We start from the raw sequence: 57,081 nt of genomic DNA, 5'->3' as shown, positions 1-57,081 counted from the left end.
ACGTGACCTTGGCGGTGTAGGAGCCGGGGTCTGGGAAGCCCCAGCCGGCCACCTGGCGCGTCACGCAGTCGAGCGCAGCCTGCGAGTCCGCTTCCGGGTCGGTGGGCACGAACGACGCCCCCACGGCGGCCACCGTGGCGCCCGGGTCCACGTAGACCGTGATGCGCAGGTTGTCGCCCGGCACGGTGCACGTGCGCAGGCCGGCGCCGTGCTGGCGCAGCGTGGCCCGCAGGCGCGAGGGCTGCCACGCCACGGGCGGGCGCACGTCTTCGGGAGCCTGTAGGTCCAGCGTGTCTTGGAACTCGGCCTCGCCCCCCACGGGGCCTGGCGAGAAGCGCATGCTCGCGGCCACGCCAAGCACACAGCGCTCGGTCTCGCGGTCGCCCACGTTGGACTCCGTGAGGTGCACCCAGCGCACGCTGCCGTCTTGCCGCACGCGGAACGAGAGCTGCGCCGCCCCACCCAGCACCGGCAGCGCGTCATAGCGTGACGCGAAGCAGGCGGTGAAGCGGTCCATGCGCTGCGCCATGGCGCGCGAGATGGTGGCAGGAGCCATGGTGCCCAAGATGCCCTCGAGCTGCATGCCGTCCTCTTCGGTGACGGGCTCGCCCACGGGCTCGGAGCCTCCCCCGCCCGACGTATGCACGGGCTCGGGGTCACGCTCCACGTGCTGCTCGCCACCGCTGGTGCCGCCGCCGGTCTGGGTGACCTCGGGCTCGCTGCCGTCGCCTTCGGCTTCGCTGCTGCCGCCACCGCAGCCTGCGCCCAAGAGCGCCGACAACACCACCACCCGAAGTCCCGTCACTCGCTGCTTCATCTGCCTCGTTGCTCCTGTGTCAGCCATGATCCTGGGTCACGCCTTGAGCGCGTTGGCCGCGATGACCACCCGCATGATCTCGCTGGTGCCCTCGTAGATCTCGGTGATGCGCGCGTCGCGGTAGTGACGCTCCATATCGTACTCCTCGGAGTACCCGTATCCCCCGTAGACCTGCAGCGCCTGGTGCGTGATGCGCGTGGCCGCCTCGGACGCGAACAGCTTGGCCTGCGCGGACTCCATGGTGTGGCGCAGCTTCTCGGTGCGCGCGCGGTCCTTGAGCCACGCGGCCCGCAGCGTGAGCAGGCGCGCGGCCTCGAGCTGCGTGGCCATGTCGGCCAGCTTGAACTGGATGGCCTGCTTCTTGGCGATGGGCTCGCCGAAGGCGTGGCGCTCGTGGCTGTAGGCCACGGCCTTCTCGAACGCGGCCCGCGCGATGCCCACGGCCTGCGCGGCGATGCCGATGCGGCCGCCGTCCAGCGTGGCCATGGCGATCTTGTACCCGTCGCCCTCGGACCCGAGCATGGCGCTGTGCGGGACGCGGCAGCCCTCGAAGAACACGGTGCACGAGTGCGCCGCGCGGATGCCCAGCTTGTGGTCCGCCTCTTGGGGGTTGTAGCCCGGCGTGCCCTTCGGGACGATGAAGGCCGACACGCCCTTGGCGCCTGCCGCGCGGTCCGTGGTGGCGAACACCAGCATGAAGTCCGCGTGGGGACCGTTCGTGATCCAGTTCTTGCTGCCCTCGATGACCCACTCGTCGCCGTGCCGCGTGGCCACCGTCTGCATGCTGCTCGCGTCCGAGCCGCTGCTGGGCTCGGTGAGGCCGAAGCAGCCGAGCGCCGCGCCCGACGCCAGCTTGGTGAGCACGTCTCGCCGTTGATCCGCGTTCGCGAACTTCTCGAGCGGGTCGCACACCAGCGAGTTGTTCACGCTCATGATGACGCCGCAGGAGGCGCATGCCGCGCTGACCTCTTCGATGGCGAGCGCGTAGCTCACGTGATCCATGCCGGCGCCTCCCGCGTCCTCGGGGATGGCCACGCCCATGAGCCCCAACGCGCCCATCTGCGCCACCAACTCGGCGGGCCAGCGTGAGGCCTTGTCCAGCTCGCGCGCGCGAGGCAGGACTTCGTTGACCGCGAAGTCGCGGGCCATGTCACGCACCATGCGCTGGGATTCGGTGAGGGTGAGGTCCATGCGGTCTCCGTGAGCGCCGGAGGATACTCGGCGCGACGCGCGCTGCCTACCCGTGCGAGGCGGAGAGCTGGAGACTACTGGATGGCCCGCCGCGCGCGTGACGCCAGCGGCCCCACGGGGCTGAGCGAGAGATAGCGCTCGTAAGCCGCTCTGGACTCGGGCGAGTTGGAGCGGGCGAGGGCCTCGCCCAGGTAGAACCAGCCCTCGCTCGGGGCACCCTCGATCTCGAGGGTGCGACGCAGCAGCACGGCGGCCTGGGCCAGCTCGCGCTCTTCCACCATGATGCGAGCGCGCGTGACGCGCAGCCGCGCCAACGTGGCGGGGGGGCGCACGCGGCCTCGCAAGCCCGCCTCCGCGCGGTCCAGATTGATGCGCGCCTCGCGGTACTTGCGAGCCCGCAGCAGCACCTGAGCGAAGCCGATCAGCGCCTCGGGGTGGCTCTCGTCGAGGGCGATGGCGCGCTCGAACTGAGCGCTGGCGACGAGCGTCTGACCCGCTTCGTAGAGCGCGTTCGCGTAGAGCGCGATGAGGGTGGGGTCACCCGGCTCGGCGAGCGCAAGGTCGGCGAGCGCGCGCACGGCATCACCGGGCTCGCCGCGGGTCATGTAGTACTGCGCCGCGAGCGGCTGCACGTCCGGGCGCTGGCGGGCTTCTTCCGACAGGCGGGCCCAAAGGGCTTCGCTGGCCTCGAGCTGCTCGAGGCCCAGCTGGGCGCGCAGCGCGCGCAGGGTGCGCGCCTCGGAGTCGCCCGCGTCGCCGAGCTCGGCGAGCACCGCGCGGTACTCCCCTGCGTCGAGGCGCAGGTCCATGGAGCGCAGCTGCACCAGCTCCCAGGAAGGGGCCAGGGCGCGCGCCGTGTCGAGGGCGTTGCGGGCGGTGGCGTGGTCACCGCGACCGGCCGCCAACCAGGCGCGCTGGACCGCCGCACGCGCGCGCATGGGCTCTGGCCCCGCATCCACGAGCGCGGCCAGCAGCGCGTCGGCTTCCTCGGCCTCATTGGCCGCCATCAGCGCCTCGGCCAGGGCCCACCGCACCCGCGCGTCGTCGGGGTGCTCCGCCGCGAGGGCACGCGCCACGCTCAGGATGTCGCTCTCACCGCGCGCCGCTGCGACGCGAATCGCGGTGGCGCGCAGGGCGGGCTCGTCGGCGGGCGCCGCTCCGATGGCCGGGGCGAGCTGCGCGGCGATACCGTCGAGCGATGCCCGGTCTTCCGCCGCCACGCTGAGGCTCCACCATGGGGTCGCGTACAGCAACGCCGCCTCGGCCCGCAGCCGCAGCGACTCGGGCTGTTCGTCCTCGGGCAGGTCGGCCGGGACGCGCCCCTCGGCGAGGGCGGCGTCGAGCTCGGCCACCCGCACGGCCGCCGGGTCCACCTCGGGAGCGGGCGCGGGCGACGACGCATCGACCACCACCGGGGGAGTTGGCTCGGTGACGGGTTCAGGCGTCCCGGGACCACCCACCAGAGCCGCCCAGCGCTGGTCGATCACGGACGACCACGCGGGAGGCAGGACACGGGCCCGATGGGCTGCGAAGCCGCCTCCCAGCATGACGAGCAGCGCCAACGACAACAGCAGCCCGGTGCGGCCCGAGCGACGCGGCCGCGGCGTGGGCGTCTCGGTGGGCCCACCGGAGGCGCTCGGCGCCGCGTTGGCTTCGACGTTTCGCGGTGGGACGCGCAGCGCGTCACTGCGCTTGGACGAATCCACCGCGGGCGCGTCGGGCAAGTTGGGGACGACGAACTCGGGCAGCGTGTCGGGCAACGGCACGGAAGGCGCTCGCCCGGCGGTGGAGGTCGTGGACACGGGGCCACCCACGGGCACGCTCGTCGCGGTGGGCGCGGGGCGCTTGGATTCACGCCGCGACACGGGCACCCCCAGCGCGCCAGCGAGGCTCTCACGGTCCATGAAGGACGTGGGCTCGTCCTCCTCCTCCTGCTCCGGCGCCGGGCGCACGGGAGGGGTCGTGGGTGCTGCCACGGGTGGCGCCGACGCCAGCGGCAGCGGCGCAGGAGCTGGAGCCACCACGGGTGGCAACGCCATCGGGGGAGGAGCGAAGTTGGGCGGTGGCACGAGCCCCGGCGTGCCGGGCGGCCGCACGCTGGGCGGACGAATGGCCGGCAGCGGCGCGCTCCGCGCAGACGGCGGCACCGAGGCCGGCCTAGCCGGCGGACGCGGAGGCGCGAACCCCATGAGCGTGGGGCTTCGCCGGGGCCCGGGCCGACCCACAGGTGGAGCCGGTGCCACCGGCGCCGCAGGCACCACCGGCGCCGCAGGCGCAACCGCCGCAGGCACCACCGGCGCCGCAGGCACAACCGCCGCAGGCACCACTGGCGCCGCAGGCGCAACCGCCGCAGGCACCACTGGCGCCGCAGGCGCAACCGCCGCAGGCACCACTGGCGCCGCAGGCGCAACCGATCCCCCTCGCGCCGGCAAAGGCGCAACCGGCAACCCAGGAGACGGCTGAGGACGTGCCGACGGCCGGGTCACACTCGCGAGAGGCGCGGCATCTTCCATCGGCGGAGGCCGCGTGGACGCGGTCTTCATCGCCTGAGCCAGCAAACGCGTGACATCTTGGGTGAGCTCCTCCCGCTCACCCAGCACCCCACCCGCGCCCGCAACAGCCTGCGCCTCGGCCTCGGCCTCGGCCACGGCGCCAGCCACGGACAACGGTCCGCTGTCGGCTCCGGCCCCAGCCGCAGTCTCGGTCTCGGTCTCGGTCTCGGTCTCGGTCTCGGTCTCGGTCTCGGTCTCGGCCTCTCGGTCTCCGACCCGGTCTCGGTCTCCGACCCGGTCTCGGTCTCGGTCACGGACGCAGTCGCGGCCACGGCCCCCGTCTCGGTCCCGCTTCCCAATCGCTCCCGCATCGCCCGCAACGCCGCATCATCGGGGGCCAGCGTCAGCGCCTTCGCCATCGCGGCCCGCGCGCGGCCCACGTCTCCGCGCTGCAGCAGCGTCTCCGCCAGCAGCCGGTACGCGTCCACGTCCGCAGGGTGCGACCGAATCACCCGCGTCAGCGTCTGCTGCGCGCGCAACACGTCGCCCTCGACCAAGAACGCTCGCGCCGCCAGCCGCAGCAAGCGCACGTCGTCTTCGCGCAGCGAGAGCCCACGGGACAGCACCTCCAGCGCCTCGCGCGCTCGCTGCGCGTCCAGCAGCGCCGCGGACAGCTCGTGGCAGGGCTCCGCGCCAGGATCGGAGCGAAAGCGCAGCAGGCGTGCGTCGAGGCTGAGGTCGTCGGACACCCCCGGACTCTACCCCTTCCACCGATACGGGCCGCTTTCTGGCAAGGGCCACACCCGCCCGCACGCGGCATCACCGAAAAACGTCAATCATTTCAGGGACCGTTCGGAAGAACCGGGGCGATCCGTCACCCACCACCCGCGCACCCCCGAGCCGCCGCGATGACGTCCCGCGGGGCAAAACCGCTCGCTCGGAGCCCCCATCGCTGGCACTGTTGACGTCCGCATGCCCTCCCCTCGAAGCCATCGCCCTGCCCCGTTCAGCGTCCTGCCGTCTCCCCGGCGAAACCCCTTGCGCCGCTGGGCCGGCCGGCTCTTGGCCATCACGCTCGTGGGCACCGCGCTCACGGGGACCAGCGGCTGCGCCGGCCACGCCGCCACGCCCGACACCACCGTGCGCGAGTTCTCGGATGCCCTGCGCACCAACCGGCCGCGCGACGCCTACGCACTGCTCTCGGAGGACTACCGCCAGCGCGTCACGTTCGAGGAGTTCGAGTCGTACTTGAACGACCATCCGGACGAGGCCCGCGACATCGCCACGCTGCTCACGCGCATCGATGGAGACCCCGAGGTCAGCGCCATCGTGCGCTACGCCGACGGCCAAGAGCTGACGCTCACACAAGAAGACGGCGTCTGGCGCATCACGGGCAACCCCGCGAACCTGTACGACCAGACCACGCCGCGCGCCGCCATCCGCGCGTTCGTGCGCGCCATGGAGCGCAGGCGCTACGACATCGTCCTGCGCTTCGTGCCCAACGCCAGCCGTGAAGGCATGGACGAGGCCCGGCTGCGCGAGTCCTTCGAGGGCGAAGGACGCGAAGAGGTGGAGCGCCTGCTGGCCAGCCTGCGCGCGAACTTGGACAACCCCATCGAAGAGGTGGGCGACCGCGCGACCATGTCCTACGGCGAAGGCGCCGCGGTGCAGATGGTGCTCGAAGACGGCCTCTGGAAGATCGAAGACCCGGACTGACCCGCGTCAGTCCGGCATGATGGTGAACTCGACGCGCCGGTTGAGCGCGCGACCCTCGGGGGAGTCGTTGGGCGCCACCGGGTTCCGCTCGCCGTAGCCCTCGTAGAGCATCCGGTTGCGGTCCACACCGCGCCCCACCAGGTAGTCCACCACCGCACGCGCGCGTGTGTAGCTGAGGTCGGCGTTGTAGGAGTCATCGCCTTCGGAGTCGGTGTAGCCCTCCACGCGAATGCGGCGGCGACCGGGCAGCGCGCGGATGACGTCCGCCACCTGGTCGAGCAGTGGCAAGCTGACCGAGCGGATCTCCGAGGTGTCGAAGTCGAAGTAGATGCGCTCCGAGATCAGGATGCGCGTGTCCGTGACGGTGACCGTGGCGCGCTCGGGCCCGGGCTCGGGGCAGCCATCGTCGTCCTGGTAGTTGTCGCGATCCTCCGGCTCCATGGGGCACTGGTCGGTGCCATCGGGGATGCCGTCGCCGTCGTTGTCGGGCTCGGGGCAGCCGTCTTCGTCCTGGTAGGCGTCCATGTCCTCGGACTCGAGCGGGCAGGTGTCCACGTCGTCCAGGATGCCGTCCGCGTCGTTGTCGGGGTCCGGGCAGCCGTCTTCATCGGCGAACGAGTCCGCATCCTCGGCGTCGTTCGCGCACTGGTCCACGGTGTCTTCGAGGCCATCGGCGTCGTTGTCGAGCTCGGCGCAGAAGTCGCCGTCGTCGAAGCCATCGAAGTCTTCGGGGCCCGCCTCACACGGCTCGGCCTCGTTGCTGTAACGCACGATGACGAAGCCGCGCACCTGGGGCGCGCCGTAGCCGGCCAGCACGCCCGTGCCCACGCCCACGTCGATGGTCCACGAGATGTTCGGGAAGAGGCGGACGCCGACGTCCACTTCCATGGGGTTCTCGTTGCGGCGCAGCGTGCGCCCGCCGAGGCCGGCGCGCAGCTGACCCTCGGCGATGATGGCCAGCAGCGGCACCACGCGGTAGGCGCCGCCCAGCTTGACCTGCAGCTCGTCGTCCAGCTCGAAGCCAGGCACCGCCGACCGGTCTCGGAAGCGGTAGGCGAGGTCCGCGCCGAAGGTGAAGTCGCCCGCGTGATGCGCGAACACCAGGCCCGGCGTGAGTGTCCAGTAGCGCTGGCGCGCGTAGGTGGACCGGCCGCCCGTGGGGAGCGTGCCCTCGATGCGGGCAGAGAGCGCGTTGCGTCCGCGCAGGAGGGGCACCTTGAAGCCGATGCGCACGTCGCCCAGGGACACGTGCGTGTCCGTGGCGATGGGGCCCGCGCTGACGAACGGGCCCGTGGCGCCGAACACCACCGGGAGCGCGACACCGAACTCGACCCACTCGAAGAGACCCAGCGCGAACAAGAGGTCGGCCTGCACACGCCAGGGCGCGATGTCTTCGCCGTCTCCACGCTCCATGAGCCGCGAGGCGCCGTTGACTCCGAGCCCAGCCACGATGGTGAGGTGGCGCGGCACCTCGGGGCGGTCGAGCGTGAACGTGGTGCCGGTGGCCAGCGTGGGCTGGAACAGCTGGAGATCCAGGGTGGGCCGCTGCTGGGCTGCGACCGGAGCCGCGACGAGCCAGGCCAGCGCCGCGAGCCAGACCAGCGCGGGCCGGAATGTGGCCGACGGACGACGACGATGAGGGAGAGGCTGACCCACGCGCGGACGCTAACATGGCCGTGTGCGGAAATGGCGCGGGATTGTGCCCTGAATTCTGTCATACTCCGCGCCCATGCTCTTGGTCGCGTGCTCTGGCTTCCCCGTCCCCGTCAGTCGCTACTGGGGCGCATTTCCTGCTGTCGAGATCTCGGACACCGAGATCGCGATGCCGGGGCGCGGCTCCATTCGGCGCTGGACCCGTGAGGCCCCCGAGGGCTTCGCGTTCTCGGTCCTGGCCCCCAAGCAGCTGGGCGACAGCGCCTTCAAGAAGACCGCCGAGGCCGACGAAGCGCTGGACGCCGTGCTGGGCCTGTGCACGGAGCTCAAGGCGCGCGCCATCGTCTTCGGAGCCCCGGTCACGTTCAAGGTCACCAAGCCCAACCGCGAGGCGCTCAAGCGCCTGGTGAGCCGTGCCCCGAAGAAGGGTGGCCCCGCCCTGGTGTTCGACCTCCCGGCATGGAAGCCGGCCCAGGTGCTGGACGCGACAGGCCGCGACGACGTGGTGGTGGCCTACGACCCGCTGCAGAGCGAGCCCATCGAGAGCGGCGCGCTGCGCTACATCCGCTTGGCCGGCCCCGCGGGACATCGCAGTCGCTACGACGAGCCCTCCATCGACCAGGTGGCGGACCACATCAAGGGCCTCTCGGACCTCACCACGCGCGACACCTTCTGCGTGTTCTGCAACATCGACATGCAGACCAACGCCAACCAGCTGCTCGGCCGCTTGGGCTGACGGGCCTGCACATGACCCAGCCTCCCCCCGTCGACCCGCTCGACGACGCCGATTTCACGGACGAAGACGACGAGCTGATAGCGCCTGCGCCGCGCACCCCAACCTCGGTAGAGCCCATTCGTGTGGTGCTGCGCGAGCAGGAGGCGGGCGAGCGCCTGGACCGCGTGTTGGCCGAGCGCGAGGAGATTGGCCATTCGCGCGCCGTGCTGCAGCGCTGGATCGCCGAGGGACGCGTGACCGTGGACGGCAAGGTCATCGACCGCAAGGCCGTGGCCACGCCGCTCGGCGTGGTGGTCATCGAGCCCGCGCCACCGCCTCCGATGGTAGCCCTGCCGGAGGACCTCCCCCTGCACGTGCTGTTCGAGGACGAGCACCTCATCGTGGTCAACAAGGCGGCCGGGATGGTGGTCCACCCCGCGCCGGGCCACTCGCACGGCACACTGGTGAACGCGCTGCTCCATCACGCTGCGCTGGACCCCGCGCTTCGCGAGGGGCAGGCCCGCCCCGGCATCGTCCACCGCTTGGACAAGGACACCAGCGGCGTGCTGGTGGCTGCCAAGACGCCCGCTGCCCACGAGGGCCTCGTGAAGCTGTTCCAGGCGCACACCATCGAGCGCCGCTACATCGCCATCGCGGTGGGTCCACACCTCCGCTCGCAGACCTTCGACACGTTCCACGGGCGGCATCCGCACGACCGCAAGCGCTTCAGCTCCACCGTGGGCAAGGGCAAGCGCGCCGTGACGCGTGCCGTGGTGACCGAGCGGCTGCACGGTGGGGGGCTCTTGGCGCTCACGCTCGAGACGGGGCGCACCCACCAGATTCGCGTACACCTGGCCGACACGGGCACGCCGGTGCTGGCCGACCCGCTCTACGGCAAGCGCAGCCGCGACCCGCGCCTCACGCGCGCCGAAGACGCCGTGGGACGCCAAGCGCTGCACGCCGAGCTGCTGGGCTTCGTTCACCCCATCACAGGTGCGGCGCTGCGCATCGAGGCTCCCGCTCCGGCCGACTTCCAGGCCGCGCTCGACATCCTCCGCGACGCCTGACGCGCCGCGCGGGTGTCACCACATGACGGACTCGACGTGGCCCTTGCTGCGCACGAGGATGTCGATGATGGCGCGGTCGTAGAAGTTCTTCTGGAAGAGTTCGGGCGCCACGCGGCTGCGGAACAGCGCGCGGCCCTCCTCGATCTCGCCCTCGAGCACCGAGAAGAGGTTGTCCCCCTTGATGCCCTCGACGATCTTGTCCTCGTTGTAGAGGGAGAGGTCACTCGCGATGGCGCGAGACAGGCGGCGTGCCGCTTCTTCGGTTTCGATCAGGGCCATGCAGCGATGTGTACCGTGGTTGCGCGACGAATGTCAAAAGCGTGGGTGTTGGCGGCGTGATCGAGGCGCCGGGGCGGGGCGGGGGTCGCGGCGGGCACGGACGCGCTGGCGCGTCCTGTCGGGTCCTCCCTAAAAGCGGCACTTCGCTGCGCTGCGTTTGCTTTTGGGGGTCCCCCCCACGCCCTTGCTGACCCCCGCCCCGCCCCGGCGCCTGGCTACGTCTCGGGCATGCACGCGGGGGTACTCGTCGGGGGAACGGTCCAAGCGCTGCGGAGGGGGCGCTTCGGGAGCGCGCCTGGGCTCTCTGGACTCGTGTGAGACTCGACGGGGTGGAGATGCTAGGCAAGGGCATGGCGAGTTGGGATGCTTCGTCACGGGCGCAGGCAGTCGCTGTTGTCGACCGCGCGCTCGAGTTGTGCGGGGTGCGGGAGCTGGACCGCAGACGAGCCGGGTCTACCCTGATCGCAGGGCGCCGCTCGTCGCGCTCGAGGCAGCAGAAGCGTGGGCTGCGTGTCCATGCAGCCTTCATGCAGAGAACGCTGCAGAGACTGCTCCGGCTGCTGTTTCCGCCTTCGGAGCGGTCTGGAACCTCCCGCCCAAGGAGGCAGCCTGGGCGGGGCGCACGGCCGCGTGGGTCGGCGACGCCCCGAAGTATCACTGGCAGGCGGTCACCGCGATCGTTGGTGCTTGCCGCGCGACGAGCGCGGAACGAGTCACGAACGCCGCGGCACGCTTCTTTGCGGGCGAAGTTGGAAGCAGCGGAGGAGCGCACGAATGATCATCGATACGGCAACACGAGCCGACGGGTGAGAGGGTGCTGCTCGAGCGAGGCGTACTCGCGACCCTCGCCCGTGTCTGTCGCTCGCATGCGCAGTGGGCCACCCTAGAGACGTCCCTGGAGGAGTTGGTTGTCGCGGGCGGAGGCGAAGACCGGCTCTCACGCAGCCGAGTGTGAACGCGACTGAACTCGGGTCGCCCGTCGGAGGACCGCCTGGGACCCGACCCGTTCAACCCAGGGTGGAGGGGCTAGCGGCCGGGAGGGTGGAGGCTGGCGGAGACAGGGGTGAAGGCGACTCGCCAGATGCAGGCTTGGTCGCCGCGCGCGCGGCAGTGGGTGTGGTCGCTGCGGGGGCGGTCGAAGCCCACGGCGTCGCCGATGACCTCGCACCAGCCGGTGATGGTGGCGCAGAAGAGCTCGTTGGGGTCGGGGAGGCCAACCAGCTCGATGTGCGCTTGGCGCTCGTCGATGTTCAGGATGCGCATCTCTCCCTGGTCGTTGAACTGCGACCAGAGGGATGCGATGCGGCGCAGCAGGAATTCTGGGGAGGCCACGTACATGACCGCGCGCTTGGCCATGCTGCGTGTGTTGATGCGCGCGCCCTCTGCACCGATGGCCTTCGAGACCGCGCCCGCGGGCTTGCCGATGACGGCCTCGGCGTGGCGCAGGAACTCCACGAACTCGCTCTGCGGATGCCACTCGATGGCGATGCCGCTGATGTAGCGCTCGCGCACTGGGGCGCTGCAACGGCGGATGACCTCGCCCAGCGTGGTGCTGCCGTGCTGCTCCTCCACCCACTTCACCGCGTTGAGGAGGGCCTGTGCCTTGACGTTCATTCCTGCGGGCATGCGACGCAGCGTGACCCGCCGGATGGGGCGACGCAATACGGCGACCCGATGGTCATACTATCTGTCGCGTCAAAGCCGGGCGAGCGCGGCAGCCAGGGCGTGGCGCTCGACGGGCTTCTGGAGGAGCTTGAAGCGGCCCTCGAACGCGGACAGGTCGATGGCGCGGTCCACATAGCCCGTGGCGAGCACGGCACGGAGCGTGGCGCTGCGCTCGAGCAGGGTCGCTGCCAGCACCTCGCCGCGCATGTCCGGCATGGCGAGGTCGGTGACGAGCACGTCGAACTGGCCTTGTTGCTGCTCCCACGCCTCGAGCGCGGCGGGGCCACCATCCATAGCGACGACTTCGCAGCCGATGCTCTCGAGCGAGACGGAGAGAGCGTGGCGCACGCAAGGGTCGTCTTCGACCAACAGCACGCGGAGCGAGCCCGGCATAGCGGGGCTGGGAGGGTGCTCGGACGCGCGGGCAGGCGCGGGCGGGAAGTACAAGTGGAACGAGGTGCCCTCGCCCAGCCGTGTCTGGACCACGACCGCGCCACCCGCTTGCTTCATGGCGCCCTCCACCATGGCCAGGCCGAGGCCCGTGCCCTTGCCGATGGGCTTGGTCGTGAAGAACGGCTCGAAGATGCGCTGCGCGGTGAGCGGGTCCATCCCGTGGCCCGTGTCGGAGACGGTGAGGCGCAGATACTCGCCCCCGAGCAGCAACGGGACCTCGCCGTGCAGGGTGGTGACGCGCGCGAGCGACAGCGTGAGCGTGCCGCGCCCGCCCATGGCGTCGCGTGCGTTGACGCTCAGGTTCATGAGGACCTGCTGGAGTTGGTTCTCGTCGAGCCGCGCCAGGAACTCGCCGTCGTCGTGCTGGACGCGCACCGCCACCTCGGCCCCGAGCGCGCGGCCCAAGAGAGGGCGAAAGTCATCGATGACGCGCGTGAGGTCGACCACCTCGGGTTGCACCACGGCCTGCCGACTGAACCCCAGCAAGCGCTGCGTGAGACCCGCCGCCGAGCGAGCGGCGCGCTCCACCTGGGTGAGCATTTCGGAGGCACCCTGCCCGCGCGTGATCTCTTGAACGCCTCCCAGAATGACGGTGAGCAGGTTGTTGAAGTCGTGCGCGATGCTGCCCGCGAGCTGGCCGACCATCTCCATCTTCTGCGCCTGCCGAACGCGCTCTTCCATCTCGCTCGCGGCCGTGATGTCCGTGATGGTGCCGATCAGACCCGTGGACTCGCCGGACGCGTCGTAGACGGGCTCTCCCACCACGCGCAGCCGCCGCACGGTCCCATCGCGTCGCAGGAAACGGCACTCGTACGGGTCGGCCCGGCCAGTCGCAATCGCGCGCGCACGCACGTCGGCCATGTGCGGGTGATCGTCGGGGTGCACCGCCGCGTCCCACAGCTCGAAGCTCGCCGGCTCGCTCTCGTCGAAGCCCAGCAGGCGATACATGCCCTTCGACCACGTGACGGTGCCCTGGGGCAGCTTCCACTCCCAGCTGCCGGTCGAGCTGAAGCGCTCGGTCTCGTCCAACAGCCAGCGCGCACGCGCCACCTCGCGGGCGGCCTCTTCGCGGTCGGTGACGTCGACCACGGTGCCCACCGCGCGCCTCAACGTGCCCTCCTCGTCGAACAGAAACACGCTGTCCATCCCCACGTGGCGCACGGTTCCGTCCGGCAGCAGCACCCGATACGAGACGTGCTCGCTCGCGCCCGTCGTGACGGTGCGTTCCGCGGCCGCCCGCACGTGCATGACGTCGTCGGGGTGGATGCGCGCGAAGAACGCCTCGGAGGACGGCGTCATCGTCGCCGGGTCGTAGCCGATGATGCGGTAGAGGCCCTCGGACCAGTGGACGCGGTCCCCCTGCACGTCCCAGATCCAGCTGCCCATCCTGCCCACGTTCTCGCACTCGGCGAGCAGGGCCTCCCGCTCGTCCAGGCTGCGACCGAGTGGCTCGGATGGCCCCGTCGTGCCGACTCGCGCGAGCGCCCGCTCGAGCTCGAGCACACGGTTGCGGAGCACCTCGTTCTCGCGCGTCAACCCGTCGAGGCGCGACGTGGGGTCGGTCTTCATCCTGCGCAAAGCGTACCCCCGCACCGACTGCATACCAAGACTTGGATCAGGCGTGGTACGCAGAGCCATGAGCGGTGATGTGACGCGGATCATTCTCGAGTTCCTAGAGACCATCGGGCTCGAGGTGCGCAGCGGGTCGGTGGAGCACGAGACCCCACTGCCCGGGATCGCGCTTTCCGACGGAGTCATCGTCGTCGATCACGCCCGCCTGCGGTTCCCGGGAGACTTGCTCCACGAAGCCGGCCACCTGGCGGTGCTCCCCGCAGCAGCGAGGGGTGCCCCCGTGACGCTCGACTCGCCGGGAGACGAGATGGCTTCGATCGCATGGTCGTACGCCGCGGCGTTGCACCTGGACCTCGACCCAGCCGTGGTGTTTCACGAGCACGGGTACCGGGGTGACTCACCCATGATCCTCGAGAACTTCGCGGCGGGCCGGACCTTCGGCGTGCCGCTGCTGGCGTGGTACGGGCTGTGCGACACGGCCGCCTACCCCGCCATGGAGCGCTGGCTACGTGAGTGAGAAGCGTGCTGTCCGAGCCGCGGTGGACTAGCGACGCTCGGCCAGCGCGGCGAGATAGCGCAGGTAGGCCGAACCCGCGTGCTGCACGTAGTCGTTGCGGACCACCAGATCGCCTGGAGCCCCAGTGATGCCCCCGCGCATGGCCTCCGGACGGCGCATCAAGTGGGTGGGCCCAGGCCGGAACTGGTGCTGGAGCAGTGCCTGTACGCCACGCTCGACCTGCCGCACGAGCGCCGGGTCGTGACCACCGTCTGCGCCCGCCAGCATGGCGGCGAAGGCCTCCGTGCGTGACGCCGTCCCCGTGATCTGCGGAGGGATGATGGGCCCGAGTCCGTAGGCGCCGGTGACGTCCCAGACGGTCTCCCCCGGCTGGAACTGCACGCGCCGCGAGAAGGCAGCCCAGCGTTCGCAAAAGCCCCGCACGCCGGACGGGTCCTCACCCAAGAGGGCACGCTGCTCACCATGGGCGATGCAAGTCCAGTGTTCTTCGCCCATCAAGTAAGGCTCGGCGAGGGAATCACGGGCGCCCACCGCTAGGTACTGCAGCAGGCGTCGCGCCGCGCGCTCGAGCTGGGCGTCGCGCTCGATGGCAGCCCCACGCACGAGCGCCAGCGCGGCCTCGCCACTGAAGTAGAGGTGCTGCACGTCCACGGGGGTGCCGCTGTCGAGATCGAAGCCGTGCATCATCTCGCCGTCGTCGCGCTGCTGGTGCTTCAAGAAGGTGAGCACGTCGTGGTGCAGGGCGGCCAGCTCGGCGGTGTCGGCCACGCTGCGAAGGTCGTACAGGGCCACGGCCAAGAGCGATGTCGCGCCGAACTCCGCGCCGTTCCAGGTGACCACACAGCGGGCCCCGTTCGGACCACATGCGCGCACGCGCCCTTCCAGGAAGCGCACGCCCAGGCGCGCTCCCTCGGTGGCGCGCGCGAGCCCCAGCTGGTGGCCCGCTTGCGCCAGGAAGTACGCCACGCCGGCGTGCCTCGTGAAGTCGTAGCCCATGTTGCTGGCCAGCCCGCGCGCCGCGTCCACCTGATAGGCGAACAGCCCGTCACCGCGCTGGTTGCGCAGGATGAAGTCCACGTTGTCGACGACGGCCTGCCGAACGACCGCTTCGCTCGCGCGCGGTAGGGCTCGACGCCGCGTCGCATCGAGGTAGGGCGGATCCGTGAAGGTGGCGTAGCGCAGGATCTCGACGTCGGCCGCCGCTGCGCTGCCGAGCCCGAGCTCCTCACGCAGACGGGTGACGATGCCGCCGAGGTCCGTGCCGAACTGGAACACGGGCATCGGGGCGAAAGGCACCGCCAGGTGGGCGCCCCGCAGCTGGAGCGACGTGGGCGTCTCGACGGCCACCTCAGCGCCGCTGCGCAGAAGGACACCATCGTGGAGTGGCGCGAGCTGGAGCAGGTCCAGCCACGGCCAGGGCGCGGGGCGGGAGCGCCGCGTGGGCACGCTGATGACCCACGCTCCGTCCGTCGGCAGCGGGGAGCTGAAATGCGCGAGTGCGCCCAGCACTGTCTCGCGCAGCGACGAGGTCCCCACGTATTGGCCGCGTACGCGCCCATGGCGCACCAGCTCCATCGTGATCGGGCCTGCGGCGTGGTGCTCCGGGGCTTCGCCCTCCCCGCGGGTGGCCGCGAACGCCGTGCGCATGACGGCGTCGCTGGGCGCCTCCGCCACGCTGCCCACGGCGAGCGCACGGCCGGTCACGAAGCTCGCCACCACCACGCCGAGGCTCGCGAAGAGCAGCCGGCGCAGTCTTCGCCCGAGCGTGTTGCCCGCCCCCGTGGAGACGTCGCACTGGGCGCCCAGGTAAGCCACCTGCAGCGCTGGAAACACCAGAAGATATGGGACGAACAGCGCCATGCCGAAGTACATGAAGCCCGCTCCCACGGGACCGATGGGCCCAAAGCGCCCACTCACGTCTGCCGCTGTCATGGCCAACAACACCAGGAACCCCAGGCCTCCCAGCATGCGCAGCAGGGCGGCCCAGCTGGCCACACGCGCGGCGCGAAGACCGCCTCGGAGCAGCGCCGCGATGGACACCACGTAGGTCGCGGCCAACGCACCCAGCGGCAGGTCGAACGGCAGATAGCGAGCGGGCAACGCACCCTGCCAGAACCCGAGGACCACCAGCAGGCCCACGAGGTCGGCCCCCGCCAGCCAAGGATGACGCCGCGCCGGGGATGCTGTGCTCATCGCGGGGCAGTGGCTGTGCGGGCGCGCCAACCGATGTCGCGGCGCAGCATCTTGCCTTCGAAGGTGATCGCGTCGGCCGCGCGGTAGGCGCGCTCGGCGGCCTCGTCCAGCGTTCTGCCGATGGCCGTCACGGTGAGCACGCGACCCCCGTTGGTGACGATGGCGCCGTCGCGCTCCGTGGTGCCGGCGTGAAACACGGTAACCCCCTCGACCGCCGCCGCCGCCTCGAGCCCGTGGATGACCTTGCCCGTCTCGTAGGCGCCGGGATAGCCGCCCGACGCCAACACCACGCACAGGCTGGTGGGCGCGTCCCACGCGGGCGTGACACCGCGCAGGTCGCCTCGCGCCGAGCCCTGCAGCAGGGGCAGCACCGACCCGCTCCAGCGCATCATCATGCTCTCGCACTCGGGGTCGCCGAAGCGCGTGTTGTACTCGAGCACCAGCGGCTCGCCGTCTACCACCATGACGCCCACGAAGAGCGCTCCGCGGAAGGGGTGACCCTCGGCCCGCATGCCGGCCAGCGTGGGCTCGACCACGCGCGTGAGGATCTTGCGCTCCACGTCGGCGCTCACCACGGGCGGCGGCGAGTAGGCGCCCATGCCACCCGTGTTGGGGCCCTGGTCCCCGTCGAAGGCGCGCTTGTGGTCCTGCGCGGGCGCGAGCGGCACGTAGCGCTCGCCGTCGCACACCACGTGGAAGCTCACCTCCTCGCCCACCAGGCACTCCTCGATGAGCACGCGCGCGCCCGCGCCGCCGAACTCGCGCTGCCGCATGATGCGGTCGATGGCGTCGGCCGCTTCATCGGCGTCCTTGGCCACGGTGACGCCCTTCCCGGCCGCGAGACCGTCGGCCTTCACCACCAGCGGTCGACCCGCGGCGCGCACATAGGCCTCGGCCTCGTCCGCGTCGCTGAAGACGGCGAAGCCCGCGGTGGGCACGCCGTGCCGCGCCATGAACTCCTTCGAGAAGATCTTGGAGCCCTCGAGCTGCGCCTGGAAGCGTGGCGGACCGAAGGCCTCGATGCCCGCCGCGGCGAGCGCATCGATGGCGCCGTCCACCAGAGGGGCCTCGGGGCCCACGATGACGAACGCCGCGCCCAGCTCACGAGCCAGCGCGACGATGGTCTCGGGCGTGATCGAACGCAGGGGGCGCCGCTGCGCCACGGCGCTCATGCCTGCGTTGCCGGGGGCCACGAAGACCTCGACGTGGGCGTCCTGCGACAGCTTCCAGGCGAGCGAGTGCTCGCGCGCGCCGCTGCCAATCACCAACACCTTCATCGAGGGCTCCATGGAAACGCTCCGTGATCAGTGCCGGAAGTGGCGCACGCCGGTGAAGACCATGGCGATGCCCGCGGCGTTGGCCGCCGCGATGATGGCGTCGTCGTTCTTGGAGCCGCCCGGGTGCGCCACCGCGGTGATGCCCGCCGCGGCCGCCGCCTCGATGCCGTCCGGGAACGGGAAGAACGCGTCGGAGGCCATGACCGCGCCCTTGCTCAGCTCGCCGGCCTTCTCGGTGGCGATCTTCACGGAGGTGACGCGCGCCATCTGGCCAGCGCCCACGCCCACCGTTCGGTCGGGGGTGGCGAAGATGATGGCGTTGCTCTTCACGTGCTTGCACACGCACCACGCGAACTGGAGGGCGGCCCACTCGTCGGCCGTGGGCTGACGCTGGCTGACCACCTTGCCGTCGCGCACCTCGGCGCCACCGGTGGCGTCACGTTCCTGAACCACCACGCCGCCGCTGATGCGCTTGTAGTGCAGCGCGCGGTGCTCGGGCCCGAGCCAGGCGCCCGTGGACAGGATGCGCAGGTTGCCCTTCTTCTTGAGCTTGGCGAGGGCCTCGTCGTCGTAGCCCGGCGCGATCACGCACTCGATGAAGGTCTCGGCCAGGGCGTCGGCCGTGGCGCGATCCACGCGCTGGTTGAGCGCCACGATGCCACCGAAGGCGCTCTGCGAGTCGGCCTCGCGGGCGATGCGGTAGGCCTGCTCCAGCGTGGCCGCGCGGGCCACACCACACGGGTTGGTGTGCTTCACCACCACGGCGGCCGGACCCTCGGTGAACTCGCGCACGGCGTCGAGCGCGGCGTCGACGTCGATGAGGTTGTTGAACGAGAGCTCCTTGCCGCCTTCGTCGAGCGACTCCGACAGCGCCAGGCTGCCGGGCTCCGCGTCGCGGTCGATGTAGAACGCGCCGCTCTGGTGCGGGTTCTCGCCGTAGCGCACGTCGTAGCCCTTGCGGAAGCTCAGCGTGAGCGTGCCCGGGTAGGCCGAGCCCGCCTGGCGCGTCATGTAGGCGGCGATCGCGCCGTCGTAGGCGGCCGTGTGGGTGAAGGCCTTGGCGGCCAGCTCGGCGCGCAGCTCGAGCGTGGTCTCGCCCGCGATGCGGAGCGCCTCGAGTACGCGGCCGTAGTCGGCGGGCTCGGTCACGATGGTGACGCGGCTGTGGTTCTTGGCGGAGCTGCGCACCATGGACGGGCCGCCGATGTCGATGTTCTCGATGATCTCGTCGTGCTCGGCGCCGGCCGCCACCGTCTTCTCGAACGGGTAGAGGTTCACGCACACGAGGCCGATGGGCTTGCCCCCGATGCTGGCCAGCGCGGCGCGGTCCTCGTCCAGGTCGCGCATGAGGATGCCGCCGTGCACGCGCGGGTGCAGGGTCTTCACGCGCCCATCCATGATCTCGGGGGACTGCGTGTACTCCGACACGTCGACTACCGTGAGGCCCGCTTCGCGCAGCGCCTTGGCGGTGCCGCCGGTCGAGAGGATCTCGATGCCCAGGGCAGCCAGTCCCTTGGCAAACTCTACGACTCCGGTCTTGTCCGAGACCGACACCAACGCTCGTTCGATGCGCAAAACGCTACCTCCAGCTCGGCGTAGCCGACGGTGACCACGCGCAGGGAGCCGTCCGTATAGCGTCTCGGGCCGAGGGGTCAAACCGAGGTGCGAGCTTCATGCGCCCCGCCGGTCCAACGCCTGCCGTTCCCGCGCCGAGCGAGCGTCCCGACGCCAGATCAGGCTGAGCGTGATGCCCCCCAGCAGCACGTAGGCGCCCTGCCACTCGAACACGCGCTCGACGTCGAGGAAGGGCAGCAGCGCCACGGGCGCGAGCACGGGTGCGATCCACGCCAGGCGCCGGTCGATGACCGTGGCCGTGGCGACGAAGAAGAAGACGTAGACCGACGAGCTCAAGGCCACGGCATGCAGCGGTGGGAGCTCGAGAAACATGGCGAACAGCCACACGATGCCGGCGTCCAAGAAGCACACCGCCAGCAGCCAGATGACGCGGCGGTCGATCTGGGTGGAGTGCAGCGTCTTGCGGACGCCAAAGACGATGCCGCCGTAGATCACGCAGGTGAGCACCGCGTTGGTGAGCAGCGCGGCGTACGTCAGCGGCACGGTCCCCGCGCGGATGGTCGCTCCCACCGCGAAGAACCAGACGCTCCATCCGATGGAGATGAACGCGCACACCTTCGAGCGCACATCGGCGAACCGCAGCATGTCCTCGTGCGAGCCGAGATCCTCGAGGATGGCCCGCTCCCGCGCCATGGACTGCGCGTGATCGCGAGCTGTTGCCACTTGGTCGAGGAGGTCGCTGTCCGGCGCGGGCAAGCGCTCGAGCGCGGCGGCGGCGGCACGCCAGTCCCCCGCCCGGAGCGCACGACGCACGCTGAGGCGCGCCAGCTCGTGAATGCCCTCTTGCGCACGGGTGTTGTCGGGCCAGCGGCCGAGCGCCTCCTCGAGCCCGAAGCGGCACTCGTTCTCCAGCCGCCGCAGCGCGCTAGCGTCACGTGGCTGGGGCTCGGCGCGCGAGAGGTCCTGCGCGAGCACGTCCAGCCGGGTAAACGACTCGTCCAGCAGGCCGTTGACGTCGCGGTGCTCGAGGAAGTGCTCGAGGGCCAGGCGGAAGTCGGTCACCGTCGCGTAGCGCTCGTCGATGGAACGCGCCATCGCGCGCTGCAGAATGTCGGCCAGCTCTTTGGGGACGTCGGCGCCGTACTCGCGTGGCGCACACGCGAAGGCCTGTCCGAGGGCCTCCATGAGGGTGGTGCCGTGGTAGGGCATGACGCCCGTGACCACCCGATGCAGAAGCGCGCCCAACAGGAAGACGTCCGTCTCGGGCCCGAACACGCTGCCGAGGCCAGCGGCTTGCTCCGGGGACAGGTAGCCGGGCGTCCCCACCACGGCGTGCAGGTCACGCGTGCGCGGCAGGAAAGAGGCGGCACCATCGCGAAACCCCGCGGCCAGACCCCAGTCCAGCAGGTAGACCTCGCCGTGACGCCCCACCATCACGTTGTCGGGCTTGAGGTCGAGGTGCAGCACCCCGCGGGTATGGGCAAAGTGGACGGCGCGACACACCCGCACCAGCACGCGCAGATGCGACGTCAGTGGGTCGCGCGGGTCCACGCCATAGGCGGGCGCCAGCTCGGGCTGGTCGAGCAGCGTGCGCCACGACACGCCCTCCACGCGCTTCATGACCAGCAGCGGGTCGCCGTGGTCGCTGCACAGCGTGTGCACCGGGATGATGTTGGGGTGCTCGAGGTTGGCGCTGACCCACGCTTCGCGCAGGAACGCGGCCAGACGCAGCTCGCGGGCGGGTGAGGCGTCGGGGTGCACCTGCTTCACCGCGACGGATCGCCGCAGCACCAGCTGTGTGCCCTCGCGGACCACGCCCATGCCGCCGGAGCCGATGACCTCGCCCTGCACCACGCCGCCCTCTTCGGGGTTGCCCAGCACGGACAGCTCACCACGCGTGAGGCCGTCGAGGGTGAGCGAGTCGCCTACGCTCGGGCGCCCGATGGTGCCACGCGAGTCCGGCACCAGGTCATCGGTGCGTATGCCGTGCTCGCGCCAGACGTTGACCAGCGAGCCGGAGTCGATGGTGGCGAGCGTCCTGCGGATGCTGGCGCTGGTGTCCTGCGCGCTCACGTGGCCTCCTCCGCGCGCGCGGGTTGCCACCACAGATACGCCAGGCCTGCGCCACCCAACGGCCCGAGCAGCGCGGTCCACTCGAAGGTGTACGCCGGCATGAGCGCCCCCCCCATGGCCGGGACGAGCATGAGCAGCGACACCCACCAGGTGCGCGCGTCCAGGATGGCTGCCACCGCCAGCGCCGCCAGCAGGTACGCCGCGCCAGCCAGCGCGGCCGCCGAGCGCGGAGGCACGTCCAGCAGCCAAGCGCCCGTCCACAACACGAACGTCTGGCCGAAGGTGGCGAGGATGACCGTGAGGGCGCGCCGGTTCACGGCCGTGCTCAGCAGCGAGCGGTGGCCCCCGAGCGCCATGAAGAGCCCGAAGCTCAGCGCCGCCAAGCAGACGTTGGCCAGCAGGGCGGCGTGGGTGAGGGGCAGGATGCCACTCCGGTCGAGCCACCCCGCGCACAGGTTCCATAGGAGCCAGAGCGCACCCCCTCCGGCAGCGAGGCCGATGCGCACGCGGCGATACGTCTCCACGTCCTCGTCGGCCGACAGCGCACGGAGGCGCACCAGGCGGTGTCCATCGTCCACGCTAGCCTGCTCGAGGGCAGCGAGGCGCTGCCGCAGCTCGGGCCCCGGCGCGGGGTGATCGTCCAACGCGGCGCGCCCGCCGTTGGCGTCGATGCGTGCCTCCGCGCGGTTCAGCAGCCACTCGGAGAGCCGCGCGAGCCCCGCGCTGGCCGTGCGCGACTCGGGCCACAACCGGAGCGCCTGCTGGTACGCAAAGCGGCACGCGTCGATGGAGACCTCGGCCGAGAGATCGTCATCCTCGCCCGAGAACTGGGGCGAGGCGAGCAGCGCCGCGAGCAAGCCATCGCCGCGCGCGGTCAGGGCCAGCGCCGGACGGTGGGCGAGGAAGGCCTCGAGCGCCTGTCGAAAGCTCGTAACGTCGGGGAAGCGATCGCGGGGGTCCCGCGCGAGCGCCCGCAACGTCAGCTCGCGCAGCTCGGCAGGCACGTCGTCGCCCAGCACCGGCGGCTCGGCGCGGTGTGAGCTGAGCAGCGACTTCACCACCGGGCCGGGGTGGAGGAGCTGCCCCGTGAGCACCTCGTAGAGCACCGCGCCCAGCAGGTAGACGTCCGTCGCGGGCGTGAGCGCGCTGCCGATGCCCTCGGCCTGCTCGGGGGAGAGGTAGCCCGGGGTGCCACACACCGCCTCGATGCTCTCGCGCGGACGCAGGAACGACGGCGCAATGCGCGGGTCGAACGCCGTGGCCAGGCCCCAGTCCAGCAGCACCACCTCGCCGTGCTCGCCCACCATCACGTTGTCCGGCTTGATGTCCAGGTGCAGCACGCCCCGGGTGTGAGCGAAGTGCACCGCGCGGCAGACCTCGATGAGCACCTGCAGGGGCGCCACCCAGCGGTCGCCCATGCCGCTCACGGATGGTCGCGACACGCGGAAGCCTGGGGCCGCGGGATCGCGCTCGTCCTCGAGGATGTCGCTCCACACGCGGCCCTCCACGCGCTTCATGACGATGAGCGGCTCGTCGCCCTCCCGCGACAGCGTGTGAATCGGCAGGATGTTGGGGTGCTCGAGTGACGCCGCCACCCACGCCTCGCGCAGCATGGCGCCCCGCCCAGCGGCCGCCGTCTCCCGCAGGGCACGCTTGACCGCCACCTCGCGCCGCAGGCGGTGCTGAGTCCCGCGGCGCACCTCGCCCATGCCACCGCGCGCGATCGGGTCGCCCAGCGCGACCACGCCTTCTGGAACGTCCGCCAGCGCCCCGGGCGTGAGGTCCTCCGTGACCCGCCCGAGGGTCGGGTCCAGGTCGCCGAGCGGAGCGTTCACGGTGAGCTCGCGCCAGCGTTCCATGAGTGCGGGCGGAACGGTGCTGCCCGCGAAGGCGACCTCGGCGCCCGGCGGCGCGGTCATGTCCGTGGGGGTCTCGCGACCCGTCGTCGAAGCGGGGGGCATCGGCCCTCGCAGCGTACAACACCCGCGCATGCGCCGGCGGCGGAGACGCGCTACCACCCAGCATGAGTGCTCGTACAGTCCCCACGCGGGAGGCCCTCCGCAGCGCGCTCGACGTGTGCATCGGCCACGGCGCACCGCTCGCTGCGAACGAGCAAGGGGCGTTCCGCGGTGACGCGTTCTTCGGCGAAGCGCTGGCGGGCCCCCCAGGGCGCTTGCACGGCGGTCTGCATGCCTATGCGCGCGTGCTCTCCATCCTGCGCGCCCTGCGCGGGCCCGGCGCGCTCACCCAGGCCTTCCCGCTCGAGCTGGACATGCGCCTCGAGCGCGCCCTGCCCCTCGAGACGGCGCTCACCTTCGAAGGCACGTACACGGAGAGCGCGGGCGGCTTCGCGCTGCACACGCGCTTCTCGGACACCCCCAAGCTGGACGCGCACGCCCGGAGCGCTGCCCCTCTCGGAAGGGACGCCGCCGCGCCCTTTCGCGCCGTCTTCGAGCAGTGCCAGAGCGAGCCCGCGCGCACGCTGAGCATCCGGGGGTCGTTCCCGGTCACCGCGCATCGCAGCGCCTGCTATCTGGACCTCACCCACGAGTTCTTCGCCATCCCCGGCAACGAACTGAGCTCGGCCCTGCGTCCCGACGGAACGCTCGACGCCGCGTTCACCTGCATCGTGCTCGACTGGCTGGGGGCCATCGGCATGGGCGTGGTGTGGCAGGCCAAGCTCTACACCACGCGCATGGCGCTGCACCTCGACGTGGACGTGCTGCCGCGCGACACGCCGCTGCGCGTGATGGTGGACTGCACGCGGCCCGCTATCGATCCCGAGGAGGCGCTCAGCCCCGTGATGCTGCGTGGCGAGCTCGCCACGGCCACCTCGTTGCCGGTCGCGCTCCTGTCGCAGGACCTCTCGCGCGCTTACGCCACGGGCCGCGTCACGCTCTTGCCCGTGGCGGGGCAGACCGAGCGGTTGGGCGCCCCTCCACCGTAGCGGCCTGCACCCGCGCGGGGGTCAGCGCGGGGCTTCGATCTCGTCGCCGGCGCGCATCTTCTGCACCGTGCGCGATGCCCAGGCGCGGTAGTCGCCGGCCTCGATGGCGCCTCGCGCGGCGCGCATGAGCTCGCCGTAGAAGAACAGGTTGTGGTGCGTGAGCAGGCGCGGCAGCAGCATCTCGTTGGCCTTCTGCAGGTGCCGCAGGTAGCCGCGCGAGAACGTGGCGCACACGGGGCAGGCGCAGTCCGGGTCGAGCGGGGCCTCGTCCTCGGTGTGGCGCGCCTGCTTGATGTTCACCCGACCGTGCCACGTGAGCGCCTGGCCGTTGCGCGCGTTGCGCGTGGGGAGCACGCAGTCGAACAGGTCGATGCCCGACCCGACCGCCTCGATGAGATCATAGGGCGTGCCCACGCCCATCAAGTAGCGCGGCCGGTCGGCGGGCATGGCGGGCCCCAGCGTCTCGAGCAGCTCGTACATGGTCTGGATGGGCTCACCCACGGAGAAGCCACCCATGGCGAAGCCGTCGAAGGGCAGCGCCGCGATGTCGTCCAAGTGGGCGCGACGCAGGTCCGCGTGCACACCCCCCTGCACGATGCCGAAGCGCGCCTGCCCGTCGGCGGCAGGAGCCGCGAGGCAGCGGCTGGCCCAGGCGGTGGTGAGCCGCATGGCCTGCTCGATCTCGCGGCGCTCGGCGGCCCCCGGCGGGCACACGTCCAGCACCATGGCCACGTCGGCGGCCAGCAGGCGCTGCACGCGCATGGACTCCTCCGGCGTGAGGCGCTTGGCCTCGCCCGTGAGGTGCGAGCGGAAGGTCACGCCGTCGTCGTCGATCTTGCGGCGCGACGCGAGCGAGAACACCTGGAAGCCACCGCTGTCGGTGAGCATGGCGTGCTTCCAGCCCATGAAGCGTGGGGTCCCGCCGAAGCGGTCGATGAGCTCCGGGCCCGGGCGCAGCCAGAGGTGATAGGTGTTGGCCAGGATGATGCGCGCGCCGGTCTCCTCCACCTCGATGGGGGTGAGGCCCTTGACGCTGGCCTGCGTGCCCACGGGCATGAAGACCGGCGTCTCGATGACCGCGCGCGGCGTCTGGAAGCGACCACGCCGCGCGGCGCCGTCGGTGGCGCTCACCTCGAACGAGAACCCCTGGGTGGGCAGCGCGTGGACGCTCATGGGCGCGCTCGGTGCAAGAGCATGGCGTCTCCATAGCTGAAGAAGCGGTACCGGGCCCGGATGGCTTCGGCATACGCGGCGCGCAGCGCGTCCTCGCCCGCGAAGGCCATGACCAGAGCCAGCAGCGTGCTGCGTGGCAAGTGGAAGTTGGTGACCAGCGAGTCCACCACGCGGAAGGGATACGCCCCGCGGATGAAGAGCGCCGTCTCGCCCGCGCCCGCGCGCACCACCTGGTCCGCCGTGGCCTCGAGGGCCGCCGCCTCGAGGGTGCGCACCACGGTGGTGCCCACCGCCAGCACGGGGCGACCTTGCTCGCGCGCCCGCCGGAGCGCAGCCGCGGTGGCCTCGGGCACGTCGTAGCGCTCGCGGTGCATCACGTGCTCGTCCAGCGTGTGGCTCTTCACCGGGCGAAAGGTGCCTGGCCCCACGTGCAGCGTGACGTAGGCGAACTCGTGCCCCGCCTGCTCGAGCGCGCTGCGCAGCTCGGCCGTGAAGTGCAGCCCTGCGGTGGGCGCCGCCACCGCGCCGGGCGTGCGCGCGAACACGGTCTGATAGCGCTCGGTGTCCGTGCTCTCGGGCGCCCGCGCGATGTACGGCGGCAGCGGCAGCTCCCCCACGGCCTCCACCGCGGCCATCACGCTCTCATGCGCGAGAGGGTTGAGCCGCACACGCAGCTGCCCTTCCCCGAGGCGCGCCAGCACCTCGGCGTGCAGCGCACCTCCCAGCATCAGCTGGTGACCCACCTGCAGCGGCTTGTTGGCGCGCCCGAGGGCCAGCCACGTCTCGGCTGCGCCCGCTCCTGCGGCAGCGTCCGCGTCGGGCTCCAGCAGCAGCAGCTCGGCCTTGCCGCCGCTCGGGCGCTCGCCACGCAGGCGTGCCGGGATCACGCGCGCGTCGTTCCACACGATGAGGCCCGGCGTGAGCAGCGCGGGCAGGTCGCGGATGCTCCGGTGCATGGCGGTCCCGGCGAGCGAGGGCACCAGCAGGCGCGCCGCGTCACGCGCCGCCGTGGGGTGCTGCGCGATCAGCTCTTCGGGGAGCTCGTAGTCGAGGGCCTCGATCTTCATGCCACCGTGTCCCGCTAGTGCAGCGCCACCAACGAGCCGCCCTCTAGGCCCACGTAGACGGTGCCGTCCACGCCCAGCACGGGAGCTGCGTGCGGCGTGCCGTCGAGACGCGCGCGCCAGCGCTCTTGCCCGTCGGCGTCGAGAGCCACCAGGAGTCCGTCGTGCGTGGCTACGAGCGACCCGCCTGCGGCGTCCACCACCACGAAGCGCGCCTGCGGGAGCGCGAAGGACCACAGCGGCGCCGCCGAGGCGTTGAGCGCGAGCACCCCGAACCCCAGCACGGCCGCACGCACGCTGCCGTCCGTGGCGATGGCCAAGCCGCCGTGGGTGAGCGGGCCGCTGGTGGGCGAGGGCACGCGCACGCGTGGTGCGCCATCGGCGTCGAACGCGGCGAGGCCCCCGGCGGTCATCACCCAGATGCTGCCGTCGAGCCCCACGGCCGGGCCCGCCACGGGATGGTCGCCCAGCGGTTCGCGGCGCTCCACGCGCCCGTCTTGGTCCAGCAACAGCAGCTCGGTGGTGGTGGCCGTCACGATTCGCCCGGAGGGCGTCCGCGCCACCGGCGAGTGGGCCCGCGAAGCCACGGGCACCGTGAACCGCCGCGTGCCCGCCGCATCGACGCGCAGCAGTGACGCCCCCGCGCTCACCACGGCGGTGCCATCGGCGAAGACGAGGGGCGCCGCGTCGCTCAGCCCTGCCACGGGCACCCGCGCCCGCACCTGCAGGCGGCTGTCCAGGAAGGCGAGCCCGTCGGTCTCGGCCACCACGAAGCCCTCCGGCGAGAGCGACACCCCGCTCGCGCCCCGCAGCGAGGCGCCGTCGGGTGTCAGCGCGCCGTCGAGCAACACGTAGCCGGCGTGGTCGGCCGCGACCGCCAGCAGGGTGTTGTTGGTGAGCGCGATGGGCGCCGTGACGTGCCGCGCGCCCACCTCGACCCGATAGCGAACGCTGGGCTCACGCACCGGGAGGCGCGCCGTGCTGCGCCCGTCCCGCGAGCTGCGCCCGCCATCCGTCACGCTGGGGTGACTGCGGGCCACGCCGAAGGGGAGCTCTTGATAGACGCCGATGGTCACGGGCCGCGCATGCGCGACGGGCCACTCGCCCACCCACGCGGTGCCGGCCAGCAGGCCGGTGACGGCGAGGCCGAGCGCGACCGCACCGCGTGCTGCCGGGCGCAGAGAGAGGTCAGCCACCGTCCACCCCCGCGAAGACCTCGAGAACGTACATCTCGGAGGGGCTGGCCCAGGCCGTGTCGCTCGCGTTCATGTCCACCGACACCTCGAAGCAGGTCTGCCCAGCGAGCACCCGCAGGTCCTTCACGCTCTCTTCGCTCCCCACGCCCTCGGCGTCGATCTTCGAGCTGGACTGCTCGGCCCGCTGCACCACGCGCAGCACCAGATCCAGGCCCGGGATGCCGCTCACGCGCGCGCCCACGCGGTCGGCCGACGTGTCCACGCAGTAGAGGTCCACGTCGTCGCGCCAGCCGATGCGCCCGCGCACCGTTCCCATCAGCGGGACCTGCCCGGCCGTCTCGAGCGAGTCGTTGGGCTCACGCTCGTGATCCAGCTCGGGGGCGCTCACCCGCCACACGATGCTGTACGGGTCGCTCACGTTCTCGATGGGCCGCTCGCCCGCGGCCACGGTCTGGCGCACCCGGATGAGGTAATCGTCGTCCGACACGGGAAAGGCGATGAGCGACTCCCCTTCACCCACGCCGCCCGCGTTCACCTCGATGGCGGGCACGCGGCCGCCCACCCGCACCAGCTCGAGGATCATGTCCACGTTGGGCACACCCGAAGCGACCACGTCGAGGTGCTCACGACCCTGGCCGCGCCGCACGATGCGGTAGAAGTCCACGTCGCCCTCCGTCTCGGACACGCGCTGCCCCAGGTGCGCGCTCAGCACGCCGTCACGCAAGATGCGCGAGGCCGTCTCGGGTGTGTCGTTGGGCTCGGACTCTTCGGTGGGCGGGGCGAGCGTGGCCAGGTAGCGACGCCCGTAGACCACGCCCACCGTGATGAGCGCCGCCACGGCCAGCACCCCCACGGTGTACGCGAACAGCCCGCGCCGCTGGAGGCGATGCTCGAAGCGGTCCACGTCACCGCGCGTGGCCAGCTGCGCCACCTTGCGACGCCCCGAGGAGCTCAGCTCACGGCTCTCGAGCGCCAGGCTCGGGTCGGTCATGTCGTGGCCCACGAGGCCCAGGTAGTCGGCCAACGCGGCACGCAGGGCGTCGGCGTCCGGATAGCGGTCGCGCGCCTCCTTCTCCATGGCGCGGCCGATGATGACGTCCGCCTCGGGAGGCACCTTGGCGAGCTTGTGCGAAGGCGGCGTGAGCGCCTCGGTGAGGTGCTTGGTGAGCACGCCCATGGGCGAGGCGGCCACGAACGGTGGCGCTCCGGTGACCGCCTTGTACATCATGGCGCCAATCGCGTAGACGTCGCCTCGGGGGTCCACGTCCTCGCCGCGAATCTGCTCGGGCGGCATGTAGTAGGGCGTCCCCACGATGGCCCCGGCGCGCGTGACGGTGTTGCCCGCCTGCGTGTCGCGCAGCTTGGCCAGCCCGAAGTCCAGCACCTTGGCGGTCTCGCCCTGGTCGGGGCGCGTCACGATCATGACGTTCTCGGGCTTGATGTCGCGGTGCACGATGCCCAAGCGATGGGCCTCGGCCACGGAGCCACAGACCTGCGCCGTGAGGCGTGCCACGCGGGCGAAGTCGAGCGTGCCCGCGTCCCGGATGACCTGGCCCAAGTCTCGGCCGTCCACGTACTCCATGACCAAGTACATGAGGCCCTGGCTCGAGCCGAAGTCGAAGACCTGCACCGTGTTGGGGTGGCTCAGCTTGGAGGCCGCCTCGGCTTCGCGGCGAAAGCGCTTGATGGTGTCGCGGTCGCGCGCCAGCTCGCCGTGCAGCAGCTTCATGGCCATGACCTTGCCGATGTGCACGTGCTCCACGCGGTAGACCACGCCCATGCCGCCGCGCCCCAAGAACTGCAGGATGCGGTAGCGGTCCGCGATGATGCGCCCGATGAGCGGGTCCGCCATGACCTCGTTGCCCAGCGCCTGGCTCTCGCTCACCAGCTCGTTGCCACACGCCCCGCAGAAGCGCGCCTCGAACGAGTTCAGCCGCCCGCACTCCGTGCAGGGGCGGTGCTCGGCGGTCTTGGCGGTGGCTTTCGGGTCCATCTCGTGGTTCAGCGGTCGTTCGGCTGCGGTCGTTCAACGAATGGGCAACACGAAGCGCGCGTCGACCCGTGGCACCGTCATGGTCGCACCGCCCGAGCGGGGTTGGAACGCTTGCTCACCGGCCACGTCGCCCACCACGCGCACCCACGACCCCACGGTGGCTTCGGTGGCGGCCGGGTACGTGACCCACAGCGCGCAGCGCTGACCACCGCCGCACTCGCGCACCATCATCTGCAGCACGCTGCGGCCCTCGTGCACGTCCACGTGATAGACGCGCCCCTCCACGGCCATGCTCTGCCCGCGATAGATGGCGGGGTTCTGTGCGATGCGCGCGTACGTGAGCGTGGCGTCCACCGGGTAGCGGGCCGCCTCGGCCGAAAGGTCCGCCACGCGCCGCACCACGATCTCCCTGTGGCGAGGCGCGAAGCCGGGCTGCCGCACCATCAGCTGCAGGCGGTACTCACGCACCTCGGCCACGGGCACTCGCTGCAAGAAGCGTCCGTCACGCAGCTCGAGCGCGGTTCCGTCCAGCATGACCGTGGCGCCTGCCGCCACGCTGCCCGCCACTTCCACGGTGCCCTGATCGGTGATCAGCTCGTTGCCGGGCCGGTCCACCGTGAGCGCCGCGTAGGGCACGCGCGTGGTGATGTGGCCCGTCTCGGTCGCCCCATCCGCCGTGCGCACTTCGTAGCGGACGATGCGCTCCACGCCCTGGTCATCGGCCGACGCGACCACAGGGTAGTCGTGGTGACCCATGCCGCCGGCGTCCAGTGTCACGGGGCGCCCGTCCAGCGCCACGCTAGCGCCAGGCTGGGCCTCCACCATGTAACGCAGCACGGGAGGCCGCTGCTCGAGGGCGCTGAGATCGGCGCGCACGCGGTACGCCACCAGCAGCGTGAGCGGCACCTCTTCGGACGAGCCATCCGGCCCCACCACCGCCAGCGCGAGCTCGTTGGGCCCCACGTGCAGCGCATCCGACGACAGCGGCAGCGTGGCGCGCCCCGCGTCGACGGGAGCCTCGATGCCCCCTAGGCGCACGCGTGAGCCCGGTGCGACGTCGGGCAGTTCCAGCTGGAGCACCTCCCCCGCGTCGGTCTGCGCGACGGTGGCGCGCACCTCGGGGCCTCCACTCATCAGCCACACCAGCAGCGCCACGACGGCGCCGATGAACAGCAGCGCCGCGAACACCACCCCGGCGATCATCGGCGCCTTGCTCTTGGGCAGGGTGGGAAGGTCGTCGCTCGAGTCTTCTTGGCGCGGTGGAGGAATCGGCACCATGCCGTAGTTGGCCGAGGCCCGCGCGCGGCCCGGGCGCTGGTCGTCACTCACCGGCTCGGGCATGGACGGAGCAACGCCCTCCACCATGGTGAGGCCCATCTCGGCGCGCGACTTCCGGCGCGTGCGCGGGTTGAGCGGTGATGAGTCACGGCCGCTGCTGGACTCACGCTCCCCGGGCGGAGCCTGGCCGGCCTGCGCCGCTTGCGCGGCCTGGGCCACGGCGGCCGCGGGCATGCCCAGCATGGTACGGGCGGGCGACGGCCCCTTGGGCTTTGCGGCCGCTGGGGCTGACTGGGTTGGCTGCGCGGGCGCGGCGGCTGGCGGCTCGGGCGCGAAAACCGCAGGGAGGCCCAGCATGGTCCTCGCGGGGCTCGGCTTTGGCGCCTTCACGGGTACGGGCGCCGGGGCGGGCGCTGGCGCGGGCGGTGCGGACTGGGCCAGCATCTCGCTGGGCAAGCCCAGCATGGTGCGCTGAGGAGCGCGCTTGGTGGGGCTGGGTGCTGGCGCGGGTGCAGTCTGCACGGCCGGCGCAGGCGCGGCTCGAGCCATGCTCTGCCCGCATTGCCCACAAAAACGCACGCCTTGGGCTTGGGGCGTGCCGCAGTGGGGGCAGGATTCCATCACCGACATAGGGGCCCCGAGCGTAGCCCGGTTCCTGTGAGATGTCCCGCTTTCGCCAGGTCAGCGCGCCAGGTAGGTGGCACTCCATGACAGCTGAGTGGCAATTCTGCACAATGCTTCCGTTTGGAAACAATACCGGCTATGCTCCTAGACCATACCTCCGGCTGGCGATGGGGCCTTGTGGGGTGAAACATGGAGTTCCGGATGACAAGACTTTCTATGGTGCGTGGGGGCTTCCTCCCTGTCTCGTTGTTGCTGGCAATCGCCGGCGTTGGCTGTGGCGAAAGCGACGGCGGCGTAGTGGACATGGGCCGCGACCTCGGCAGCCCCACCGACATGGGCCCCGAGGACGAGGGCGTCGACCAGGGACCCATCCTCCCGCTGGCGCAGGTCCGCGTCGTGCACGGGGTGTCCGACCTCCTGACGGCCACCAACGTGCCCATCAACGGCATCCGCCTTTGTGTCGAAGTCGCCGGCCTCGGGGTCATTGCGTTGCCGCCCAACGCGGACCTGTTGGACGAGATCGACCTGCGCCTCGGCCTGCCGTTCCGCGCTGTCACGCCCTACCAGGAGACGCTCCCGCTCTCCACGGTGCGTGTCTATGACGAAGCGCGCGTGGACAACGACGCGGTGGGCGCCATTCAGCCGGCCGTCACCTGCCCGACGGCGGGCCTCGATGCGAACTGTGGCGACGACACCGTCCCCTGCCTGTTCTCCTTCCCGTTCGATCCCTCTACGCTCGAGCGCGGTGAGTCGTACTCGCTCGTCGTGAGCGGGTTCCGTGACAACACCAACACCTGTCTCGCCGGAACGGTTCCCTGCCCGACGGGCGCCATCAGCGCCACGCTCGAGCAGGACGAAGACGTGGACGACGTGGTGGCGGGCAGCGCACGCGTGCGCTTCGTCCACAGCATCCACAACCTGCCGCCGGCCGACCTCTGCTACGACCTCGACGGGCTGGCGATGGACGGCGCCGCCCCCACGGTCATCCATGCCGCCGTCGCCACCGGCGACATCTCGGGCTACGCCACCGTGCCCGCGGTCGCCACGGGTATGGTCTTCCTGACGCTCAAGAACCCGCTGGACGCGTCCACCTTGACCGGCAACTGCGCGCTGTCGTCGACCCCGGCGGCCAGCGGCCTGCCCTCCAACGTGGTGCCCGTGTTCTTCAGCCCGGCCAACGCCATGGCCATGCCGCCGAACGTGGAGCCCAGCATCACCGCCGGCACGATCATCACCGTCTACGCCATGGGCGACGCCCGCTACGCGTCGGCCCCGATGGTGCTGCCGCAGGATGACCCGGCCGCCTGGGCCAACTACGCCGGCCGCACCCCCCTCGTGTTGTCCTTCGTGGACTACGCGCCGGCTCCCTGAGCTAGCGTCCGCCTCGAAGACCTGATGAGCAGAGCCCGCCTCCCGAGGTGGGCTCTTCTCTTTCCGTCCCGTCGCGTCATAGGCGGAGATCACATCGGCCGCTGGGATGAGAGCAGGCCGAGGTGATCTCGAGTCCACCGGGCGCGGGGATGGGATGAGGAGCGCGCCCAGCTTTCTCGGGAGCCCCTGGCGACAATGGCCGCCTCAGCTCCCCTCGCCGGTGAGCCTACAGGCGTGCATCCCGCGACGCAACGGTGATGTACAGGCTTGGTGACACTCAGGAGCATGACGTATGATGGGCGCACCGTGACCCTCACGCTCGACCGCCTGACCTACATCTATCGTGACGATCCGGGCCACCTCGGCGAGCTGCTGGAATCCGAAAAGCGGGTGGTGCGCTTCGGCAACGAAGGCAGCGGGGTCATCCACCTCGAGACCCTGATTGGCAACGACGGCGCCGGTCCCCAGGAGACGCGCATCCCCGTGCGGCTCATGCCCGTGGCCACACTGCCCGAGCCGCTGGCCGACTTGGTGGCCAACGAGCCCCTGCCCTGTTTGGTGGGCCACGCCGCAGCGGCGATGGTGGTGCTGCTGGGCGCCGAAGGGGTGGCGCGCTGCGGGGCCAACCCCGCCGAGCTGCGCGGGAAGGTTCGTTTTGCGCTGGCCCGCGTGGGCTGGAAGCTGCGCTAGGGCACCCAGCGCGTCAGGGCGTGCAGAGCAGCGGCAAGCAGATGTCGCGATCGCTGCCGCCCACCAACGGGGCCGCCTCCGTGAAGCAGCCATAGCCTGGCCGGCAGCCGTCCACGAAGAGCGTGAAGTCGCAGCGCGCGTAGCAGCGCAGCGTATCGTCGGGAGCGGCGCAGCCCGTGAAGGCGTTGGCACCCGCCTCGTCGGGACACGACGTGGTGCAGGGCCGCGTGCAGTGCCCGCCGGGGTAGCCATCTGCGGCGAGCTGACACACGCCACCCGTGAAGGTGCAGTCGCCATCTGCGTTGCACGGGCCCCCGATGAAGCCCGCGAGCGCTGCCGAGGGCGCGCTGGTGTGGGTGCACGCGCCGAGTGGGTTGGTGTTGCCGATGGGCGCCACCAACACCTCGCGGCCATCGGCGAGCGCCACGCTGGCCTGTCCGAGCACGAGGCTCGTGACCTGCGGCGAGAGGTCCAGCACGGCGGCGCCGGCGCTCTCTTCGGCGCACACGTGCGGGCCGCTGGTCTGCGCCTCCACCACCATGCAGGTGCTGCGTGCGAGGTCCACCACGCGCAGGCGCTGGCCGCAGCCGAACACCTGGCTGCGCGACGCGTAGGGCGAGGTGCCGTCGCCCGTTCCACCGCACGAGAGCGCCACGGGAGAGGCAACGCTGCCCAGCGTCTGCACCACGAAACGCTGCCCCATGGGGCCGAGAGCAGGCTCGCTCGGGCCCACGCGCAGCTCGCAGGAGGCTTGGGACTCGGCGGCCGGTCCGCCCGTGTCGAGGGGCGCGTAGGGGTCCGGCTCGGGCGCGCAGCCCCCGTCGGGGAGCACGCCCGTGTCGCCCCCCGCATCCACCGCCCCATCGAGCAGACCGAGGTCGCCCACGCCCACGTCGCGGCGCGCGTCGATGTCGATGACCGCGCCGTCATCGCAGCCGAGGGCGAGCAACGCGAGCAGTGGCAAGCAGAACGCGGTGCGCACCGGGCTAGAGACGGATGACATTGGACGCGAGTGTATCGACGCGTGTCGCCGCTGGCGATCTCCGTTCTCTCATGGACGCTGTCATGAGCGATGTATCCTACACGAGCGCCACCGACGAGGACTGGCCGCCCCGTATCAGCGGCGCCCCCAACGACGACGCGCGCCCCACTCGAGCAGCAGCAGCGCCACCAGCGCCACCAGCGCAGGCCAAGACTCGAACGGGAACGACGTGGCCACCCCGAGCGAGCGGGTGCGGCGCGTGTCGAAGCTGGCCAACGCTGGCCGCGACGAGGCGTCGGTGAAGGTGCCGCCCGTGCGCTCGGTCAGCGCTCGAAGCAGCTCGGGGCGTGGGCGCGGGTCGGCCAGCTCGTCACCCCCTTGGTCCACGACGAACCACTCCGAGGCCAGCTCGGCCGGGGGCTCCACTCCTGCTGGTCCGGCCGCTGCGGCAGGGTCAGCGCTCGGGGCACCCGCCAGCTCGCGCACCACCACGCGGTAGCCGCCGGGCTGACGCGGGGCCACCAGCTCGGTGGAGAAGGCCCCCGAGGCGTCGGTGGTCACCGAGCGAGACGTTAGGGGCACCTCGCCCTCGGCCGGCATCACCAGCAGCGTCAGCTCGCGGCTGGCATAGGGTGAGTGCACCTCGTCACGGATGACGCCGTCCACGCGCACGCGCCCCTCGGCGGCGTACCGCTCGCGGTCGGTCATGACGCGCGCGGGGTCCAGCGTGGGGTCCTTGCTCAGCCAGCGCAGCGCACGGTCCCAGAAGCGGTCGTAGGCGCTCGCGTCGCCGCTCTCGCCCGCGCTGGTCATGCCCCAGCGCCAGCTGGTGTCCACGGTCAGCGCCATGACGCGGCCCTCGCCCGCGCGCCCCGCCACCAAGATGGGCAGCGGGGCTCCGTTGAGCGCGCGCTCACGCGGGTGCTCCAGCAGCACGCGGCCGCGCGCGTTCACCTCGGTGACCTGGTTGGCGCCCTCGAGCGGGCTGAGGCTGGCCCACAGGCGCAGGCTCTCGGCGTCGTCGGGCAGCAGCGCCACCAGCGGGTGGTGCCGGTGGTCGGTCACCACCACCGGCTGAAAGCGCCCCTCCACCAGCGAGCGCTCGGGCGGCAGCGACTCGGCCGGCACGCCCACGGGCAGCACCGCTTCGATGGGCGTGCCCGCGTAGCCTCCCGGTCCGAACGCGCGGTCTCCGCCGATCATCGCGAACGCACCGCCGCGCATGACGTAGTCGCGGATGCGCGGCAGGTAGGGGCCCATCTCGTACGGCGCGTAGTCGAAGTTCTGGAAGAGGATGATGTCGAAGCTGCCGAGGTGCTCGCTGAAGAGCTCGTCGGTGGGGAACGGGATGAGCGCCAGCTCTTCGGACGGCGCCATGGTCAGGTCGTTGGCGGTGCGCAGAATGAAGAACGAGATGAGGTCGATGGCCGGGTCACGCTTCAGGAACACACGCAGGAAGCGCACGTCCCAGCTGGGCTGGCCGGTGACCAGCAGCACGCGCAGCTTGTCGCGCCGCACGTTGATCAAGAACGAGCGGTCGTTGTTGCTGGGCACCGCGTCGTCGGCGCTCACCGGGATGCTCACTCGATAGAGCGAGCGCCCGAGGCGCGTGGGCGTGAGCTCGAGCGTGACGTCGATGTCCCCGCTGGCCGGGATGGTGACCGTCTGCTCGCGCAGCAGCTCGTCGCCCTGCCACAGGCGCAAGGGCACTCGGCGCGCCTCCTCCTCGGTGGTGGCCAGCTGCACGCGCACGCGCAGGGGCTGCCGCAGGTAGCCCACCGAGTCCACGCGCACGCTGCGGATCGCGTCGTCGGTGACCTCGTCGTCGGCGCCGAGCGCCGCGGCGTGCACGCGCACACCGTCGAGGTCGAAGTCGTCCGGCAGCGTGGCCATGTCCGTGTCTGCGCCGTCGGACACCACTAGGATGGCGCCGATCTCGAGCTGCCCGTCTTGCGCGGCGAGGCGGCGGAGGGACTCCACCAGGCGCGAGCGCTCGTCGTTGGTGGGGTAGGCCTCGCCCAGCTCGGCCAGCGAGGTGTCTTCGAGTTCGGCCCCGAAGCGCAGCACGCGCGCCGTGGCCGCCGCGGGCTGGTTGCTCCACGCGGCCGCCAGCGCCGCGGCTTGCTGGGCGCGTGAGGTGTCGGCCAGCTCGAGGCTCACGCTGTGCGAGGTGTCGAAGAGCACCACCAGGCGCCCGTCGATGGACTCGCGCTGCTCCTGCGAGCACCCCGGGCGGCTGCACACCAGGAACACGAGCACCAGCGACGCGGCGCGCAACCCACGCAGCGCCTTGCGACGCGGGGGCGGGAGGCCGGCCACATCACGCCACGCCAGCACGCCCACGGCCAGACACGCCAGGAAGAGCAGCCCAGCGACCAGCGCGCCGCCCGGGACGCCGAAGAGGAACGTCGCGGGCAGCATGGCAGTGACGTTCAGGGCGTGCCTCCGCGCCGCCGCATGATGAACGGCGCATGCACTTGGTCGTCTTTGTAGTCCAGGCAGAGCGCGTACATGATCAGGTTCACGCCGAGCCGGATGGCCAGCTCGCGCTGCGTGTCGCCACCCTCCACCGCGTGCTGCCAGGTGCCCAGGTTGTCCCGCGCCCACGCGCCGCCCATGTCGGCGCGGCTGTACACCACACCCATCCGGCCCTGGCGTTCGATGCCCTCGAGCGGGCGCTCCCCCCGCAGGCGCCCCGCCGGCCCGTACAACAGGTAGAACGAGCGGAAGAGCGTGTGGTCCGACGGGATGGGCCGCAGCGGACGCGTGGGGAACGCGCGCTGCAGCAAGCGCCGCACGCTGGTGTCGAACGCATCGCGCGTGGGCTCTGCGTCGTCGATGACCACGAACCCCCCGAAGTCCACGAAGCGGCGCAGGCCCACCACCTCGGCCTCGCTCGGGTCGGCAAAGCCAGCATCGCCGGCCAGGTACAGTAGCGGGGTCTCGAAGATGGACGGGTCGTCCAAGCGAGCCCGCGAGGGGCGCAGGCGGGTCTCGATGCTGGTGCGCTTGCGGGCCTCCCAGGCGATGCGGCGGCGCGCGCTGGGCCGCGGCTCGTCTTCTTCGCGGGCAGCCCCCAGGACCACCCCGCGCACGTCCACCCGGGTGGCCTCACCGATGCCCCGCGCCGACGGTGCGGCCGCCAGCAGCGACGTGACCGCGGACAGGAGCGCGAGCGTGCACGTGACGAGGCGGCGGGAGCGGGGGGGCGGCAGGCGCATGGTCGCGGAAGATAGCATCGGGCGCCCGGAACTTGCGCCCGAGGCCGTGGAACGCAAGGCTAGGCTGTGCGCAACGCCTTCCCCGCCTGGCGACCCCTGGTCGCGAGTCCGCCGCTCTCTCGTGCGCGGCGTCATTGCGCGGGGCTTTTCCTCGTCGTGGGCCTCGGATCATCGCTGGCGTCGTGTGGCGATCGCGCTGCGGAAGACGCCGGCGCGGCGACCCCGGTGGCCCCCGAGACCGCCAGCCCGGCCACCGGCGAGCACGACGAGCTGCGCTACATCAGCCTGAGCCGGCCGCTGATGGGGACGATCTTCCGCATCAACGTGGTCTCCACGCCCGAGGTGGCCGAGCCCGCCATCCGCGCCGCCTTCGCCGAGATCGCGCGGCTCGAGGACGTGCTCAGCGAGTGGCGCGAGGACAGCGCCATCTCCAACATCAACCGCAACGCGGGGCGCGAGCCGGTGGTGGTGGGGCCCGACGTGCTGGCGGTGATCAAGGCGGGCCTCGACGTCTCGCGCTGGAGCGACGGCGCGTTCGACCTGTCGTGGGCGGCCCTGCGCGGGCTGTACAGCTTTCCGCCGCACGAGGAGCGCGTCCCGAGCACGCGTGACCTGCGGCGCCAGCTGCCCTTGATCCGCTATCAGGACATCGTGGTGGACGAGGCGGCCAGCACCGTGTTCCTGCGCCGCGCCGGCATGGCCATCGGCACGGGCGGCATCGCCAAGGGCTACGCGCTCGACCGCGCGGGCGAGGTGCTGCGCGCTGCTGGCATCAACGACTACATGATCTTCGGCGGCGGGCAGGTGCAGGTGCACGGCCAGCGCGGCTCGCGTGACTGGCGCGTGGGCATCCAGCACCCGCGGCAGCAGGGTCAGAACAGCTACTTCGCGGCCCTCGAGGCCACCGACATGAGCATCAGCACCTCGGGGGACTACGAGCATGCCTTCTTCCGCGACGGGCGGCGCTATCACCACATCATCGACGTGCGCACGGGCCTGCCGGCGGACCGCACCATGAGCGTGACCTTGCTGGCCCCCTCTGGCCTCTACGCCGACGCCCTCAGCACCGCGGTCTTCGCCCTGGGCGCCGAGCGTGCCCTCGCGATGCTCCGCACCATCGACTACCGCGCCGAAGCCGTGATCGTGGACCACGAGTGCCGCGTGCACACCACGCCGGGCACCGACGCCCGCCTGCGCATGAACGTGGAGCTGGCGGCCGGCCTGCTCCCGGAGTGCACGCCATGAGCGCCGCCGCGTCCCTACCCATCCCCAAGACCACCATCCTGGTGGTGGACGACGAGCGCAACATCCGCCGCACGCTGCGCATGGTGCTGGAGGGCGCCGGCTTCGAGGTGGCCGAGGCCGAGAGCGCCGAGGCGGGCCTGCTGGCGCTGGACGAGCACGAGGTGGACCTGATCATCCTCGACATCCGCCTGCCCAAGATGAGCGGCATCGAGGCGCTCGAGAAGATCCGCGCGCGCCCCGAGTCGCGCCGCCTGCCCGTGCTGATGGTGTCGGGCCACGCCTCCGTGGCCGAGGCCGTGCAGGCCGTGCAGCTGGGCGCCACCGACTTCTTCGAGAAGCCGCTGGACCGCGAGCGCGTGCTGGTGAGCGTGCGCAACGCGCTCAAGACCTGGCAGCTGGAGCGCGAGGTGGAGCGCCTGCGCGGGCAGGTGCAGCACCGCTACGAGATGATCGGCGAGAGCCCCGCCATGCGGCAGCTGTTCGCACAGGTGGAGAAGGTGGCCCCCACCAACGGCCGCGTGTTGATCACGGGCGAGAGCGGCACGGGCAAGGAGCTGGTGGCGCGCGCGATGCATCGCCTCAGCCAGCGCAGCAAAGAGGCCTTCGTGAAGGTGAACTGCGCGGCCATCCCGGCCGAGCTCATCGAGAGCGAGCTGTTCGGCTACGAGCGCGGCGCGTTCACGGGCGCAGCCGGCCGCAAGAAGGGCGTGTTCGAGCTGGCGCACGGGGGCACGCTGTTCCTGGACGAGATCGGCGACATGAGCGCCAGCGCGCAAGCCAAGGTGCTGCGCGCGCTGCAGAGCGGGGAGATCACGCGCGTGGGCTCCGAGCGCAGCATCGCCGTGGACGTGCGCATCGTGGCGGCCACCAACCGCGACCTCGAGGCCGACGTGGCCGAGGGGCGCTTCCGCGAGGACCTCTTCTTCCGCCTGAACGTGGTGCCGCTGCGCACGCCCGCCCTGCGCGAGCGCTCCTCGGACATCCCGGCGCTGGCCGTGTCGTTCTTGCGCGAGTTCTGCCGCGAGAACGGGCTGCGCGAGAAGCCCATGGACGACGACGTGCTCGAGGCGCTGTCCGAGCGCAGCTGGCCGGGCAACGTGCGCGAGCTGCGCAACGTGGTGGAGCGCATGGCCATCCTGAGCGGCGACTACATCGGCCTCGACGACCTGCCCAGCATCGGGCGCCTGTCGCGTGAGCGCGCCGCCGAAGACCGCGAGAGTTCGTCGCCCTTGCGTCCCTCCTCCATCCCGGCGCCCATGGACGGCAGCGGCGAGCGGCTGTCGCTGCGTGACTACCGCGAGGCGGCCGAGAAGCAGTACATCGTTTCCACGTTGGACGAGGTGGCGTGGAACATCAGCCGTGCGTCCCACCTGCTGGGCGTGGAGCGCACCAACCTGCACAAGAAGATGCGCGCCTACGGCATCCGGCGCGACGACGAGGCCGAATGATCGTTCGCAGTGTGAAGCTCTTCTGGTCGCTCCTGGTGTTCGCCGCGGTGCTGTGGTTCGCGCTCTTCGTGGAGCTGGGGGAGCGCACCCTCTTCCAACACGTCATGCGCATTGCCCAGACCGACGAGGCGCAGGACCTGGGCCGCGAGGTGAGCGAGGCCAGCCGGCGCGCCAGCGAAGAGGTGGAGCGCACAGTGGAAGAGTCCGCTCGCGAGCGCTTGGAGCGGGAGCTGGCCGAAGCCGAAGACGGAGGGCTCGCTCAGGAGCCCTGACGCTTCTTCCACTCCTCCACGAACTCCCAGTCTGCCAGCAGGCCCTTGCGGATGAGCAGCGTGAGCAGCGAGGCGAAGAGCACCTCCCACTGCTGGTCCGGGAGCACGTCGCTCACGTCGGCCCCCTGTGCGCGCGCGAGCAGCGCGGACACCAGGTCGCTCGCGGTGAGGCCCCCTTCGGCCTGCGAGGGGTGCGCGTCCTTGCGCTTCGAGCCGGGCGCGGGGAGGCGCACGGTGCTGCCGTCCAGCAGCGTGAGCGTGACCATTTTCACGCCTGCCGGCGTTGTGCCCTCGGCCGAGGCGTCGTCGTCTCCGCTCTGGGCGGGCGTGAGGGCCAGCGAGCGGAGGGCCTTCATGCGGCTGCGCGCGTTGGACATGGTGCTGCCGGGCTGCGAGGTGGCCGCCGCGGGAGCGGCAGGGGTGTCGCTGGCCTCCGCGGGCTCGCTGGCCTCCACGGGCTCGTCTTCGATGTCCGAGTAGCTGCGCCGCCCCGGGCTGTCGGGCAGGGGCGCCGGCGCCGCAGCAGGAGGAGCGGCCACGGCTGCGGGAGGGGCGGCCGCGGCGGCCGGAGGCTGGGCGGCGCGGGGCGCGGCCTCGGGGTTGGGCGCTTCTGCCACGCCCGACTCCCACTCTTGCGCGTTGGCGGGGAGGCTGTGGTCACTCAGGCCCGTGGGAGGCGCTGCGGGGATGACCACCGTGTGCTGGGCGGCCTGGGTGGCCTCGAGGGCGTCCGGGTGCCGCGACGCGCGCCGCTCGGGCGCGTGCACCTGCGGAGCGCCGCCCAGGTAGTACACACGGATGGCGTGCCGGATCTCGGAGGGCGACGAGACCATGGCCTTGACCGGCAGCCCCGTGGTGGCCGCCAGCTCGATGAGCGCGGGCTCGTTGGTGGGGTCGTCCATGGCCACGTACAGCGTCTCGGCCGCGCGCACCCGCCGCATGTAGATGGGGATGACGCACAGGCGGTTGGCCACCTCGGCCGGCACCATGTTCAGCAGGTCGCGGGTGAACTCGATGCGCTGCAGGCTGACCCACGGGATGGCCAGCTGGTTGGACAGGATCTGCGTGAGCTGGAACTCCGACACGAAGCCCTTGGCCACGAGTTCTTCGCCCAGCCGGCGCCCCGAGTCGCGCTGGGACACCAACGCCTCACTCACCTGTTCGGCCGTGACCAGCTTCGCGGCCACGAGCAAATCGCCGATACGCACCCTGTCGGACATGGTGCCCAGGGTACCGCGAAGCGCGCCCGGCGCTCAAAAATGCATGGTGGCGGGGTGAAATTTCTCCACCACCGCGGCCAGGCCCGGGATCAGGGCCAGCTCAGCTCGAGGCGCTTCATCTTACGCCAGAGCGTGGTGGAGCTGAGGCCCAGCACCTCGGCGGCCTTCTCTTTGTTGCCGTCCACCTCGCGCAGCACGTTCATGATGGCCTCGCTCTCGGCGCGGTCCACCACGTCTTGCAGCAGCCGCGGGGCCGCCTCGATCTCACCGCCCTGGCGCATCTCCGGCGACACGATGTCGTCCAGCTGCACCTCGCCGTCGAGCGCGAGCGCGATGCCCTGCTCGATGAGGTTCTCGAGCTCGCGGATGTTCCCCGGGAAGGGGTAGCGCTCCAGCCACTCCATGACACCGTCGCCGAGGCGCGCCGAGCGGCGCATCTTCTTGCCGTACTTCTCGAGGAAGTGCTCCGTGAGCGGGGCGATGTCCTCGCGGCGCTCGCGCAGCGGCGGCAGCACGAAGCGCGCCACGTTGAGGCGGTAGTAGAGGTCCTCGCGGAACGTCTTGTCCTCGATCATCTGCTTGAGCTCGCGGTTGGTGGCCGCGATGATGCGCACGTCCACCTGCACCGTGTGGTTGTCGCCCAGGCGGCGGATCTCGCCCTGCTGAATGGCGCGCAGCAGCTTGGCCTGGAACGACGGCGGGGTCTCGGCGATCTCGTCGAAGAAGAACGTGCCGCCGTTGGCCTCCTCGAACAGGCCCTTGCGCGAGGCCACGGCGCCCGTGAACGCGCCGCGGTTGTGACCGAAGAGCTCGCTCTCGAGCAGCGTCTCGGTGATGGCCGCGCAGTTGATGGTGATGAACGGCCGGTCGGAGCGCAGCGAGTTCACGTGGATGGCGCGCGCCACCAGCTCTTTGCCGGTGCCGCTCTCGCCGGTGATGAGCACCGTGGCGTCCGTGGGCGCGATGCGCACGATGCGCCCCAGCACGTCGCGGATGGCGCCGCTGCGGCCGATGATGTTCTCGAAGTGGTAACGCTCGCGGAACTCGGCGGCCATGGCGGACACCTGCCCGGCCAGCTTCCGGGCCCGCACGGCGCGCTGCACCTTCATCAGCAGCTCTTCTTCTTCGAAGGGCTTCTGGATGTAGTCGTGGGCCCCGAGACGCATGGCGTCCACCGCGCTCTCGATGGTGCCGTGGGCCGTCATGACGATGACCTCGGTCAGCGGCGACACCTCACGCGTGCGCCGCAGCACCGCGATGCCATCGGTGGCGCCCATCTTGAGGTCGGTCAGGACCAGATCGTAGGCCTCCTCGGCGACCCGCTCGCAGGCGACGTCCCCGTTCTCGGCCTCGTCCACGTGGTGCTCCGCGCCGCGCAGAAGCATCGCGAGCGTGGTCCTCATATTGCGCTGATCGTCGACGACGAGAATCTTGGCCATCCCGCCCGGAGTATCTGCCGCGCACTGCGGGATGACAACCTCTGATGTGGCCAGCGGGAGGCCGAGGCCAGGGCTGTGCTAGGCGAACTCGTCCAGCAGCGGCCCGAGGGTGGCCTCGATGTCGGTGCGCAGCTCGCTCGGGAAGATCAGGCGCGAGCTGGTGAGCCGCTTGTTGCGCAGCTCCTTGAGCAGGAACGAGGCGTCGCCCAGCCGCATGATCGTGCGGTGGCGCAGCAGCAGCCAGAGGCCGGCCGGGGAGTCGTCGTCGGGCTCCGCGTAGGGCACGTCGCTGGTGTGATCGAGGAAGACGTGCAGCTCGGGGCGCAGGCCCCGCTTCGCCGCGAGCTCCGACGCGCGCGCCAGCAGCTCCGGGAAGAGGTCGGCGCACTCCTGAGGGAGCGGCAGCGTCTTGGGCAGATCGCGCGCTCGCAGGCGCCGAGCCAGGTCGGCCAGTATGGGATCCGTGGCCTGCTCCCAGCGCGAGAGCGCGCTCAGGATCTCGATGTCGTCGAGGGCCAGGTAGTCGCCCAGCGACACGTTCTCCCCCTTGGCGGCGTCCAGCAGCGCGCGCGGCGTGCCCTCGGGCGCCCTGCCCTCGCGCACCAGCTCGCCCAGCCGCAGGAACACCCCGCGGATGAGGCCCTCCGCCGCGCGCGTGGCCTTGTGGTGATAGACCTGCGCGTACATGTGCTGACGGGCCAGGAAGAACCCCTCGATGGGCGGCAGCCCCTTGCGCCCCTCGACCGCCAGCACCCACTCCGTGCCCACCTGCCCGAAGGCCAGCGCGCGCAGCACCCAGTCGAGGTCGTAGAGCCCGTAGCGCACGCCCGTCATGTAGCTGTCGCGCAGCAGGTAGTCCGCGCGGTCCACGTCGATGGTGCCGCTGATGGCCCGCGCCAGATACCCGAGCCGGTGGCGCCCCTGCAGCATGCCCGCCACGCGCTCCGCCATGCCGGAGGACAGCCCCTCGAGCGCGCGGTGCACCTCGGTGCCGCTGTCCAGCAAGATGTCCTGCGTCCACGCCTCGTGGTGCCGCGGGTTGGGCGAGACCTCCTCGTACAAGTGCGAGAACGGCCCATGCCCGAGGTCGTGCAGCAGCGCCGCCGCTAGCGCCTCGTCCGCGGCAGCGTCGTCCAACCGCGCGTCGTGGGGGAGATCGTGTTGTGCCGCGATGATGCGTGACTGGAGGCGCAGCATGACGTGCGCGGCGCCGAGGGCATGCGCAAAGCGGGTGTGCTCCGCGCCGGGGAACACGAGCGAGGTGAGACCCAGCTGCTTGACGCGCCGCAAGCGCTGCACCTCGCGCGTGGCCAGCAGCGCCTCGATCACCCGCTCGGCGCGGCCCTCGAAAGCCACGAGGCCGTGAACCGGATCGCGAAGCAGCATGGCGACGACGGTAGCGGGAGCGAGGCAGGCGGGCAATCCGGGGGGCCGAGTCCGAGGCCGAGGCCGAGGCCGAGGCCGAGTCGGAGTCCGAGTCCGAGTCCGAGTCCGAGTCCGAGGCCGAGGCCGAGGCCGAGGCCGAGGCCGAGTCGGAGTCCGAGTCCGAGGCCGAGGCCGAGTCGGAGTCCGAGGCCGAGGCCGAGTCCGGGCTCGGATGGGCTCAGCCGGACTCTGTTGGGCTCACCCGCCGAGCTGAGCCGCGGACAGCCTGCGAGCCGGGGAGCGGGCGGGGGCTGGGCAGGCCTCAGCAAGGGCGTGGGGGGACCCGGAAAAGAAACGGAGCGCAGCGAAGTGCACTTTTCCAGGGAGTCCCGACAGGACGCGCCAGCGCGTCCGTGCCCGCCGCGAGGCCTGCCCAGCCCACGCCCGCGTGCACCCTGCGACCCAGGGTCGCCCCGGTGAACGAGGTCCGTGCCCGCCGCGAGGCCTGCCCGGCCCCCGCCCGCGTGCACCCGCCGCAGCGGCTATCCACCGCGAACGAGGTCGCGTAAAGTCGCGCTTCGATGCCCGACCTCCTCGCGAGCATACCCAGCTTGGAACGCACGTTCGGCGACAGTCGGCTCACCATGTGGGTGCGGCCGGAGCTAGCGGTGTCCCGCATCGAGGGGCACTTCTCGGCGGAGCTCGCGGCGGAGTTCATGGCCTTCGTGGAGCCCACCATCAAGCGCAGCAAGGCGTTCGTGGGGCTGCACGACTGGACCGAGTCGCCCACGTTCGACGTGAGCGTGCCGCCGCGCGTGGGGGGCTGGACGGTGTCGCTGCTCTCGCACATCGGGCGCATCGTCATCGCCACGCAGCACCCGCTGGTGTCCATGGCGGTCCGCACCACCAACCTGACCATCAAGCGCATCGAGCACCTCGCCTCGCGCGACGAGTGGACCGACGTGGTGCGCCGCGCCACCTGAACCGCGCGCGTCTCGCCCGCAAGCAGGCCCCATGTCCCCCGAGACAGAGTGGGGATTCACGGATGCTTCAGACCCGGCGCAGCGCGCTCCGTTCGGCTTCACTCAGCACCTGCGGCGTGACCACGGGCTGCCGCGTGCGGGCGTCGAAGAACGGAGACGGCGAGGCCTTCCCGCGCAGGAAGCCACCCAACAGGAACCGGAGCGTTCGCAGCATGAGCCACGCCGGCATGGTGGCGTGTGAGCCGGCGGGCGCCGCGCCCCGCGCGAACTTGGCCATGAGGCGGGCGATGACCGGCCCCAGCACGGCCTCCTTCGAAGCGCCCGCCTCCGGCACGATGAAGGCGGTGATGACGCCGGCGAAGGGCGCCCGCGCAGACGCCATGGTGTTGGCGATGGGTGTGCGACAGCAGCCCGCGTACCAGCGCAACATGCCCTTCTCGGACAACCGGACGCAGCGCAGGTGTTCGCCACCCGTGGTGATGCTCAGCTGGGGCGGCCTGACCTGGAAGATGGCTGTCCCGCCACTGGCATCGAGCACGTCATCCCGCTCGAGGAAGTGCGCGAACGCCTGACAGTCGTCGCACATGCACACGATGTGCATCCCGGTGTGTGGCGCGATGTCGTTGGCCACGCCGCGCACTGCGCCACACTGGCAGCGAAGGTCCACTCGAGTCGTCATGGGCGCGGTGTAGCGCACACCCGCAGCGCGAACCACGGCGACGTTCGCGTCGCGACGCGAGATGCGATTCCACACTTTCGACGGCGTAAGTCCTGTGAGAGCCTCACCGAGAGAAGAGGCGAGCGCATGGCGGGTCAGTCGAGAGAGTTCGTGCAGAAGCAGTCCAGCACGCACTCGAGCGTGCTCGAGGAGGCCGCGTCCGCGCTGTCCAAGACCGCGGTCCGCACGGTGATCCTGACGCTTCTCCTGGTGGGCCTGAGCTGGTGGAGCTGGTCGGCGGTGGACGCCAGCCTGCGGCGCCACGTGCGGTCGCAGCTGGAGACCCACCTCGACAGCACCCGCGCTGCCGTGGACCTGTGGACCGAGGGGGTCCTCTCGCAGCTGGTGGACGCCAGCCGCGACGCCGCCGTGGTGGAGGCTGTGGCCAACGCCGCCGAGGCTCCCCAGCTGGACCAGCTCGTGGCGCGAACCCTCGCGCTCGGGTACGTCTTCACGGACAGGTCGGGGGCCATCGTGCGGAGCAGCGGATCCGGCCGCACCGCCGACCAGCTTCCCATGCCCGTGCGCGACCTCGAGGCGTGGCTGGCGTCGCCCCGCCCGCGCATGTGGTCGCCAGCGTACTACGGCACCGAGTCCGGCGAGGCCAAGCCCTTGCTCACCTTCTCGTCGCCCGTCAGTCGCGGTGGCCGGGTCATCGGCGCGCTGCACCTGCTGGTGGACCCCGCCGGACGCTTCTCCGAGATCATGATGATCGCGCGCCCCGGCGCGTCGGGCGAGACCTACGCCTTCGACTCGGAGGGGCGCATGATCTCGCAGTCGCGCTTCCCAGAGCAGCTCGCCGCAGCGGGGCTGCTGCCCGACGCGGCCACCACGACCATCCTGCAGGTGGACGTGCGCGACCCCGGCGTGTCGCTGCCCGATGGCGGGCAAGCGGCGTTCCCCAGGCGCCAGCAGCCGCTCACACGCATGGTGCAGGCCGCGCTCGCGTCAGGGCGCGGCAGCGACGTGGATGGCTACAACGACTACCGCGGCGTGCCCGTGGTCGGTGCCTGGCACTACTCGGACAGGCACGGCATCGGCATCGCCAGCGAGGTGGACGTGGCGGAGGCCTTCGAGGTGCGTGTGGGCCTCACGCGCGTGCTCGGGCTGCTCTTCGCGTTGCTGGCCGCCGCCCTCTTGCTCACCGTCTGGAGCGGGCACCGCAACCTGCAGCTGGAGGCCCGCTCGCTGCGGGCGGAGTCGAAGGCCGCGCGTCTCGGCCAGTACACGCTCGGGCGCAAGCTGGGCGAGGGCGGCATGGGCACGGTGTACATGGCGCGCCACGCGCTGCTGCGGCGCGCCACGGCGGTGAAGCTGATCAAGGCACCGGACGACGGCAAGGTGAGCCCCGAGCGCTTCGCGCGCTTCGAGCGCGAGGTGCAGCTGACCGCCGAGCTCACGCACCCCAACACCATCGCCATCTTCGACTACGGCAAGACCCCGGCCGGCGTCTTCTACTACGCGATGGAGTACCTGGTGGGCGTGGACCTGGACAAGCTCGTGGCGCACGCGGGGCCACTGCCCCCAGGGCGCGTGGCCCACCTGATGCTGCAGGCGTGCGGGTCCCTCGCGGAGGCCCACGGACGCGGCCTGATCCACCGCGACATCAAGCCGGGCAACATCATGGTCTGCGAGCGCGGCGGCGAGTACGACCGCGTGAAGGTGCTGGACTTCGGCCTGGTCAAGAGCATGGAGAAGACGCCCAGCGACCCCACGGTCACGTCCGACGCGGGCATCGCGGGGACGCCGCTCTACATGGCGCCCGAAGTGCTGAGCAAGGCCGGCGCGGCCAGCGCGCGCAGCGACATCTACGCGCTCGGCGCCGTCATGTACTTCCTGCTGGCGGCGCGCGATCTCTTCCCCGACCGTGACACCGTGGCGGTGATCGTGGCCCAGATGACGCTCGCCCCCGATGCGCTGACCGAGGTGGCCCCGTCGGTCCCCCCCGCGCTCGCCGAGCTGGTGCACCGCTGTCTGGCGAAGGATCCTGCGGAGCGCCCAGGCAGCGCGCGCGAGCTGGCCACCCTGGTGCGAGCCGCATGTCCGAGCGACTGGGATTCGGAGACCGCGCGCATGTGGTGGCAAGAGCATCAAGCGGTGCGCGCTGCCGTCCCTGCCCACGCCTGATCGCGGTCGTGCTATGCCCCGAGTGCGTGATGACCGACGAGCCCACAACCCGAGTGCGCCGCCTGCGCGTGGTGGCCGTGAACGACGTCTACGTGCTGGACGAGCTCCCGCGGCTGGCGAGCCTGGTGCAGGCCGCCCGCACCCGTGACCCCGCCGACTGCTTGCTGGTCACGGTGGCCGGCGACTTCTTGGCGCCCAGCCTGCTGTCCAGCCTGGACGAGGGGCGCGGCATGGTGGACTGCCTCAACGCGCTGGGCGTCACGCACGTCACGCTCGGCAACCACGAAGACGACCTCGAGCCCGAGGATCTGCTCGCCCGCCTCGAGGAGCTGAACGCCGAGGTGCTGCTCACGAACGCGGTGGACTTTCGGGGACGCCACGTGGTGTCGGACATCGTGGACGTGGGCGGTGCGCCCGTGGGGCTGGTGGGTGTGGTCAACGGTGACCCGGGCCTCTATCGGCGGCTTCCCTTTGGCGGTACCACGCTCACGCGCCCCAACGACGCCGTGGTCGCCGAGGCCGCGCGCCTGCGCGAGCAGGGCTGCGTCACGGTCATCGCGCTCACGCACCAGTGGCTGCGCGACGACCGCGCCCTCGCGCAGCTGGGCGTGGTGGCGCTGGTGCTGGGCGGCCACGAGCACGAGGGCTATCTCGAGACCGACCACCCCACCCCCCTCGCCAAGGCACCGCTGAACGCCACCTCCGCCGTGGTGGCCGACGTCACGCTGAGCACGGGCCCAGCGGGGGTCACGCACGTGCACGCCACGGCGCGCTTCGAGGCCGTGGCGGGCTACCCCGAGGACCCCGCCATGCGCGCCCGCGTGGACCGGCACCTCGAGAAGGTGCGCGAGCTCGAGGCACGCACGCTGCTCACGCTTCCGGAAGGCGTGGTGCTGTCGTCCGCGGGATCGCGCCTGCGGCAGACCAGCATCGGCACGCTGGTGGCCTCCCGCCTGCGCGATGCCCTTGGTGCCGAGGTGGGCATCTTCAACGGCGGCGGACTGCGCGGGGACTCGGACCGGTGTGAGCGCCTGACCTACGCCGACTTCTGCGAGGAGCTGCCGTTCGACAACGAGGCCGTAGTGGTCAGCTTGCCGGGCGCGGTCGTCCGTGACGCCATCCGCTTCTCGCGCACGGAGCGGCGGGGCACGGGTGGCTTCCTGCAGGTGGACGATGGCGCCCAGGTGGACGACGCGCACGAGCTGGTCTCCCTGGCGCGCGCTCCGCTCGACCCCGCGCGCCACTACCGCGTGGCCATCGTGCGGGACCTCATGGTGGGCGGCGACACACTGGTGCCCCTGCTGGACTTCTCGCTCGCGCATCCGGCCGCCGTGCCCCCCGAGACCACCGGGCTGGACGTGAAGGTGGCCATCCTGCGCACGTTCGCGGGGCACTCGGCGGGCACCTCCGGCGAAACGCTCGGCCGGTAGCGGAGACCAACGCCCCATGCTTGCCGCGACGATCCACGAATATGGCGACCCCAGCGTGCTCCGCCTCGTAGAGCTGCCCACCCCCGTGCCCAAGGGCGCCCAGCTGCTGGTCCGGGTCCGCTACGCAGGCGTGAACCCCGTGGACTGGAAGATGCGCGAAGGCCGCAACCGGCTGGTGCTGGGCCCCGGCTGGCCCAAGGTGCTGGGCCACGACTTCGCCGGCGAGGTCATCGCCACCGGCCCACGGGCCAAGCGGTTCCAGGTGGGCGACGCCGTCTATGGCATGCAAGGCCTCGCCATGGGCGCCTATGCCACGCACATGCTCGTGGCCGAGCGCATCGTGGCGCCGAAGCCCGCCAGCCTGTCGTTCGAAGAGGCGGCCGCGCTCCCCATGACGTCGCTCACGTCGCTCCAGGTGCTGCGCAACATCGTGGGCATACAGGCCGGTCAGCACCTGCTCGTGAACGGCGCGTCCGGTGGCGTGGGCAGCGCCGCGGTGCAGCTGGGCAAGATCCTCGGCGCCGAGGTCACGGGCGTGTGCAGCGCGCGCAACAAGGACCTGGTGCGCAGCTTGGGCGCGGACCACGTCATCGACTACGAGCAAGGGGACTTCACGGCGAGCGGAGGCACCTATGATGTGGTCTACGACTGCGTGGGTGACCGCACGCTGGCCGAGTGCAAGGGCGTGCTCGCGCCACGAGGCGTGTTCGTCAGCGTGACCACCGACGCGCTGAAGCTCGTGACGGGCCCCGTGTGCAACCTGTTTCGCCGCCAGCGCGACACGCAGATCCTGGTGGCCATGCCCAGCGCGAGCGACCTGCTGTGGATCGCCGAGCAAGTGGCGGCGGGCCGCTATCGCCCCGTCATGGACAGGCGCTTCGCGCTCGCCGACATTCGCGCAGCACACGCGTACAGCCAGACGGGCCGCGCGCGCGGCAAGATCACCATCGAGATGCCGTGAGAGGCGACCACCCATGACCAACCCATCCCCCGCCTCCTCCAAGTGGTCCTGGCGCAAGCGCCTGCTGGTGGGTGCCCTCGCCACCTTCGCCGTGATGCAGCTGGTGCCCTACGGGCGCGATCACGAGAACCCACCCATGGGCGCAGAGCCCGCGTGGGACTCGCCCGGGACGCGGGCGCTGTTCATGACCAGCTGCGGGGACTGCCACAGCCACGCCACGCGCTGGCCCTGGTACACGCACATCGCCCCGGCCTCCTGGTTGGTGGCGCACGACGTGGAAGAGGGGCGCGAGCACTTCAACGTGTCCGGCTGGCCCGCCGGGGCAGGCGATGCCGACGAGGCCGCCGAGGAGTACGCCGAGGGTGAGATGCCGCCCGGTATCTACCTCCCCCTGCACGCCGACGCGGATTTGCGCCCCGCAGACCGCGAGGCGCTCCTGGCGGGCCTCCGGGCCACCTTCGGGGAGGCCGAAGAGCACCCCTGAAGCGCAGCGACGGAACCGATGTCTTCGCCTCCGTAACGCGCATCGCAGCCGCCCGACCGTGCGAGCTATGACGGAGCACGTGGTGGTGATCGGCGCGGGGATTGGCGGACTCACCGCGGCCGCGTTGCTTGCCAAGTGGGGCAAGCGGGTCACTGTGCTCGAAGCTCACGTGTACCCGGGCGGGTGCGCGGGCACGTTCTATCACCGCGGCTACCGCTTCGACGCGGGTGCCACGCTGGCGGGAGGCTTTGCGCCGGGGGGCCCGCACCACATCGTGGGTGAGCTGCTGGGCATCGAGTGGCCGGTGCACCCCGTGGACCCCGCGTGGGTGGTGCACCTGCCCGACGGCCGGGCCGTGACGCAGTGGGCCGACAAGGCTCAGTGGCAGGCCGAGCGGCAGGCGCACTTCCCGGGCACCGAGGCGTTCTGGCAGCTCCAGGAGCAGCTGGCCGACGTGAGCTGGCGTGTGTCGAGCCGGCCCTTCCCGTGGCCACCCGAGTCCTTGGCGGACGCGCTGCGGCTGGGTGCCTCCGTGAACCTCGACGACGTCGGCATGCTGCCGTACCTGACGCGCACCCTGGGCTCGCTGGCCCCGCGCGGAGACGCCATGTTCCACGCGTTCCTGGACGCGCAGCTGCTGATCTCGGCGCAGACCACCAGCCCGCATGTGAGCGCGCTCTACGGCAGCGCCGCCATCGACCTGCCGCGGCGCGGGGTGAACCACGTGCGCGGCGGCATCGGCCAACTGGCGCAGACATTGGTGGACTCCATCCGTGCGAGCGGCGGCGAGGTGCTGCTGCGCCAGGAGGTCAGTGGCGTCGAGCTGCACGCGGGGCGCGCCGTTGCCGTCACCACCAAGAAGGGCCTGCGCGTGCCGTGCGATGCGCTGCTGGCCAACCTGACGCCCTGGGCCTTGCGGCGCCTGCTGGGTGATGACGCCCCGCGTGCGCTGGCACAGGACGTGGACCACGCGCTCACGCCCACTGGCGGCGCGTTCATGGTGTACCTCGGCATCGACCACGCCAGGTTCCGCGAGCGCTTCGGGGAGGCCGCCACGCACCATCAGGTGGTGGTGGACGCGAGCAAGCCGCTGGGCGAGACCAACTCGGTGTTCTTCTCCATGGCCAGCGCCGACGACAGCGGCCGCGCCCCGGTGGGTGAGGTGCCCGCCACCATGTCCACGCACACCGCTACCGAGCCCTGGTGGGCGCTGCACCGCACCGATCCAGCTGCCTACGAGGCGCGCAAGGAGCAGTACGCCGAGGCCATGCTGGACGCCATCAGCCGCGCGCTGCCGGGCCTGAGGGAGTGCATCACCTTTCGGATCACGGGAACGCCCGTGTCGTTCCAGCGCTTCACGCGGCGCCCCGAAGGCATGGTGGGCGGCTTCCCGCAGACGTCGGTGTTTCGCGCGCGCGGTCCGCGCACCGGGCTGCCCAACGTGCTGTTCGTGGGCGACTCGGTGTTCCCGGGGCAGTCCACTGCGGGCGTGACGCTCAGCGGTCTGCGCGTGGCGCGGCAGCTGGCGTAGTCTCGGGGACGCACCCGCCCGGGTTTGTGCTAGAAACCGGCCGCCCGAGGCCCCGAGCCAGGGCGCGACAAAGGACAGCCGCATGGGACGCATCTTCGAGACCCGCAAACAGACCATGTTCGCCCGCTGGGACCGGATGGCCAAGGCCTTCACGCGCTGCGGCCGAGAGATCGCGGTCGCGGTCAAGCAGGGTGGCGAGCACCCCGAGACCAACCCCGCCCTGCGGCGCGCCATCCAGAACGCGCGCGCCGTGAACATGCCCAACGACAAGATCGCCAACGCGATCAAGAAGGCAGCGGGCAAAGACGCGGCGGACTACCAAGAGCTGGTCTACGAGGGCTATGCACCGCACGGAGTGGCCATCATGGCGGTGTCGGCCACGGACAACCCCACCCGCACCATCGCCAACATCCGCGTGCGCTTCAACAAGGGCAACGGCAGCATCGGCACCGTGGGGAGCGTGGCGTTCGGTTTCACGCGCATGGGCGTCTTCCGCCTGGACGCGGCGGCGCTCAAGAAGGCCGGCGTGGACCTCGAGGAGCTGGAGATGGAGCTCATCGACTGCGGCCTCGACGAGATGGGCGAGGGCGAGGGCGAGAAGGGCGAGCCACAGATCATCGTGCGCTGCCCGCTGGTGGACTTCGGGCGTGTCCAAGAGGCGCTCGAGACCCGCAAGATCACGCCGGTGTCGACCGCGTCGGAATTCATCCCCAGCACGTACGTGGAGCTGGACGAGGAGCGCGCCACCGAGGTGCTCAAGCTGGTGGACCTGCTGGAGCAGGACGACGACATCCAGCAGGTGTTCCACAACCTGGCGTGAACCGCGGGGAGCGCCGCGCGCCGCCTCGGGACGCCGCGTCAGTCGTCCGAGCGCTCACGCGTCTGGCAGCGCTCGCAGCAGCCCTGGTTGGTCCCCGCCGGGATGGCGTAGCAGTCCTCGCTCACCAGCGGGAACGCGGTGCCCAGCAGCGCATCGGTGACCGGGTCGCGCAGCTCGAGGCTGTCCGTGTAGGTGTTGGTGTCGAAGCTGAACATCATGCGCACGACGTAGCGGGTGGTGTCGCTCGTGGCGGTGGCCACCTCGCCCCAGCTGTGGTGCCCGCCCTGGTAGTCCAGCTCGGACACCTCGCGCAGGCAGACACCCTCTCCGTCGTCGAGCACGCCGAAGCGCAGCATCTCGTAGCTGCCGCAGCTGCCCCCGTTGCAGGCACACAGGTTGCCGCCCACGCAGTAGTCGGCGGGTGCCGCGCTCACCAGCACGATCTCGAAGCGGCCGTCGTCGCTACGGAAGCGGTGCACCCGGGTGTCCACACGGTCTGGCAGGTCGGAGAGGCAGTCTGTGAAGAAGCCGTCGGGACCCGCATCATGTTGCGCGTCGGGGCCGCTGTCTCGCGCGCCCGCGTCCGTAGGAGGGAGGTTGTTGCTGGAGGCGCAGCCCACGAGAGCGATGGCCAGCACCAAGAGAGTCGAAGCCTGCATTCACGGAGGGTAGCAACAGTCTCGCGGGTGCCGCATCCGGCAACCGCGCTCGCGACGCGCGCCGTCGTGCCCGAGCTGAACGCTGGCCGGGCTGCATGCTAGCTTCCGGCCATGCGTGCTCTCGGTCTCGTTTCCCGTGCCCTCTTGCTCACGAGCCTGCTCGTGGGCGTGCTCGCCCCTGCTCTCGCTCGGGCCGAGCCCGCCGAGCGCGCGTACGTGGATGTGTACCTGCACGACGTCACGCACTTCGATCAGCGCAACGGCACGTTCGCCGTGGACGCGGACGTCTGGCTGAAGTGGCACGGCGAGCTCGATCCCTCCCGCCTGCGGGTGCAGAACGCCAGCGTCGAGCTGGAGACCATCGACCTGGGCGAGACCAACGACGGGGACTGGCACTCGCACCGCTACCACCTGCGCGGCACGCTGCGCGGCGAGTTTCCCCTGCACCGCTTCCCCTTCGACGTGCAGACGCTGGGCATCCAGTTCGAGCTGCCCGGGGTGGACACCGAGCTGGTGCCCGACCTGGCCGGCAGCGGCATCGCGTCCACGTTCAGCGTCACGGGCTGGCACTACGAGCCCAAGTTCCAGCCGCGCGTCCGGCACATGGTCTACGCGTCGGACCTCGGGACCATCGAGCAGGAGGGCCGCTCCACCAAGATCTCGCGCGTGGGCTTCGAGGTCACCCTGGAGCGTCCCACCATCACGATCGCGGTGAAGCTCTTCCTGCCGCTCGTGCTGCTGCTGCTCATCGCGCTGATCGCGCTGTACCTCGCGCCGGACCTGGTGGACGCGCGCACCGGTATCGGGGTGACGGTGCTCTTGGCGTGCTTCGCATTCCAGTTCACCGTCGCGGGCACCATCCCGGACGTGTCGTACCTCACCGTGGTGGACGAGCTGTTCATCCTGGCCTACGCGCTCTCCACGCTGACGCTGATCGTCACGGTCGCGGCCTACTGGCTGCACCGCACCGATCGGCTGCCGGTGGCCATGAAGGTGGACCGCTTCTCGCGGGTGGCCATCCCGTTGGTAGCCATCCTCGCGACGGCGGGCATGTTGAACACGGCACCGCCGTCGGAGGCGTCGGCCGCCGTCAACACCGAAGACCAGCCCGCGCGCGCCACCTCGGCGCGGGACGTCCTGCGCATCGGCACGCTGCAGCTGAACTCGGCGTCGTTCGGGCTGCTGGGTGCCACCCAGCGGGCCGGGCTCACGCGGCTCACCGAAGACGGTGAGACCGTGGGGCAGCTGGCCGAACACGCCCCCACGGTGGCGAGCGAGAACATGGAGTTCCACGCGAACGGCCGTCTGAAGATCCACTGGACGCTGCGTCCGGACCTGCGCTGGTCCGATGGGCACGCGCTCACGTCGGATGACTTCCGCTTCGCGCTCGAGGTGTCGCCCGACCCCGACCTGGTGTCCATCGAGACGCCGGACGCGCGCACGCTGATCCTCACCTACGCCGACGCGCTGGCCTACGCCCTCGAAGGCTTTCAGCCGCTGCCGCGCCACGCGCTCGAGTCCGCGCTCTCGGAGGACGGGGGCTACGACGCCATCCGAGATGCCCGCCGGACGCAGGTGATGCCCAGCGCAGGGCCCTACCATCTGGTGGAGTTCGTGGTGAACGAGTCGGCCGTGCTCGAGGCCAACCAGCACTACGTGGGGCGCGCTCCGTCCATCGCCCGCATCGAGGTGCGCGTGTTCGAGACCGCCGAGGCGCTCGCGGCGGCGTTCGAGTCCAACGCCATCGACCTGGTGGTACCCGGCGCGCTCACGCCCGAGGCCGCAGCGGATCTCGCCACCCGGCGCGCGGAGGCCGTCATCGTTCGCCCGGCCGAGGATCTCTACGCGCTGGTCCCCGACGCCAGCTCGCCGTTGCTCGCGCGACGCGTGGTGCGCCGTGCCATCTGGCAGGCCATCGACCGCGACGCGCTCGCCACCGCAGTGTTCGGGCCACTCGGCGCACCGGCGGAGACCCCCTCGCGGGGCCTCGCGGCTGCCCCCGAGGATCACCGAGGCTACGACCCCGTCGCGGCGCGCGCGGCGCTCGAAGCGGCCGATGCCCTCGGGGCGACCATCCCGCTCACCCACATGGCCCGCCCTCTCGACCTCCACATCGCCACCATGGTGCGCGACGCGCTCGTGGCCGTGGGCCTGGTGGTGGAGCTACGCGAGGTGGTGCCGGGGACCCCGGCCGCACGCAACCGCGAGCACGGCGGCCTGATGCTGTCGATGATCCGTGGTGGCGATGACGACTCCGACCCTCGCCGATACTGGAACCTCCCCGCGTGAACGGGCGCATCGACGCGAGCGCGCGCACCTTCGCCTTCGACGAAGCCACCGCGCAGATCGTCGACCGCTGGTCGCGCGCCCTGTACGCCGAGCGTCGGGCGCAGCTCGGGCGCGGCATCGACATGGCGGTAGCGCACCGCCTCCCGTTGCTTCCGCTGGCGTTCGGCACCGAGCGCCTGGCCGTGCTGCCCACGCTGCGCGGCTGGGATGCGGGGCGGCGCTTCGGAGACACCGCCGCCGACTGGCACTTCGTGGAGTGACCCTGCCAGAGCCCCGTGCCTCACGGGCTCACGGGG

46 protein-coding genes (1 of these 46 only partly in view) are annotated in these 57,081 nt (G+C 71.2%); 20 read left to right on the top strand and 26 right to left on the bottom strand.

The window, feature by feature from the left end; genetic code table 11:
* The 3 genes from IPI43_26035 to IPI43_26025 all read right to left on the bottom strand — a co-directional run.
* On the bottom strand, positions 1-805 hold the 5' portion of the coding sequence (locus tag IPI43_26035) for an AgmX/PglI C-terminal domain-containing protein (GenBank protein ID MBK7777542.1). The gene continues 14 nt to the left of window position 1, outside the view; only the first 805 of its 819 coding nucleotides appear in the window; its start codon is at positions 803-805; its stop codon lies beyond the left edge, outside the window.
* A 48-nt stretch (positions 806-853) separates the two neighbouring features.
* Positions 854-2,008 (bottom strand): acyl-CoA dehydrogenase, encoded by a 1,155-nt coding sequence (locus tag IPI43_26030; protein ID MBK7777541.1) that lies wholly within the window; start codon positions 2,006-2,008, stop codon positions 854-856.
* Between the two features lie 74 nt (positions 2,009-2,082).
* Positions 2,083-3,984, bottom strand: a complete 1,902-nt coding sequence (locus IPI43_26025) for a hypothetical protein (GenBank protein ID MBK7777540.1) — start codon at positions 3,982-3,984, stop codon at positions 2,083-2,085.
* Here IPI43_26025 and IPI43_26020 point away from each other — a divergent pair.
* Entirely contained in the window at positions 3,971-4,471 is a 501-nt protein-coding gene (locus tag IPI43_26020; protein ID MBK7777539.1) for a hypothetical protein, read from the top strand. The two genes, IPI43_26025 and IPI43_26020, sit on opposite strands and share 14 nt — an antisense overlap.
* Positions 4,472-4,547: 76 nt before the next feature.
* Here IPI43_26020 and IPI43_26015 read toward each other — a convergent pair whose 3' ends face one another.
* Positions 4,548-5,249 carry a tetratricopeptide repeat protein gene (locus IPI43_26015; protein MBK7777538.1) on the bottom strand — a complete coding sequence of 234 codons (702 nt, stop codon included), beginning with the start codon at positions 5,247-5,249 and terminating at the stop codon, positions 4,548-4,550.
* Positions 5,250-5,562: 313 nt separating this feature from the next.
* Here IPI43_26015 and IPI43_26010 point away from each other — a divergent pair, with 313 nt between their 5' ends.
* The gene (locus IPI43_26010) at positions 5,563-6,216 is read left to right on the top strand and encodes a hypothetical protein (GenBank protein ID MBK7777537.1); all 654 of its coding nucleotides are present in this window, start codon (positions 5,563-5,565) and stop codon (positions 6,214-6,216) included.
* A gap of 6 nt (positions 6,217-6,222) precedes the next feature.
* On the opposite strand, the gene IPI43_26005 is transcribed toward IPI43_26010, so the two are convergent.
* The gene (locus tag IPI43_26005; GenBank protein ID MBK7777536.1) at positions 6,223-7,872 is read right to left on the bottom strand and encodes an OmpA family protein; all 1,650 of its coding nucleotides are present in this window, start codon (positions 7,870-7,872) and stop codon (positions 6,223-6,225) included.
* A gap of 73 nt (positions 7,873-7,945) precedes the next feature.
* On the opposite strand from IPI43_26005, the gene IPI43_26000 reads away from it, so the two are divergent.
* Positions 7,946-8,605 (top strand): DUF72 domain-containing protein, encoded by a 660-nt coding sequence (locus IPI43_26000; GenBank protein MBK7777535.1) that lies wholly within the window; start codon positions 7,946-7,948, stop codon positions 8,603-8,605.
* Positions 8,606-8,616: 11 nt separating this feature from the next.
* Positions 8,617-9,651: an RluA family pseudouridine synthase gene (locus IPI43_25995; GenBank protein ID MBK7777534.1), complete on the top strand. Its 1,035-nt coding sequence runs from the start codon at positions 8,617-8,619 to the stop codon at positions 9,649-9,651.
* A 15-nt stretch (positions 9,652-9,666) separates the two neighbouring features.
* On the opposite strand, the gene IPI43_25990 is transcribed toward IPI43_25995, so the two are convergent.
* The 3 genes from IPI43_25990 to IPI43_25980 form a co-directional block, all read right to left on the bottom strand.
* Positions 9,667-9,930 (bottom strand): hypothetical protein, encoded by a 264-nt coding sequence (locus IPI43_25990; protein MBK7777533.1) that lies wholly within the window; start codon positions 9,928-9,930, stop codon positions 9,667-9,669.
* 1,026 nt (positions 9,931-10,956) lie between these two features.
* Positions 10,957-11,544 carry a hypothetical protein gene (locus IPI43_25985; GenBank protein ID MBK7777532.1) on the bottom strand — a complete coding sequence of 196 codons (588 nt, stop codon included), beginning with the start codon at positions 11,542-11,544 and terminating at the stop codon, positions 10,957-10,959.
* Positions 11,545-11,625: 81 nt separating this feature from the next.
* Positions 11,626-13,617: a PAS domain-containing protein gene (locus tag IPI43_25980; GenBank protein ID MBK7777531.1), complete on the bottom strand. Its 1,992-nt coding sequence runs from the start codon at positions 13,615-13,617 to the stop codon at positions 11,626-11,628.
* Positions 13,618-13,684: 67 nt separating this feature from the next.
* Here IPI43_25980 and IPI43_25975 point away from each other — a divergent pair, with 67 nt between their 5' ends.
* Positions 13,685-14,137 carry a hypothetical protein gene (locus IPI43_25975; GenBank protein MBK7777530.1) on the top strand — a complete coding sequence of 151 codons (453 nt, stop codon included), beginning with the start codon at positions 13,685-13,687 and terminating at the stop codon, positions 14,135-14,137.
* 27 nt (positions 14,138-14,164) lie between these two features.
* On the opposite strand, the gene IPI43_25970 is transcribed toward IPI43_25975, so the two are convergent.
* The 5 genes from IPI43_25970 to IPI43_25950 form a co-directional block, all read right to left on the bottom strand.
* Positions 14,165-16,330 (bottom strand): hypothetical protein, encoded by a 2,166-nt coding sequence (locus tag IPI43_25970; GenBank protein ID MBK7777529.1) that lies wholly within the window; start codon positions 16,328-16,330, stop codon positions 14,165-14,167.
* Positions 16,327-17,607 carry a phosphoribosylamine--glycine ligase gene (gene purD, locus IPI43_25965; protein MBK7777528.1) on the bottom strand — a complete coding sequence of 427 codons (1,281 nt, stop codon included), beginning with the start codon at positions 17,605-17,607 and terminating at the stop codon, positions 16,327-16,329. The genes IPI43_25970 and purD overlap by 4 nt, the downstream gene beginning before the upstream one ends.
* Before the next feature lie 27 nt (positions 17,608-17,634).
* Complete coding sequence (gene purH / locus IPI43_25960; protein MBK7777527.1) at positions 17,635-19,182, bottom strand: bifunctional phosphoribosylaminoimidazolecarboxamide formyltransferase/IMP cyclohydrolase; 1,548 nt, start codon at positions 19,180-19,182, stop codon at positions 17,635-17,637.
* 96 nt (positions 19,183-19,278) lie between these two features.
* Complete coding sequence (locus tag IPI43_25955) at positions 19,279-21,255, bottom strand: serine/threonine protein kinase (protein MBK7777526.1); 1,977 nt, start codon at positions 21,253-21,255, stop codon at positions 19,279-19,281.
* Positions 21,252-23,216 (bottom strand): serine/threonine protein kinase, encoded by a 1,965-nt coding sequence (locus IPI43_25950; GenBank protein ID MBK7777525.1) that lies wholly within the window; start codon positions 23,214-23,216, stop codon positions 21,252-21,254. The genes IPI43_25955 and IPI43_25950 overlap by 4 nt, the downstream gene beginning before the upstream one ends.
* Positions 23,217-23,278: 62 nt before the next feature.
* Here IPI43_25950 and IPI43_25945 point away from each other — a divergent pair, with 62 nt between their 5' ends.
* Positions 23,279-24,202, top strand: coding sequence for a hypothetical protein (locus tag IPI43_25945; GenBank protein ID MBK7777524.1), 924 nt, complete (start codon positions 23,279-23,281; stop codon positions 24,200-24,202).
* Positions 24,203-24,223: 21 nt separating this feature from the next.
* On the opposite strand, the gene tgt is transcribed toward IPI43_25945, so the two are convergent.
* The 5 genes from tgt to IPI43_25920 are packed head-to-tail and all read right to left on the bottom strand — an operon-like array spanning position 24,224 to position 31,140.
* Complete coding sequence (gene tgt / locus IPI43_25940; protein ID MBK7777523.1) at positions 24,224-25,375, bottom strand: tRNA guanosine(34) transglycosylase Tgt; 1,152 nt, start codon at positions 25,373-25,375, stop codon at positions 24,224-24,226.
* Entirely contained in the window at positions 25,372-26,442 is a 1,071-nt protein-coding gene (gene queA, locus IPI43_25935; protein MBK7777522.1) for a tRNA preQ1(34) S-adenosylmethionine ribosyltransferase-isomerase QueA, read from the bottom strand. The genes tgt and queA overlap by 4 nt, the downstream gene beginning before the upstream one ends.
* Positions 26,443-26,456: 14 nt before the next feature.
* Entirely contained in the window at positions 26,457-27,635 is a 1,179-nt protein-coding gene (locus IPI43_25930) for a PQQ-like beta-propeller repeat protein (protein MBK7777521.1), read from the bottom strand.
* Positions 27,628-29,628: a protein kinase gene (locus IPI43_25925; GenBank protein ID MBK7777520.1), complete on the bottom strand. Its 2,001-nt coding sequence runs from the start codon at positions 29,626-29,628 to the stop codon at positions 27,628-27,630. Before IPI43_25925 ends, IPI43_25930 begins: the two co-directional genes overlap by 8 nt.
* 33 nt (positions 29,629-29,661) lie before the next feature.
* A complete protein-coding gene (locus tag IPI43_25920; GenBank protein ID MBK7777519.1) occupies positions 29,662-31,140 on the bottom strand; it encodes a hypothetical protein in 1,479 nt (492 codons plus the stop codon).
* Between the two features lie 636 nt (positions 31,141-31,776).
* Between IPI43_25920 and IPI43_25915 the strand changes: the two genes are divergently transcribed.
* On the top strand, positions 31,777-32,901 hold the full coding sequence (locus tag IPI43_25915) for a hypothetical protein (protein ID MBK7777518.1): 1,125 nt from the start codon (positions 31,777-31,779) through the stop codon (positions 32,899-32,901).
* A 285-nt stretch (positions 32,902-33,186) separates the two neighbouring features.
* Positions 33,187-33,591, top strand: a complete 405-nt coding sequence (locus IPI43_25910; GenBank protein MBK7777517.1) for a hypothetical protein — start codon at positions 33,187-33,189, stop codon at positions 33,589-33,591.
* 13 nt (positions 33,592-33,604) lie between these two features.
* Here IPI43_25910 and IPI43_25905 read toward each other — a convergent pair whose 3' ends face one another.
* The 3 genes from IPI43_25905 to IPI43_25895 all read right to left on the bottom strand — a co-directional run bounded on the left by IPI43_25905 (position 33,605) and on the right by IPI43_25895 (position 37,794).
* Positions 33,605-34,594, bottom strand: a complete 990-nt coding sequence (locus IPI43_25905; protein MBK7777516.1) for a hypothetical protein — start codon at positions 34,592-34,594, stop codon at positions 33,605-33,607.
* A gap of 114 nt (positions 34,595-34,708) precedes the next feature.
* Positions 34,709-36,994: a hypothetical protein gene (locus tag IPI43_25900; GenBank protein ID MBK7777515.1), complete on the bottom strand. Its 2,286-nt coding sequence runs from the start codon at positions 36,992-36,994 to the stop codon at positions 34,709-34,711.
* Between the two features lie 11 nt (positions 36,995-37,005).
* Positions 37,006-37,794 carry a DUF4159 domain-containing protein gene (locus tag IPI43_25895; GenBank protein ID MBK7777514.1) on the bottom strand — a complete coding sequence of 263 codons (789 nt, stop codon included), beginning with the start codon at positions 37,792-37,794 and terminating at the stop codon, positions 37,006-37,008.
* A 156-nt stretch (positions 37,795-37,950) separates the two neighbouring features.
* On the opposite strand from IPI43_25895, the gene IPI43_25890 reads away from it, so the two are divergent.
* The 3 genes from IPI43_25890 to IPI43_25880 are packed head-to-tail and all read left to right on the top strand — an operon-like array spanning position 37,951 to position 40,759.
* Positions 37,951-39,039 (top strand): FAD:protein FMN transferase, encoded by a 1,089-nt coding sequence (locus tag IPI43_25890; GenBank protein ID MBK7777513.1) that lies wholly within the window; start codon positions 37,951-37,953, stop codon positions 39,037-39,039.
* Positions 39,036-40,487: a sigma-54-dependent Fis family transcriptional regulator gene (locus IPI43_25885; protein MBK7777512.1), complete on the top strand. Its 1,452-nt coding sequence runs from the start codon at positions 39,036-39,038 to the stop codon at positions 40,485-40,487. The genes IPI43_25890 and IPI43_25885 overlap by 4 nt, the downstream gene beginning before the upstream one ends.
* The gene (locus tag IPI43_25880) at positions 40,484-40,759 is read left to right on the top strand and encodes a hypothetical protein (protein MBK7777511.1); all 276 of its coding nucleotides are present in this window, start codon (positions 40,484-40,486) and stop codon (positions 40,757-40,759) included. Before IPI43_25885 ends, IPI43_25880 begins: the two co-directional genes overlap by 4 nt.
* Here the strand turns inward: IPI43_25880 and IPI43_25875 are convergent.
* From IPI43_25875 to IPI43_25865, 3 genes are all read right to left on the bottom strand, one after another.
* A complete protein-coding gene (locus IPI43_25875) occupies positions 40,747-41,979 on the bottom strand; it encodes a hypothetical protein (protein MBK7777510.1) in 1,233 nt (410 codons plus the stop codon). The genes IPI43_25880 and IPI43_25875 overlap by 13 nt on opposite strands.
* 89 nt (positions 41,980-42,068) lie before the next feature.
* Positions 42,069-43,418, bottom strand: coding sequence for a sigma-54-dependent Fis family transcriptional regulator (locus IPI43_25870; GenBank protein ID MBK7777509.1), 1,350 nt, complete (start codon positions 43,416-43,418; stop codon positions 42,069-42,071).
* Between the two features lie 78 nt (positions 43,419-43,496).
* The gene (locus IPI43_25865; GenBank protein MBK7777508.1) at positions 43,497-44,804 is read right to left on the bottom strand and encodes an HD domain-containing protein; all 1,308 of its coding nucleotides are present in this window, start codon (positions 44,802-44,804) and stop codon (positions 43,497-43,499) included.
* Positions 44,805-45,394: 590 nt separating this feature from the next.
* On the opposite strand from IPI43_25865, the gene IPI43_25860 reads away from it, so the two are divergent.
* On the top strand, positions 45,395-45,766 hold the full coding sequence (locus IPI43_25860) for a hypothetical protein (protein ID MBK7777507.1): 372 nt from the start codon (positions 45,395-45,397) through the stop codon (positions 45,764-45,766).
* 67 nt (positions 45,767-45,833) lie between these two features.
* Here the strand turns inward: IPI43_25860 and IPI43_25855 are convergent, their stop codons facing one another.
* Positions 45,834-46,445, bottom strand: coding sequence for a hypothetical protein (locus tag IPI43_25855; GenBank protein ID MBK7777506.1), 612 nt, complete (start codon positions 46,443-46,445; stop codon positions 45,834-45,836).
* 126 nt (positions 46,446-46,571) lie between these two features.
* Here IPI43_25855 and IPI43_25850 point away from each other — a divergent pair, with 126 nt between their 5' ends.
* The 6 genes from IPI43_25850 to IPI43_25825 all read left to right on the top strand — a co-directional run bounded on the left by IPI43_25850 (position 46,572) and on the right by IPI43_25825 (position 53,837).
* Positions 46,572-48,611, top strand: coding sequence for a serine/threonine protein kinase (locus IPI43_25850; protein MBK7777505.1), 2,040 nt, complete (start codon positions 46,572-46,574; stop codon positions 48,609-48,611).
* Between the two features lie 29 nt (positions 48,612-48,640).
* Positions 48,641-50,041: a bifunctional metallophosphatase/5'-nucleotidase gene (locus IPI43_25845; GenBank protein ID MBK7777504.1), complete on the top strand. Its 1,401-nt coding sequence runs from the start codon at positions 48,641-48,643 to the stop codon at positions 50,039-50,041.
* Positions 50,042-50,057: 16 nt separating this feature from the next.
* Complete coding sequence (locus IPI43_25840) at positions 50,058-51,002, top strand: NAD(P)-dependent alcohol dehydrogenase (protein ID MBK7777503.1); 945 nt, start codon at positions 50,058-50,060, stop codon at positions 51,000-51,002.
* A 13-nt stretch (positions 51,003-51,015) separates the two neighbouring features.
* Positions 51,016-51,486: a heme-binding domain-containing protein gene (locus IPI43_25835; protein MBK7777502.1), complete on the top strand. Its 471-nt coding sequence runs from the start codon at positions 51,016-51,018 to the stop codon at positions 51,484-51,486.
* A gap of 67 nt (positions 51,487-51,553) precedes the next feature.
* Positions 51,554-53,017: an FAD-dependent oxidoreductase gene (locus IPI43_25830; GenBank protein MBK7777501.1), complete on the top strand. Its 1,464-nt coding sequence runs from the start codon at positions 51,554-51,556 to the stop codon at positions 53,015-53,017.
* An 82-nt stretch (positions 53,018-53,099) separates the two neighbouring features.
* A complete protein-coding gene (locus IPI43_25825) occupies positions 53,100-53,837 on the top strand; it encodes a YebC/PmpR family DNA-binding transcriptional regulator (GenBank protein MBK7777500.1) in 738 nt (245 codons plus the stop codon).
* A gap of 38 nt (positions 53,838-53,875) precedes the next feature.
* Here IPI43_25825 and IPI43_25820 read toward each other — a convergent pair whose 3' ends face one another.
* Positions 53,876-54,496, bottom strand: coding sequence for a hypothetical protein (locus tag IPI43_25820; GenBank protein MBK7777499.1), 621 nt, complete (start codon positions 54,494-54,496; stop codon positions 53,876-53,878).
* Between the two features lie 111 nt (positions 54,497-54,607).
* Between IPI43_25820 and IPI43_25815 the strand changes: the two genes are divergently transcribed.
* Together IPI43_25815 and IPI43_25810 are read left to right on the top strand one after the other, a co-directional pair.
* A complete protein-coding gene (locus IPI43_25815; protein MBK7777498.1) occupies positions 54,608-56,785 on the top strand; it encodes a hypothetical protein in 2,178 nt (725 codons plus the stop codon).
* Complete coding sequence (locus IPI43_25810; GenBank protein ID MBK7777497.1) at positions 56,782-57,045, top strand: hypothetical protein; 264 nt, start codon at positions 56,782-56,784, stop codon at positions 57,043-57,045. Before IPI43_25815 ends, IPI43_25810 begins: the two co-directional genes overlap by 4 nt.
* The last annotated feature ends 36 nt before the right edge of the window (positions 57,046-57,081 follow it).

The organism is Sandaracinaceae bacterium (genome assembly GCA_016706685.1).
Lineage (GTDB): Bacteria > Myxococcota_A > Polyangia > Polyangiales > Houyiibacteriaceae > JADJJE01.
The sequence above is the reverse complement of the archived record's forward strand: the minus strand, read 5'-3'. Positions and strand labels throughout refer to the sequence as shown.

Excerpts from the sequence above, each read along its gene's own strand:
- IPI43_26030 (MBK7777541.1), bottom strand. The coding sequence starts at position 2,008 with ATGGACCTCACCCTCACCGAATCCCAGCGCATGGTGCGTGACATGGCC.
- IPI43_26000 (MBK7777535.1), top strand. The coding sequence starts at position 7,946 with ATGCTCTTGGTCGCGTGCTCTGGCTTCCCCGTCCCCGTCAGTCGCTAC.
- IPI43_25995 (MBK7777534.1), top strand. The coding sequence starts at position 8,617 with ATGACCCAGCCTCCCCCCGTCGACCCGCTCGACGACGCCGATTTCACG.
- IPI43_25990 (MBK7777533.1), bottom strand. The coding sequence starts at position 9,930 with ATGGCCCTGATCGAAACCGAAGAAGCGGCACGCCGCCTGTCTCGCGCC.
- IPI43_25985 (MBK7777532.1), bottom strand. The coding sequence starts at position 11,544 with ATGAACGTCAAGGCACAGGCCCTCCTCAACGCGGTGAAGTGGGTGGAG.
- IPI43_25980 (MBK7777531.1), bottom strand. The coding sequence starts at position 13,617 with ATGAAGACCGACCCCACGTCGCGCCTCGACGGGTTGACGCGCGAGAAC.
- IPI43_25975 (MBK7777530.1), top strand. The coding sequence starts at position 13,685 with ATGAGCGGTGATGTGACGCGGATCATTCTCGAGTTCCTAGAGACCATC.
- IPI43_25970 (MBK7777529.1), bottom strand. The coding sequence starts at position 16,330 with ATGAGCACAGCATCCCCGGCGCGGCGTCATCCTTGGCTGGCGGGGGCC.
- purD (MBK7777528.1), bottom strand. The coding sequence starts at position 17,607 with ATGAAGGTGTTGGTGATTGGCAGCGGCGCGCGCGAGCACTCGCTCGCC.
- IPI43_25950 (MBK7777525.1), bottom strand. The coding sequence starts at position 23,216 with ATGCCCCCCGCTTCGACGACGGGTCGCGAGACCCCCACGGACATGACC.
- IPI43_25945 (MBK7777524.1), top strand. The coding sequence starts at position 23,279 with ATGAGTGCTCGTACAGTCCCCACGCGGGAGGCCCTCCGCAGCGCGCTC.
- tgt (MBK7777523.1), bottom strand. The coding sequence starts at position 25,375 with ATGAGCGTCCACGCGCTGCCCACCCAGGGGTTCTCGTTCGAGGTGAGC.
- queA (MBK7777522.1), bottom strand. The coding sequence starts at position 26,442 with ATGAAGATCGAGGCCCTCGACTACGAGCTCCCCGAAGAGCTGATCGCG.
- IPI43_25925 (MBK7777520.1), bottom strand. The coding sequence starts at position 29,628 with ATGGACCCGAAAGCCACCGCCAAGACCGCCGAGCACCGCCCCTGCACG.
- IPI43_25920 (MBK7777519.1), bottom strand. The coding sequence starts at position 31,140 with ATGCCCGCGGCCGCCGTGGCCCAGGCCGCGCAAGCGGCGCAGGCCGGC.
- IPI43_25910 (MBK7777517.1), top strand. The coding sequence starts at position 33,187 with ATGACGTATGATGGGCGCACCGTGACCCTCACGCTCGACCGCCTGACC.
- IPI43_25905 (MBK7777516.1), bottom strand. The coding sequence starts at position 34,594 with ATGTCATCCGTCTCTAGCCCGGTGCGCACCGCGTTCTGCTTGCCACTG.
- IPI43_25900 (MBK7777515.1), bottom strand. The coding sequence starts at position 36,994 with ATGCTGCCCGCGACGTTCCTCTTCGGCGTCCCGGGCGGCGCGCTGGTC.
- IPI43_25895 (MBK7777514.1), bottom strand. The coding sequence starts at position 37,794 with ATGCGCCTGCCGCCCCCCCGCTCCCGCCGCCTCGTCACGTGCACGCTC.
- IPI43_25885 (MBK7777512.1), top strand. The coding sequence starts at position 39,036 with ATGAGCGCCGCCGCGTCCCTACCCATCCCCAAGACCACCATCCTGGTG.
- IPI43_25880 (MBK7777511.1), top strand. The coding sequence starts at position 40,484 with ATGATCGTTCGCAGTGTGAAGCTCTTCTGGTCGCTCCTGGTGTTCGCC.
- IPI43_25875 (MBK7777510.1), bottom strand. The coding sequence starts at position 41,979 with ATGTCCGACAGGGTGCGTATCGGCGATTTGCTCGTGGCCGCGAAGCTG.
- IPI43_25870 (MBK7777509.1), bottom strand. The coding sequence starts at position 43,418 with ATGGCCAAGATTCTCGTCGTCGACGATCAGCGCAATATGAGGACCACG.
- IPI43_25865 (MBK7777508.1), bottom strand. The coding sequence starts at position 44,804 with ATGCTGCTTCGCGATCCGGTTCACGGCCTCGTGGCTTTCGAGGGCCGC.
- IPI43_25855 (MBK7777506.1), bottom strand. The coding sequence starts at position 46,445 with ATGACGACTCGAGTGGACCTTCGCTGCCAGTGTGGCGCAGTGCGCGGC.
- IPI43_25850 (MBK7777505.1), top strand. The coding sequence starts at position 46,572 with ATGGCGGGTCAGTCGAGAGAGTTCGTGCAGAAGCAGTCCAGCACGCAC.
- IPI43_25845 (MBK7777504.1), top strand. The coding sequence starts at position 48,641 with ATGACCGACGAGCCCACAACCCGAGTGCGCCGCCTGCGCGTGGTGGCC.
- IPI43_25840 (MBK7777503.1), top strand. The coding sequence starts at position 50,058 with ATGCTTGCCGCGACGATCCACGAATATGGCGACCCCAGCGTGCTCCGC.
- IPI43_25835 (MBK7777502.1), top strand. The coding sequence starts at position 51,016 with ATGACCAACCCATCCCCCGCCTCCTCCAAGTGGTCCTGGCGCAAGCGC.
- IPI43_25830 (MBK7777501.1), top strand. The coding sequence starts at position 51,554 with ATGACGGAGCACGTGGTGGTGATCGGCGCGGGGATTGGCGGACTCACC.
- IPI43_25825 (MBK7777500.1), top strand. The coding sequence starts at position 53,100 with ATGGGACGCATCTTCGAGACCCGCAAACAGACCATGTTCGCCCGCTGG.
- IPI43_25820 (MBK7777499.1), bottom strand. The coding sequence starts at position 54,496 with ATGCAGGCTTCGACTCTCTTGGTGCTGGCCATCGCTCTCGTGGGCTGC.
- IPI43_25815 (MBK7777498.1), top strand. The coding sequence starts at position 54,608 with ATGCGTGCTCTCGGTCTCGTTTCCCGTGCCCTCTTGCTCACGAGCCTG.